Origin of the sequence: Shewanella chilikensis (genome assembly GCF_037953065.1) — a bacterium.
In the GTDB taxonomy this organism is placed as follows: domain Bacteria; phylum Pseudomonadota; class Gammaproteobacteria; order Enterobacterales; family Shewanellaceae; genus Shewanella; species Shewanella chilikensis.
On the sequence record NZ_CP149966.1, the window covers coordinates 1,142,093 to 1,199,763 of the forward strand.

Below are 57,671 nucleotides of genomic sequence, written 5' to 3' on the forward strand. Positions count from 1 at the left end.
GATATTTTAGATGAGAGCTTTGAAGTTAGCGCGATGAACAGCAGCGCGAAAGAGTTTTTGAGCGCCGCGATCACTGATTACAATGCCATGTTTAAATCTAACTATGGCGTGGACAGTAATGGCTTTCAGAACTACTACCGTGACCTTGCCCAGCGCGTGAAGAATCAAGAAATAGATTTGCTCATAGTGGTCGGTATGTTTTTAACGGGCTTTGATGCGCCTACGCTTAACACCTTGTTTGTTGATAAGAATTTGCGCTATCACGGCTTGATGCAGGCATTTTCTCGCACTAATCGCATTTATGATGCGACGAAGACCTTTGGCAATATTGTTACCTTCCGTGATTTGGAACAGGCAACCATTGATGCCATCACCTTGTTTGGTGACAAAAACACCAAAAACGTGGTGTTGGAGAAGAGCTACAAAGAATACATGGAAGGTTTTAACGATATTGCTACTGGGCAGGCGCGTCGAGGTTTTGTTGATATCGTAAAAGAGCTGCAAGAACGCTTTCCAAACCCAGAAAATATTGAAAAAGAACAAGATAAAAAGGAATTTGCCAAGCTATTTGGTGAATACCTCAAAGCAGAAAATATTTTACAAAACTACGATGAATTTGCTGGCTTGAAAGCACTGCAAAGCCTAGATATCAGTGATGAACAAGCTGTTGAAGAGTTCAAGTCAAAGTACTATCTGGACGATGCTGACATCGAGGCAATGCAAACCATCGATATGCCGAGCGAACGTGCTATTCAAGATTATCGCTCTACCTACAACGATACCCGCGATTGGTTACGCCGCGACAAAGAAGGCCAGGACAAAGATAAGTCAACGGTAGACTGGGACGATGTGGTCTTTGAAATTGATTTGCTTAAATCGCAAGAAATCAACCTCGATTACATTCTGGAACTGATTTTTGATCACAATAAGAAGAGCAAGAGCAAAGAAGGCTTGATTGAAGAAGTCCGCCGTATGATTCGTGGTAGCCTTGGTAATAGAGCGAAAGAGAGCTTAGTGGTTGATTTTATTAACCAGACAAACCTAGATGAGATCAATGACAAAGCCAGCATTATCGACGCTTTCTTCAAATTCGCCCAGGCGGAGCAGAAGCGCGAAGCCGATGCCATTATTGCCTCTGAAAAGCTCAATATCGATGCTGCCAAACGTTATATTGCATCATCACTCAAACGTGAGTACGCCTCTGAAAATGGCACTGCTCTTAATGAGGCGCTGCCCAAACTTAGCCCATTGAACCCACAGTACCGAACCCAGAAGCAAACGGTTTTTCAGAAAATTGCCGTTTTTGTTGAAAAATTCAAAGGTGTGGGTGGGCAGATATAAAAAATGACGATCTATTTAAGTGCCGCTCGCTTGCTCGATGGTATAGATTTTACAGAATCTATTCTTTTGGTGAGTAGCATTTATTTAGGTTTAAGGGTGGTTTTATGACAGGAAATAATGAAGGTTTGTCGCTAGCTAGACTACTAATGGTCTTGAGCAGTATGTCCCCACTATTCATTCTTTGGGCAATTAAGGGGTGGGGAATAAAAGGTATTTCGGAAGTATATTTTCTTTCTTTCTGCCTTTTTTTTATTACGGTGCCAAATTTATTCTTGTGGTTCCGCGTAATATTAGTAAAAAAAAGAAAAGATCGGCGAGAAGTGAGCGCTGGCGATTGTGAGGATCACAGAGATCATCTACTTGTTTACCTTTTTGCTATGTTACTTCCTTTCTATAGTGTCAATATCGATAGTATTAGAGACTTAGCGGGTCATGTGGCGGCAATAACGTTCATTGTATTTCTGTTTTGGCATCTGAATATGCATTATATGAACATTTTTTGGGCCATGAAGGGGTTCAGGGTATATACGTTGAAACCTGATGCAGCAAATAACTCTATTAGTGGCAGAATTCCTGTCGTATTAATCACAAAGCGCTCTCATATTGTCAAAGGAGAGAAAATTTCAGCTTACAGGCTTAGCCAAACGGTATTTTTAGAGGATGAATAATGCCTATTAACTTTGATTTTGAAAATGTAAATATAACTGAGTTTGGTCTTGGTCTGGATAGTCCCAATCGAGGTTTTGTGTTTGTTCCTGTTGATGAAGTCGTACAGAAGTCATTAGTTGAAATGGTTAGTTTTACAAAGACACAGATGCAGGATAAGGCGAGCAGTATGGCTACGTATCAGCCATCAGAAAAATATTCTTCTATTGAATATCTTACCTTTTCAATCAATGACCCATTGGTACAAGAGCTTAAAACTCTTCATGAGTCCGAAAATGTACCAGAAGATTGCAGTGCTTTTGACAATATCAATCAATGTTTCGCGTACTTTGTAAAGCTCACTGATAACAACCAACAGAGAATAACAGCTGTACGTCGTTCAACTCAGTTTAAAACTTTAATAAAGAAAAGGCATAGGCTGGTTCAGTATGTTGATAATACTTTAAAGTCGTTAGAGGAAACTGTTTTCAAATTGGATAATGACTTCGATTTTATTATTCAGAATGATTTAATTCATATTCTCCGCCCTAGTGGCCTAGAGTTTACAGCTCAACTTCAGAAGGCAATTATGGATGCAGTTCCAGCCAACATTGCGAGTATTGCGAGTGAAATTGATTTCGTTAACTTTGATAGTATATCTCAGTACGCTCAAAACCACCCGAGAGCTGCAAGATATATTGCTTCCATTAAATCTCAATCAGAAGCAATAAACATTAGTCAAGATAAGCTAGAACGTTACTGCGAAAAAACTAATGTTGTCACAAATATAGTTGATGGGAAGATTAATTTAGACAGCTCGCAGATTATGGGATTTTTGGAAGTCCTAGACAGGCGTCGATACGAAATAGATCTAAAAGACGATGGAGAGTCGGAAGTTTATAGAGCGCCGAGCAGAAGCCGAGTAACTAGTTAGTTTACAAAGTCTGCGGCATTTGTAATCAATTAGCAATGCTATTCAAAATATCTGTGTGTCAATAGATCTGGATTTCTTTTATCTAATTCACCGCCGGTGATTTTATGAACCTTCACACTATCGTGTCGGAGGTTCACTATGTTCAAAAACCTATTTTTTCAAACCAAAGCACTACCAGAGCTGTCATCGCAACTGGATGCGGAAATTCCACGCTATCCGCCATTCCTGAAGGGGTTGCCAGCTGCGTCACCTGAAGATTTGCAGTCCACACAAGACGAGTTAATTGCCAAACTGCGCCAGGTACTTGGCTTTAATCAGCGTGAGTTTCAAAGGCTTATTCAGCCCTGCATTGATCATCTGGCTGCTTATGTTCATTTGTTGCCAGCTTCTGAGCATCATCATCACAGTGGTGCTGGTGGTTTATTACGTCATTCGTTGGAAGTTGCTTTCTGGGCGGCACAAGCAGCTGAAGGGATCATCTTTGTTGCCAGTGGCACACCGGTTGAGAAAAAAGAGCTAGAGCCAAGGTGGCGTGTTGCGGCGGCATTAGGCGGTTTGTTCCATGATATTGGTAAGCCCGTTTCAGACTTGTCCATCACTGACGAAGATGGACGCTATCAGTGGAACCCTTTTTTAGAAACATTATCTCAGTGGACGACAAATAACAGCATTGAACGCTATTTCATTCGCTGGCGCGACGGACGGTGCAAACGGCACGAGCAATTCTCAATTCTGGTGTTAAACCGAGTGATGACACCTGAGTTGCTCGCCTGGTTAACCCAGCCAGGCCCTGAGATTTTGCAAGCCATGCTGGAAGCAATTGGCAATACTGATCCCGAGCATGTCCTGTCTAAATTGGTTATTGAAGCTGACCAAACCAGTGTCCAGCGAGACCTGAAAGCTCAACGCATTTCCGTTGACGACAATGCCCTTGGTGTCCCAGTCGAACGCTATCTACTTGATGCCATGAGGCGATTACTTGCCGGTTCGCAGTGGCTGGTCAATCAGCGAGACGCCAGAGTCTGGTTACGAAAATCGAATCAATCAACCCATCTTTACCTGGTTTGGAAAAGCGCGGCTAAAGACATCATTGAGCTGTTGGCCAAAGACAAGATACCTGGCATCCCAAGAGATCCCGATACCCTTGCGGACATCCTCATTGAGCGAGGACTAGCCACTAAATCCGCCTCAAATGAGCGATACGAAAGCCTTGCCCCTGAAGTGCTGCTAAAAGACGGCAAGCCAATCTGGCTACCCATGCTGCATATATCTGAGGCCGATTTATTGTTCAGCTCGAATGTACCAAGTGGTGTGACTCTGTTTAACAAATCTGATTGGGAAGCAACACAGAAAACACAAGAAGAGCCACAGAGTCGCTCCAGTGAGCATTCAGACTTGCCTGAAGGGTCATCATCAATTGAACACGGCAATTCGTCTGAGTCACCATCGACAAACTCGTCCGAACAAGATGATGAACTTCGTCATGCCAGTGATGTTAATAACCCCCAGGCAAATGAAAATGCTCCAGGTGATGGATGTGAAAAGCCTAACAATTCATATGATGGCGCTATCTCAAATAACGTAAACCAGCACGATGCAGAAGCATTGAATCTGCCTGAATCTTTGGCGTGGCTCCCAGAGGCCAGCAGTGCGTTGGTTATGGTTGGTGAACAGATATTGATCCGCTATCCCGATGCCGTAAGGCCTTGGTGTGCTCCCCGAAAACTGCTTGCTGAACTCAGTCAATTAGATTGGCTTGAACTAGATCCCGCAAACCCGACACGTAAGGCCAGAACTATTACTACGAATGATGGCGTTCAGGAGCAAGGGTTGCTGCTGAAAGTATCGATTTCTAAAGGGCTTACTGCACTGATTGACCTTCCCAAACAAGACGCAGAATCAGCGGCAGCAATTCAGAACGAAGAGGCTTCACAGCGTCCGAGTCGAACTAAGATAACCAATGCCCAAGCAAAAGAGCCCGCCACAAGAGCGGAGCGTAATCAAAAGCCGATTGCGCCCAATGCGCAGTCAAGTACTGACCCCAAACACGCGCAGCGGCAAAAGATGGTTAATTTTGTGAAAGATTTGCCCATCTTACTGACCGATGGCAATTACCCAGACGTGGATCATAGTGCCGATGGTATTCGCGTCACGATTCAAACCTTACGCCAAGTCGCCAATGAGCATGGTATTCCAGCCGGGCAATTGCTTCGGGGGATCTCGGCCAGTGACCAATGCCAGTTTGATGAGGGGGAAACGGTTTTGTTTACCGCTCACGCTAAACGTTAATCCTTTTGAAATTAAGCGATTGCAAACGGTTATCTTGCGGAGCATGAATGAAAGAAAACGCATATGAGATGCCCTGGCGCACGAACTATGAAGCCATGGCAGCAGCAGGTTGGCTGGTTGGTGCCACTGGGGCAATTGCCGCAGAAATGCTGACTGAGCTACCACCTGCGCCATTTTGGTGGATGACAGGGATTTCCTCGGGCATGGCGTTGTACCGCCTGCCTGAGGCTTACCGTCTTCATAAGTTACAGAAGGGACTAAAAGGCAAACCATTGGCTTTTATGGAGCTGTCGCATTTACAAAAGGTGATGGCAAAACATCCTGATGAATTGTGGTTAGGGTATGGCTTTGAGTGGGACCAACGTCATGCTCAACGCGCTTATGAAATCCTAAAGCGGGATAAGCAAACCTTGCTTAACCAAGGTCACGGCAAGCAAATGGGCTCGACTTGGATTCATGGTGTCGAGCCCAAAGAAGAAGATGTGTACCAGCCAGTTGGTCACACTGAGGGGCATACCTTAATTGTCGGCACGACCGGTGCCGGAAAAACCCGATGCTTTGATGCGATGATCACTCAGGCCATTTTACGCAATGAAGCCGTGATTATTATTGACCCCAAGGGCGACAAAGAACTTAAGGATAATGCACAGCGAGCCTGTATTGCCGCCGGTAGTCCTGAGCGCTTTGTGTATTTTCATCCGGGGTTTCCAGAGCATTCGGTGCGGCTTAATCCCCTTAGAAACTTTAACCGAGGCACTGAAATTGCCAGCCGAATTGCGGCATTAATCCCATCTGAAACCGGTGCTGATCCATTTAAAGCCTTTGGTCAAATGGCACTGAATAACATAGTGCAAGGTCTGTTGCTTACGTCACAACGTCCTGATCTGAAAACACTGAGGCGATTCTTGGAAGGTGGCCCAGAAGGCTTGGTAGTAAAAGCCGTCACGGCTTGGGGTGAGCAGGTGTATCCGAACTTTAGTGTTGAGATCAAGCGCTTTACCGAAAAGGCCAATACCTTAGCTAAACAAGCTATGGCGATGCTGCTTTTTTACTACGAACGCATTCAGCCCGTTGCCGCCAATACCGATTTAGAGGGGCTATTGAGTATGTTTGAGCATGACAGAACCCACTATTCCAAGATGGTGGCCTCATTGATGCCGGTACTCAATATGCTCACATCAAGTGAACTAGGCCCATTGTTATCACCGATTGCAAACGATGTGGATGACAGCCGGTTAATTACGGATTCTGGCCGTATTATCAACAATGCCCAAGTGGCCTATATCGGCTTGGATTCATTAACCGACGCCATGGTTGGTAGCGCCATTGGTTCGTTGCTTTTATCCGATCTCACCGCCGTGGCCGGTGACCGCTATAACTATGGTGTTGAAAATCGCCCCGTAAATATCTTCATCGATGAGGCGGCTGAAGTCGTAAACGATCCCTTCATTCAACTGCTCAACAAAGGCCGTGGCGCAAAAATGCGTTGTGTGATTGCTACTCAGACCTTTGCTGACTTTGCAGCTCGTACAGGCAGTGAAGCTAAGGCTCGCCAGGTGTTAGGTAACATCAACAACTTGATAGCCCTTCGGGTGATGGATGCCGAAACTCAGCAGTACATTACCGACAATCTGCCTAAGACTCGGTTGCAGTACATCATGCAAACTCAAGGTATGTCGTCCAACTCGGACAGCCCAGCACTGTTTACCGGCAATCATGGCGAACGCTTGATGGAGGAAGAAGGCGATATGTTTCCACCGCAGTTATTAGGCCAGCTCCCCAACCTAGAGTACATCGCCAAGCTTTCAGGTGGCCGCGTGATCAAAGGCCGCATTCCTATTTTAACCAGCTCTACACAGGCAGCATAAGGAGTCTGTATGCATCATTCTGTCTGTCTGAAAATGACAACACTTACCAGTAAAGAAATGCTCGCTCAGTGGCAGCAACATAACCCCCAGTTCAAGGAAACCTTAAGACTGCTTGAAACCGACTGGCCCCATGCTTTGGCCTCGGTGTATTGCTTGGCGGACTACTTAACGGATGCGTTCACGTTAGATGGCCATTCCATCTTTGATTTGTGTTTGTGTAATGGCTTGGGTAGTTATGAAGAAGTCAGTTGTGATGATGACAGTGTACGCCTGTGGCATTTCATTGAGGCGCTGACCTGGACTGCCGCCAGTGCTTTAACGGGAATTCGCCTGCGTGATCCTGACCATTTCGAGTGGGCCGCCGTGGATGGTGTGTATTTCTACTCCTGGATTCGTAATCGTCCAAATCGGATGGCGTATTTGGCTGAAGGACGCATCGATGTGCGTTATGTCAGTGGCCATACATCGACAAAGCGGCTTCAACAAGTGATTAAAGCCCGGATTATGACGCCAACCGTTGCAGCCATGCTGGCGCGAGTAGAAGAGGATGTTTGGCATGAGCAAGCATAAGTCGGTTTGGCTGCTGTGTCTGGCACTGATGCTGGAGATTATTGCCATTGGCGTGTTAGTGCCCGGTGATTGGACTGGCCGGGTCATTAGTAAAGAGAAGCAGATGATCCAAAATCAATTGGGCGTTCAAACAAGCTATTGGATTGGTCAAACAAGCCATCGCTGGTATCAATCATGGATTGTGGATACGCAGATGGAGCAATCTGTGCGTGATTTTTTAATCCCCACAGAAGAACAACGGCTTCGTTCTAAAGGGATGGAGAACATGGGAGGCTTTTGGTTTGTCTGGGTAGAAGACCGTATTCAAGCATTTTTTGATGTGTTGTACCAAGTGTTCACTCGATTTGCTTTGCTGATGGTCTGGTTGCCCTTTGCGCTTATTCTCATGTTACCGGCGCTGTGGGACGGCTTGATGACCTGGAAGATTAAGAAAACAACCTTTGATTTTTCGAGCCCTATCATTCACCGCTACAGCATGATTATCCTGGGCTCAGGCGTCATTTTGCTGTTTATGGGATTGTTTGCCCCGCTGGCCATTCCTCCAGTGGTGTTACCGTCGCTGATCATCGGTTTGGCATTGATGGCGGGGTTGGCGTTAAGTCACTTGCAGAAGAAGATATGAGGCCAGTTAGGCCTCATCTTGTAGAGCTAAAACCTTACGCCTACGGTATTGCCGTTCTCGTCTTCAGCTGGCAAATGATAAGTATCAATAAGGTGACCTTGAAGCCAAATATATTGCGGCATCCAAAACGAGTACTGTCGTATAAGAGCCAATACTTCTTTCAGCGGTTTGTTTGCGTAAGGTTCGGCAAGACGGAAGTACATGAATGAGCAATAATCTCGAAAGTACTCCTGAAGCTCTGAATCCGATAGTGTTTCTTTTAGCGGCCTGTTTTGTTCGTCGTCCTCGTCAGGGGAATTGACATAAATTTCAAATAGCTGCTTTTCAGTGAGCATCTCCAAGAAATGGTCTTCAATTAAGATCCCATCACTGGTATCGACATCCATACCATCTTTGACATCAAAAGCCATGATACATCCTGAAGATAATGCCACTTCTGATGGTTTCAGTGCGTCATTAGCTTGTACAACCTGATGCCAATGATTAAAACCAGCAGATACTGCAATTTCATCGAGTGCTTGAGTGTGTGTAATGGATTTTTCACGTTTAAGCTTTCGTGCTTTTTGCTTTAAACGTTCAACCGTGGCAGAGGAAATGATTTTAGTAATTTGCATTGAGTTTCTCCTATTAGCGAATACGGTGCCCACTGCCGAGGTCGCAGAAAAAACCTAAGCAAAAATAAATTTGATATGCATGTCGTCCCGTCCGGGTTTGCTAAAGTGGGCAGCTGGTCTCGACACGACCAATATCCCCATCATATCAACCGCATCAAAAAGATCAATTGTTAGTATTGTCTGAGTAGAACCCTCAAAACCTTCAAGAATTCGGCATCTAGCTGACCACTGAACCTGCCAATCCCAAGGCATCCTTCACTTCTCAATTCAAACAACGAGGAGTGACTATGGAACCTGTGAGTATTCCGTCCTATATCGATGACCCGCCGCACTTCCTGCTTTGGAGTGCCGACGAGATGGCTCCCATTCTGTTGGGGCTAGTGATCGGCATTTTTACCGGTAATGCCTTGGTTTTATGCCTGTTGGGGTTGGTGACAACCAAGCTCTATCGGCGTTTTCGTGATGGTCGCCCGGATGGTTTTATTCTTCACGCCATCTACTGGGCCGGACTGTTGCCAACCAAAGCCAAGACGATCCCTAACCCATTTATCAGGAGCTATCTGCCGTGAAGTTCGACGTGTTTTTAAAATCATGGCAAGGCACGCAATTAGAGAACCGATGGCAACGGTTTCTGATTGCGGTGCTGGTGCTATCTAACTTGCTGCTTGCGGTAGCGGCATTTTCTCGCAATACCGTGGTAGCCATTCAACCGCCAACCTTGTCTGAAACGGCTGAAGTGTCACGAAACCAAGCCACTCAACCTTACCTTGAATCCTGGGGACTCTACCTGGCAGAGCTTATGGGTAACGTGACGCCGGGCAATGTGTCCTTTATCCGGGTTGCTATCGAGCCGCTGCTTTCTCCAGCGGTGTACCAGCAAGTGGTCGATGCACTGGAAATTCAGGCAAGACAAATCCGGGAAGACCGAGTCACGCTCAAATTCCAACCCAGACAAGTGGAGTATGAGTATGAAACCGGCCATGTCTTTGTGACCGGTTATTCCTTGGTCTCTGGACCATCTGGAGATGAACAGCGCCAAACTCGCACCTATGAGTTTGACATCGATATTGAGCAATACCGTCCAAAACTTAGCTGGATGGATACGTATGAGGGGCAAGCTAGAACGAAGCGCGTTCGTGAAAAGTTGACCCAAGAGCAAAACCGGAGGGTGAATGATGCGAACCAAAATTAGTCGATGGATGACACCAAGTTTAATCGCAATCAGCTTGAGTGGCGTTCTGTTATCACAAGCGTCGTATGCAGACGTGGAATTGCCGATTGTGCCAGCTAGTGTGATGAAGCAGTCTGCTACTGCAAATCCACCGGTTCAAAGCAATTCGGTTGCAGCGGATACGCCAACAACGCTACTGATGACACCGGGGGTTAATGAACTGATCCCTGTAGCACTTGGTCATCTGAATCGAATTGTGACGCCGTTTGAATCGCCTCAGGTGAGAACAACCAGTGATGCTCAGACGCAAATCAAGGGGAATGTTGTATATGTAGCCACGGACAAAGAATCACCGGTTTCACTTTACATCACTCCGCCTGGTCAGGAAGCGCCCGCATTATCTGTCACCTTAGTGCCTCGTCGTATTCCACCGCGTGAAATTACCTTAGCTATTGATGGTCAGCAGTGGCCTATTAAGGGCGTCGTGAACCGCAAAGCCGCCACTTGGGAAACAGCTCAGCCATACGTTGATAACCTACGAGACTTACTCAGACGCCTTGCATTAAATGAGTTGCCACAAGGCTATGACATCCGTTTGGCTGTCCAAACTGACATAAGCCCTAAATGTTTTCAGCCAGGCTTAAAGTTTGGTTTTAAGCAGGGGCAAATTGTGACGGGACATTACTTCACCGTCTATGTAGGACTGGTTGAAAGCTTTGCCGATGAGCCGATAGAAGCCAGTGAAATAGCCTGTCATGCACCAGATATAGTGGCAAGCGCTTACTGGCCTCGCAATATCTTGTTACCGGGTGAAAAGACTGAGTTGTATGTGGTTGTTCGCAATCATCGTGAAGAAGCGGTAGAAAGTCAGCGACCTTCGCTTCTTGTGGGAGGTGAATAACGATGAAAGCACAATGGGAACAAATGAGCCCGAACATGAAGCGGGGCCTATCGGTTGCCGGTATTGCTGGTGGTCTCATCCTGATGGTGATGGTGTTTTCACCTAATCCTGACGATGGCTCAAGCAGTCGGAACCGACAGGAAACGATCCGGCACATTCTTACGGATACCAATACTCGTGATGTTGGGGTCGATAGTTTGGCTGCGAACGTAAAACTACTCAGTGAGCGCAATGAACAGTTACGTCGTGAAGTTGAGCGCTTGCGTCGTGACGTCGATTCAGGACGGCTAAGCCCAGGTTCGCCTTCAATACCAAGTGAGGTCAATGCGGAGTTGGCTCGGCTTAGAGCGGAACTTGATGATGTTCGCGCTGGGGGAGATTCAGTAGTTGAAGGCACAAATAGCCGTTTTGAAGTGTCTTTATCTGCCATGGAATTGCCTAATGAAGAAAGGCCACTGCCGTCTAACCCAGACGACTATTTTGCCAATGCGCCGCTGCCTGATCCGCTCTATCAGCAGCCAGCCAATGGCCAAGGTACACGAGCTCGGGATGTTCCATTGCCGCCAATCACGATTCGTATGATTGAACCTGAAGTGGTTGCTGAACCAGAGGTTGTTGTGCAAGAAGCGCCGCCTTTGTACCTACCGGCAGGCAGCATCATCTCAGGTACTTTGATCACGGGTTTGGATGCACCTACTCACGAGTCCGCAAGACGCGAACCTTTTCCTGCATTGCTGAGAATTCAAAAGGAAGCCATTTTACCCAACCGATTTAGAGCGGATATAAAAGAGTGTTTCTTGATCGCCGCAGGTTACGGTGATTTGAGCTCTGAGCGTGCTTATTTGCGAGGCGAGACCATTTCATGTGTGAGAGAAGATGGTGGCGTCATTGAAACGCGACTGGATTCTTATGCTGTGGGTGAAGACGGCAAAGCCGGTATTCGTGGCCGATTAGTGTCGAAACAAGGCCAGCTGGTGGCCAAATCAATGATGGCCGGATTCCTTCAGGGGTTGGCTGGTGCATTTGATGTAAATCCTGTTCCGACGATTCAGACGGGTAATGCCGGTGATACTCAGCTGTACCAACAAGTCATGAGCCAAGAAGCATTACAAGGCGCTGCGATTAAAGGCACCGGTAAAGCATTGGATAGAGTGGCCAAGTTCTATTTGGACATGGCTGAAAATATGTTCCCAGTCATAGAAGTAGACGCTGCGAGGAAAATTGAAGTCATAGTCACTCGTGGTGCCTCGTTGTCGTTGGCTACTTCGCAAGGGGGAGGTGCAAGAAGATGAAAAAATCCTGCATGTTGCTAACCGATCGAAGTCCGTTTCAGACAATAAGATGTGTATCCAGAGGAGAGTTAACCATGACGACATCAATGCAGAACAACCCAAAGCACCAGTCAAAACAGTGGTCTAAAGCTGGATTACTTTTATTGGCAGTCGGCTCAACCTTATTGTCTGGCTGTAGTTCATTGGGTCTTGGGAGTAGTGAATATGGATGCCCAGGTATGCCTGACGGTGTGCGCTGTTTATCCGCGCGTGAAGTCTATGAGCTTACCAGTAATGGCGCTGCACCCAAGACGATTGATGCTGTGGCGACTCGAATTGGTTCTCCCTCTGGGTATTCACAATCTGATTTAGAGACAGGACTGCTGAGCCATCCAGCATTACCCGAGACGCAGCAATCTGCACCTATTCGCATTCCTTCAAGGGTAATGCGGATTTGGATTGCGCCTTGGGAGGATGACCGTGGGGATCTGAATTTATCCAGCTACGTGTTTACCGAAATTGAACCGCGCCGGTGGGATATTGGGGTGTCAGCACCTCGAACGGTTTCGCCAGTGCTACGTCCACTTCAGACTCAAAGCGATTCAGCCTCAGCGGGAGCTGATGGTAAGCGCGATAACTTGAGTATCTACGGAGAAACTAACGAATGACAAATGCAGTTCGCACCATTCAAACTCAGCGCCTAATGACCATTGGTGCGCTTGGTTTAATGGCGTTAATGATTTCGGAGCCCTCATTTGCGGGCACCGGTGGTGATGCTTTCACTGATGTGTGGGATACCCTAAAAGATTGGACCCAAGGTACTTTGGGACGGATCGTAGCGGGAGCCATGGTTCTGGTGGGTATTGTGGGCGGTATCGCTCGCCAAAGCTTGATGGCTTTTGCCTTGGGCATTGGTGGCGGTATGGGTCTCTACAATACGCCAACCGTCGTTGAAAGTGTTATGTCTGCAACCTTACCTGTTGTTGCTAGCACTCAAGAAGTCATTGGCACAACAGTTCCAGCAATCAGCGCCGTTTTACTGGGCACCTGAATGTGAGCCACAGTAGGCAGTTCACTTAAGGTAATCAAACTAGGTCTACACAACATCGGGTTATTGGTGATGTTGTGTAGACCTTTTCATTTCAACAACGCCGCATTAGCGGGTTTGGTTTACATTATTTGGTATATTAATGCCTAAAGTATTAAAATCCCTGTCAAAATAAACTAGATGGTTTATACTGTTCGTGATATTCATACCTTGGGTGTTAAAATGTCATCTAAAATAAACTGGCTTGTTGCTCATACTTCTCCTGGTGCGCTAGTACTTCAGCAATGGCTGACTGAAAACGGTGTGAGCTATTCCTTGGCTCAAAAGTACGCACAGAACGGTTGGCTAAAGAAGCTATGTTCTGGCGTGTATTATCGTCCAGATGCACAGGGCGATATAAAGCCAACTTGGGTTGATGCCATTCAAGCATTAAATGTGCAATTGGGCGTTTCAGTTCATTTGGCTGGATTGAGCAGCTTAACTCACCAGGGACTGAGTCACTATTTACAGCTGAACAAAGAGCGAGTTTGGATTTGCGTTAAAAACAAGTCGTCCTTACCCAAATGGTTTCGTGAATTCCCTTATCAGAATTGGTTTTACTGTGGAAACCATAAGCTTGAAGTGAATCCCGAGAAAGATTTGAAAAGGATCACGGTTAAAGAGAAAGAACTCACTGTCAGCTGTGCAGAACTTGCTGCCTATGAAGTGGTAGACGGGATTGGGAAGCTGATTTCATTTGAGCATGTCGCAGAATTATTTCAGGGTTTAGTCAATCTAAGCCCTAGAAAAGTACAAGATATTCTTGAGCGAAGCAGCTCTGTTCAGGCAAACCGAATATTTCTATTTCTGGGTCGGTACTACGATCACCAGTGGGTCAATCGCATAGATGAAACAAGAATTAAATTGGGTGCAGGAAAGCGGCAGGTTGTCGAAAAAGGACGTTTTGATGAGCGATATCAAATCACAGTGCCAGAGATATTAAGCGTCAAAAAAGGTGAACAACATAATGGATAAAGATAGCCCATATTACAAACAGGTTTCCTTGCTCATAAGAATGCTTCCTGTGGTAGCAACAGAGACAGTTTTTGCACTTAAAGGTGGCACCGCTATTAATTTATTTGTGAGAGATTTTCCTCGGTTATCTGTAGATATTGATCTTGCTTATCTTCCACTTGAACCAAGAGATGAGGCTTTGGTTAATGTCAGGGCTGCATTGCAGCGCATTACAGACAGAATAAATACTCAACCAGATATCCGAGCGGCATTTCAGGATAATAAAGCTGATGAACTGAGAATCGTTGTATCAAGTCCGGTTGCGACAATCAAAATTGAAGTGTCGCCCGTCGCCAGAGGTACATTGCATAGTGCAGAGATAATGCCAGTTCAAGAGTCTGTTGAAGACGAGTTTGGTTATGCTGAGATTCAGGTAGTCAGTCTTCCCGATCTGTATGGTGGGAAATTGTGTGCTGCAATGGATCGCCAACATCCTCGCGACTTATTTGATGTGCGTATGTTACTTGGCAGTGAAGGGATTTCGAGAGAGATTTTAGTGGGCTTTTTAACCTATACACTAAGTCATCCTCGGCCTATTAATGAAGTCATGTCGCCAAACTGGCAGCCTCTGAATGAGAAATTTCAGGCAGAATTTGACGGAATGACTTTTGAAAAAGTTGAATGCGCAGACTTAGCCTCTGTTAGGCCTATGATGTTAATGGCGCTACAAAAACATTTCACAGAAAGGGATCATGCTTTCCTTATGTCATTCAAAAGAGGGCAACCTGATTGGGCATTGTTTGACTATCCTAATGCAGCAGACTTGCCAGCGATTCGTTGGAAGTTGCAGAACATTAACAAATTGGCAAAGAATCAAGCAAAACATCAAGAGCAATTAGATAAATTGAAGCAAGTGCTTGATGATTGGCTTGTTAACGCAAACGCCGAGTAATTCGTTTATAACAAACCTCAACGAGCTATAAGCCCCCTAGTTAGATTGCGATTTCTTCAATCTATCTAACCGAGTCCACATAGGTGTAAAAAAACGGGCTCAGCTAAACCGGTTGGCTAGCAACGGCGCTTCTGTCATCGCTTGTAGGCGATAAAAGTGTTATGTCTGCAACCTTACCTATCGTTGCCAGCACTCAAGAAGTCATTGGCACAACCGTTCCAGCAATCAGCGCTGTTTTACTGGGCTCCTTATAACAACAAAAACGCCCAAGCGGCCAGATATCTGAAGGCTTGGGCGTCATCCTACCCCGTACCCGCTTATCATGACGGCGTTTCAATTAGAAGTAGCCAAAGTAAAGTTGTTTGGGTTCTTTTCATTGTCTTGGCTTCATGAGAGTTATGTGATGTACAAAATGGCACTTATGGGTTATAAATTTACCCAGAGGGTGTGAAAAATACCTTCCTATAAAAACCTTTATCTGTTCGATGGTGCGCAATTAATGAGGCCTTTAAATCGAAGGTTGTTGGCACGATGCTTGATATTTAGGATGAACAACTCATTCGATCAAAGGACGAAACATGGCGTTATTAAGATACGCAAACTTAGGAATTCACAGGCCAGACATCCTGCTTAGTAAAGCAGTGAGTGGTCTTGGTGACTTTTATAAGTATTTAGACACCACTCGAAAGTACCTAGAAAGTACGAAGGCTGTTAAAGCGATAGCTTGGGAAAAGCTGGACGATGCTCAAAGTGGAGTATGGATACAATTAGTTGAGCCTGCCGATAACTGCGGTGATTTCGAAAAGAACTTAAAGCTCTTTTTAGATGAAAGTACCGACACGGTATACGAAGCAAGCCCCGCTAGATGGAAAGCCGTGGGTAGTGCCGCTAGAGAATGCCCAAATTGTAGAAGTCACGGTAAACCTAAAATGGCTTATGCAACTGAGGAACACGCGGACGAAATTGCGAGTGAATTAGGCAATGGGCTGTCGTCGTATGAGTGTCCAGACGGTTATGGTTGGCATTTGACTGGGAAATCACAAAGCAATGTTGGATTCAATAAATCCAACGCAATTTCAGTCCTGGACAGAAATGTAGAGAATGACAGCTTGTTATTGGATCGTTTACCTGACCACGACTATTTGGTTATTCGTCCAAACACATACCAGTTAAAGTGTCAGATTAATGCATTACAAAGCTTACAAGACACCCCTTCTATTCACCATCTTCCGCTATTGAGGCTGTTTGAAGGTAAGGATCATGCTAAGTGGCCGAATGTTCCTTATGATGAGCACTTATTTAACCATGACTACTACGTTCTTACCGATGGAGCAAGAGAGGGAACATCTCAGCAGCGTGAGTTTGTAAATATTGCACTCAATACACCAGACTTTGCCTTCCTTGAAGGCCCCCCAGGATCTGGTAAAACTACAGCCATTTGCGAACTGATTCTTCAATTAATAAAGCGAGGTAAGCGGATCTTACTTTGTGCATCAACACACGTTGCTGTTGACAATGTTCTTGAACGAATGATGTCTGAAGAAAATATTTATCGCGACATGGTGTTACCTGTACGGATTGGAGATAAATCAAGCGTTTCTCAAAAGGCAAAGCCATGGCAATTGGAAGAGTTTGTTAAAACTGAACGCACAAGATTGCTAAAACATCTTCAGCAACAACCGCACATTTCAGTTAGTCAGAAGTTACTTAAAAGTAAGGTCGGTGAAGGTAAACATATTGTTGAGCGTCTTGTTCTTGAAGCGGCGAATTTAGTTTGCGGGACAACTATTGGGTTGCTTCAGCATCCTGATATCAAAAATAAACAATCAACATCGCCAATCTTCGATGTGATGATTATTGATGAAGCATCAAAAACAACTTTTCAAGAGTTTTTGGTGCCAGCGGTACTTGCCAAGCGTTGGATCATGGTGGGAGATCCAAAACAGCTTTCACCTTATGTTGATGATGAAGCTACCGAAGTAAATTTGCAGCCATGTTTACAGGATAGTTATCAGCGAGAAGCATGCGCAGATATTTTCTCTGCTCGACAAATCAATATTCAGAAACGAGAAGTATCCTTGGTTTGCACTGACGATGAAAAGACAATTGAATTTTATCATCAGCAAGCAAAGTCCAAAAATGTATTGGTTGCATCATCTAAAGGTCCGAAGACAGATCTCCCTTACGCATCAGTAGTCCTTGGTTCGTCAGCGTTCATCGCTCAGAATGCTAATCACCTTCCCCTGGATTTGACGACCATAAGGGGGCTGCCTGCGTTACCGGAAAAGTTAGAAATGCGACTTGCAGCGCATTCGAGATTAACTCGTACAAAAATCAAGACCGAGTCCGATAGCTGGGAATCCCAGTTAGCGTGGCGACTGGCTCGTATGTACGAACAGCGCCTAAATACAGAATCTAACGGAAGTTCTAAAACTGTTAATAAGTTAGAGGAAGATATCAAAGCGCTACTACCATTTGACTCAGAAAAAGATACGTTCACTGCAATAGACAGGGTACGTAGGATCGCACTGCCTTCTATCCTTGAATCACTGCAAGTTGGATTTGAACGAACAGAGTATCAGAAACAAGGCACCGCTCTGTCTGATGGACTTCCAGCCAGTGTTTTGGAACAACGACAAATACGGCTTAGTTACCAGCACAGAATGCATCCAGACATTGCCGAGTTTTCCCGAGTACATATATACCATGAAAAAGCACTGCAAAGTCCTGATGGCCAAGCTGAAAAGCGGGACTGGGGATACCGAAGCGGCTCACATCGTTGTATATGGCACGATGTTAAAGGTCGAAAAGGCAAAGAAGGTGAAATCACCGCTGAAGTAGAAGAAATATTAAAAGAATTAAGTCGCTTTGATTCTTGGGCAAAATCAAACCCAAATGTTGAGAAAAACCAACAAAAGCCTTGGGAAGTAGCTGTTTTGGCATTCTATCGGGCTCAAGAGCGAGCTATACGTCGAGCTTTACGAAAGTGGACGGGAAGTCATCACGGAGTAAGGCATTTCTATCGAGGTGAAAAATCCTCACCGTATATTGATATTCAGATATGTACCGTAGACCGTTTTCAGGGGCATGAGGCTGATTTTGTCATGCTTAGTTTCGCAAATAACCATCCCACGAGTTTTCTTGAAAGCCCAAATCGCTTGAATGTGGCAATTACGAGGGCCAAGCATCAGCTCATTGTGTACGGAAACCGCACTGCAATGCAAAAGGCATCGGGTGTGTTAGGTACTTTTGCCAGCAATTCTTACTGGTCTACAACAATCGAGACTGAAGCACAGGAGGCACTATGAGCCAGGACATCATACTAAAACGAGAAATTAAGACTGAAAGTTGGATCATACAGGGTGAAATCGCGCTGGCAGATAGCCGTCCAGAAATTAACTGCGTGCTGCAATTCCTTCAAGATAATCCGAATGCGAGTTCTGCTGAGTGCTCCGAGCATTTATTTGGGGACAAAATCGGACGTCGTGTCGTTGCTGATAGGTTACTAAACATATGTCGATTATATGGGCTTGCTGAGTCTAATCGAGACCAATACAGGCTCACTGAATCAGGACTGATTGCTCTTGAGAAAGATCAAATCCTAGTGCCAGAAGATGGGTGTTGGAGCCTTTGCGTTTGTCATGAGCCTTTATTGCCTCATCCACTTCTTACTATTGATGCGCACACAGAGCCTAGTGCAGCGTCGATCGGACTTGGAAAAAACAGAAATGAGCTAAATGAAAGAGCAAAGCGACTCGTTGAGGTTCCTCAACTAGTCAAAGACGTTCGTGGCCTGAAGGTTGAACCAATAGGTGGAGGTTCGGAAGTACGCGTTGACAAAATTGAACTCAAAGGTGAGCGCATCTCACCTCAAGGAAAACCGTATTACATCGAGTGGAATGTGACTGATGGCAATGTCGATGTGAAGCGCGGAAAGGATCTTATATTTTCACGTCGGGTTGAACCAATCAGTCGTCAGCAAGTTTTGAAAGTACTTCTGCATAGTGAGGGCTTGCTTGAACAATGGGATGAGCGAACGGAAATCTTGTCAGTGGTTTTCGAAAATACTACTGAATCTGAGCGAATCAATATGAAGCGCTCGGTAAGCGTAAAAAGACCATCTGTTCACAAGTTGGGTTCGTTTGATGCGATGAAGTTACACAATATTTCTATATCAGCATTGACTGAATTGGATGCTAAAAAGTGGGCTGAATGGAGATTAGAGAAAAATATCAATATGTATGCCACTAATAGCAAGTACCAATTTTGGAGAGAAAAAGCACTCGAACCTTTTAAAAGTTGGAATTTCACACTACCTGATAGGGCTGAGTTGGCAAATCAGTTTTGGACTGAAGAAGACCAGCAAAATCAGCATACCTGGCATGTCATTGCAGCCCATGATTGGAACCTATAAGGAATAATAGTGATGAATCTAATTGAAAAGTTTACTAAGACTGAAACTAAGATTGTTGATCAATCAAATACCAAGTTGCCCCCTGTGCTTTTGCCTGTTTTACCTAAAAAGGTATCTGATCCGCAACATATTGGTAGCTCTTTGTTCTGCAATGAGCTGCAATCAAGAGTTGTCGAATTAATCGATAATGCTGAGCACTCGGTTATTCTTAGTACGTTTTTGCTTGCTGATGAGAATGTCGAATCTGCTGTCCTAAAAGCTGCAAAGCGCAAAGTTCGTGTGTACATACTATTGGCATGTGAGACTCGTCTTGATGGCGATGTGCCTGACGATGACTTTGGTAAGAAGTGTCTTGTGCAGCATAAGGAAATGTTAAACAAATTGTCTGGACATGTTCACTTTGCATCTGCGCCGCATTTCCACGCAAAAGCCGTTGTTATAGACGCATTACATGAAACTGGTAATGCTAAAGGGTTGCTTTTAACGGCAAACCTTACAGAAGAAGCACTTTTACGAAATGAAGAGCTGGGGGTCGCGCTTTCACGCCATCAAATAGCTGAGATCGTGAATGTGTTCCGTTGGGCAATCTTCGAGAGTGCGCAGCACCATATGACAAGCCGTGGTGAATTCTCAGCATATAAGTCGCCGGGCAATGTCAGATATCCAAGGGAATTAACTGAAATACTGGTCACATCGAGTGAAGACGCTCGAATTAGGGAGCACGCATTAGCGTTGATCAATCAAGCGGAAAATGAACTCATCATATCGAGTTTTGGATGGCAAGAGGACCATCAGCTTGTAAAAGCAATATGTGAACGTGCGAAGTCGGGGCTAAAAGTCACCATTCTATCTCGCCAAAGACCAGCAGCCATGCCAGCGTTGTTGGCTATGAAACAGGCTGGTGCATCGGTGACGTGTTTTAAATGGCTACATGCCAAAGCGATTGTAGTAGATGGAATGCATGGCATGGTGATGTCGGCCAATTTTCAAGCGCATGGTATGGATCAAGGCTTTGAGTTAGGCGTAAAACTCACCAGTACTCAGGTAAAAGAGCTGATGAACTGCTTAGATATGTTTTTAACTAATAGCCACAATGAATTGAACATCGATATGAGTCTAGGGATGATTTCTGGTGGTTTTGAAGCTTGGGAAAATAATACATTCAAGAGGTACTCAGTCAGCGAAGTAGACATTGTTGAGTTATCTCCTATAAAAGCAGATTGTTTGTCTGATATGGATAAGCAACCAAAAATACCCAATGCAAACTGGCGGGAAAAAACATCGCACAAGATTGAGTATAAATGGCGTATAGAGCCGCCAGTTATCACTAACGCCAGTCCAGAGTATTTCAAACCTTTAACGGCTAAGGGTGAAACTTCTAAGAAGCAGGATTCAGGAGCGCCTAGAAAAAGTTATGAGCCAAAGGTTGTTCGACTGACAAAAAAACAGTTAGCTATTACAGTTCGTCAAGAATACGAACTTGCCATGGCAAAAAGGCTGAAGCAAAGTGAATTGCCAAACGCCCGAATTGTATTGGAGGCGTAACTTTGGATAACAAAAATACACTGCTTTGTTGGCACTCAAAAAGAGCTGGGGTTGAGGTATTAGACGAAGCGTTAAAGCGGCTTAAGAATCGTAAAGTTTATGTTGGCAAAGTCATTGTTCTTACTCAGTCAGCTGGTGATAACAGTCTGTACAAAGAGCATGAATTTGGCGATATACAGATTACCTTTCGAACTGTAGCTATCGAGAACCCAGCTGATCACAACGAAATTTATCACGCAATAGAGTCTGAGATTATTCCAGAGCTAAAGCTTGAACAGAATCTTCATATCAATGTATCGCCGGGAACTCCGGCGATGCATGCGGTTTGGTTGATTCTTCATGCTCGGGGGCATTTTCCACGCGAAACAATCCTCTGGTCATCACAATATAACCCCGATACCAAAAGAACCAGCATTGCCAAAGTTGATTTCAGTGTAAATACGTATTTGGCAGAGATCTCTGCTATTTCAAGTTCAGAGGGCGGTTACGCCCTTTACGATTTAGACCCTAAATCAAAAGCAAGGCAGGATGCATTACAAACGTTAAAGCAGTTCTCTTGTGTTCCCAAAGCTCCGTTACTTGTACTGGGTGAACGTGGTACAGGGAAAACGAGGCTAATTGAAACCGTTGTCGGTAAGGTAAAGCAAAAGCAGGTTGTTACGCTTGCATGTGGAGGACTAGATTCTCAAGTGGTTGATAGTATGTTGTTTGGCCACGTAAAAGGTGCCTTCACTGGGGCGGAAAAGGATCGCAATGGACTTTTGAAAGAAGCAAATGGAAAAGTTTTGTTTTTGGATGAGATTCAAGATTTACCAACTTCGGTTCAGCGAAAGCTGGTTCGAGTGCTTCAAGATAACCATCACAGTTTTCGCCCTGTTGGAAGTGACACTGAGGAAGCATCTGACTTTGAGCTAGTTTGCGCGAGTAATAAATCACTTGAGCAATTGGCAGCGATACTCGATGCTGATTTCTTTGATCGTGTATCCATGCTGACAATAACAATACCTCCACTTCGGGCATGCAGAGAAGATATATTGTCCGATTGGCAAAGAATCTGGCAGGAAGTTAATGTTAACCCCAATCTGCCTGCGGAAGCTCCAGTATCAAATGAATTAATCCAGTTTTTTAACTCGGCATATTTACCAGGTAACTTACGTGACCTCAAAAAGCTAGCATACATGTCTTGTGCGTTTTTGAGCTCCCAAACTACAGAGTCGGCAATCTCTAGCTCATTAGCTTCGTTGGGCGAGCCTGCTATCCAAGGGGATAGTCCTGACACAAGGTTTGCATTTGGTGATTTATCCAAGACAACTAAGGATGAGTTAACGAAAGCGTTTCATAAGGAATTTGCAACAGCTGCCAAAAAGCAATTCGGGACATGGGTTAAAGCCGCAGAAGCATTGAAAGTGGATCAAAAAACTCTGCAAAAGTATATGAGAGACAATTGATTTATTTTAGTGCGTGATTGCTTTCATTAAGATTTGGTGTTGGTGCTGCTTAGCAAGACGACAAATTCTTCAATCTATCTAACCGAGTCCACATAGGACAACTGCATAGACTGGAGCCTCGATTTACATTAACGAGGACTCCTCATGCGAAAACTATCTCCAATTATTCTGGCGCTTGCGCTGTCTCCATTGGTTCAAGCTGAACCTGTGTCTGAAGTGTCGCCCGTTGGCAAAATTGACGGCATGGTTTCTTTGCCGGTCACGGGTATGAAAGCGGTCGAAAGCAATGGCCGTATTGTTTTCATGTCAGACAGTGGCCGGTTCGTCATTGATGGCACGCTCTATGATGCCTGGTCCAAAAAGCCGCTTACCAGCCTTGAAGAAATTCGAGAAGCGGGAAACACGCTGGACTTAAGTCGTCTTGGCTTAAAAATGGATGATTTGAACCCACTGACGCTGGGCGAAGGCAAAAAGAAAGTGGTGGTCTTTGTTGATCCACGATGCCCGCACTGCCATGAGCTTTTGAAACAAGCCTTACCGTTAACCAAAGAATACACCTTCCAAATTCTCCCTGTGCCAGTGCTTGGTCCTGATTCAGAGCGTCAGGTTCGCCAGCTTGGCTGTGCGCGTGACAAAAAATCGGCCACCGATGCATTGCTCAATGGCCGGATTGGTAACCTAGAACAGGATGATGCCTGCAACTTAGAACCAATGCAGCGTACTTTGGTGACGGCTCAAATCCTGGGCATTCAAGGTGTGCCTTTCATTGTCGCCAATGATGGTCGCATCAGCCGAGGCCGTCCTTATGATCTTTCTGCTTGGTTGGAGGGGCGTTAATGAAAGCCTCTCTGTATTCAGGGCAACGCGCTTCAGAGCTATTGCCTGTATTGGCCTATTCCGACGATGAGCAACTGTTTTTCATGGAAGACCAAAGTGTTGGCTTTGGTTTTCTATGTGACCCCTTGCCCGGTGGTGATGAGTCTGTTGCAGACAGGGTTAATGTTCTACTCAACAACGACTGGCCAAAAGACACTTTGCTGCAATTTGGCCTGTACGCCTCGCCTGATATTCAAACCGACCTTCAGCGCATGATGGGCTTACGGCATCGTCAATCCGATCCATTGCTCAGGGCGTCGATACGCAAACGTGCGGACTTCCTCGATGGGGGCACGGTTCAACCGATAGAAGAATCAACCCAGACTCAGGTACGCAACTTTCAACTGATCGTCACTTGCAAATTGCCTTTGGAAAGTCCTATACCGACGGAGCGTGAGTTGAGTCGAGCATCCGCGCTTAGGGCTTCTTTCTCGCAAGCGCTGGCAACGGTTGGTTTTCGCGTCACTGAAATGACTGACCGAAACTGGCTCGCAGCATTAAGTGCGCAGCTTAACTGGGGAAAAGGTGCTTCCTGGCGTAATCCATCACCAATCCGCAGTGAGGCTGATAAACCACTTCGAGAGCAAGTGTTGGATTATGACCGAGCTATCAAGGTGGATAGCCAAGGTCTGATGCTGGGCGATTACCGAGTTAAAACCTTATCATTTAAGCGCTTGCCTGAGCGGATCTGGTTTGGTCATGCCGCAAGTTTTGCGGGCGATATGATGACGGGTAGTCGCGGTTTACGCGGAAGCTTTTTGCTGAATGTCACCATTCACTTTCCCTCAGCCGAGGCGATGAGATCTCGTCTAGAGACGAAGCGTCAATGGGCGGTCAATCAGGCCTATGGCCCGATGCTCAAGTTTGTGCCGGTGCTTGCAGCCAAGAAAAAGGGATTTGATGTTCTTTTTGAAGCTTTGCAAGAAGGTGATCGTCCTATTCGGGCCAATATGACTTTGACGCTGTTTTCACCAACGGAAGAAGCGTCCATCAGCTCTGTTTCAAATGCTCGAACTTATTTCAAAGAACTCGGATTTGAGCTGATGGAAGACAAGTACTTCTGTTTGCCCATTTTCCTGAATGCCTTGCCATTTGGTGCTGACCGCCAAGCGATGAACGACTTGTTTCGATTCAAGACCATGGCGACACGGCATGTGATCCCTCTGTTGCCTTTGTTTGCGGATTGGAAAGGCACTGGCACGCCGGTGATTAACTTTGTTTCCCGTAATGGCCAGATCATGAGTGTGTCCCTTTATGACTCGGGCAGTAATTACAATTGTTGCATCGCGGCGCAATCGGGATCGGGTAAGTCATTCCTGGTGAACGAAATCATCTCTTCCTACTTATCAGAAGGCGGGCAATGCTGGGTGATTGATGTTGGCCGCTCTTATGAAAAGCTGTGTGAAGTCTATGACGGTGAGTTCTTACAGTTCGGGCGAGACAGTGGCATTTGCTTGAATCCGTTTGAAATCGTTGAGGACTATGACGAAGAAGCGGATGTGCTGGTTGGGCTATTGGCCGCAATGGCCGCACCTACGCAGTCATTAACTGATTTTCAGATGGCCAACCTAAAGCGTCAGACCCGTGAACTGTGGGAGAAAAAAGGTCGTGCCATGTTGGTTGATGATGTGGCTGAGGCCTTAAAAAATCATGAAGACCGTCGTGTGCAAGACGTGGGTGAGCAGCTCTATCCGTTTACGACACAGGGCGAATATGGCCGTTTCTTTAATGGTCACAACAATATTCGTTTCAAAAACCGTTTCACTGTTCTGGAGTTAGAAGAGCTCAAGGGGCGCAAGCACCTACAACAAGTGGTGTTGCTTCAGCTTATCTACCAAATCCAACAAGAGATGTACTTAGGTGAGCGGGATCGTCGCAAGATTGTGTTCATTGACGAAGCCTGGGATCTGCTGACTCAAGGTGATGTCGGTAAGTTTATCGAGACGGGTTACCGTCGATTTCGAAAATATGGCGGCAGTGCTGTAACGGTAACGCAGTCGGTCAACGATTTGTATGACAGCCCTACAGGTAAAGCCATCGCTGAAAACTCGGCCAATATGTACCTGCTTGGCCAAAAAGCTGAAACCATCAACGCGCTCAAAAAAGAAGGCCGCTTGCCACTAGGTGAAGGCGGTTATGAATACCTGAAAACGGTTCATACCGTCACGGGTGTCTATTCCGAAATTTTCTTTATTACCGAGATGGGCACCGGGATTGGCCGCCTCATCGTCGATCCGTTTCACAAGCTGTTGTACTCGTCCCGTGCAGAAGATGTAAACGCGATTAAGCAGTTAACGCGCAAAGGCCTTTCTGTTGCTGATGCCATCTCTCAGTTGTTGAAGGAGCGAGGCTATGAATAAGTCCACGCTTTGGCCATTTATGGCCTCTATTACTTTGTCTATTGCTGGTAGCGGTTTAATGACCAGCTGGCTTTTAATGAAAACACTCGAACCCATCCACAGCCAGTTGGCGTTAAGTACGCCCATTGCAGTCGTAGATTTTGGGGAGGCGGTGTTGTCACTGGGCCCCAATGCCAGCGAACAAGACATCGAATCCAGGTTGCTTCAGACCAATCAGCAAATTGAAAAGTTAAAAGCAGCCGGTTTTATCGTGCTGGATGCCCAAGCGGTGGTGGGTGCTGATGATTCCATATTTGTGCCAGTAGGCTCAAAGGAGGTGTCTCATGCAGATACTCCGTAAAAGAATGCCTTGGCGGCCATATTTCATTCGGTTGACCGTTCTTGCGTTAATCATGGCCTTGGTAGGCACCTACGCCATGATGCGCTACCGAATAGGTATTGATACCCAGCAAGAGCGCTGCCTGCCTGATACCACGGTGTATCTGATTGACCTATGGAATAAAGAGCCCGTTAAGGATGGTTTGTATGCCTTCCACTCAAAAGGACTTGCTCCGTTATATAACGACGGTACTCGGATGCTGAAACGCCTAACAGGGATGCCTGGGGATGAAGTCAATGTGACTCCTGAGCATGTGCTGGTGAATGGTGCTCAAGTCTCTACCGGCATGGCATTAGCCCAGCGTCTTGGTGTGGCTGAAACAGAATTTAGCCGTTCATTGACGCTGCAAGAAAACGAATATTGGTTTTCCGGCGAGGCAGCAACGAGTTTCGACTCCCGCTATTGGAATGCCGTTAAGCGCGAGCAGATTGTCGGTCGCGCTTGGCCGCTTTGGTAGGAGGTGGATGATGAGAAGACTATACCTCTTATTTTTGTTGGTTGCTCCATTGGCTTGGGTTCAAGTGTCCTGGGCACAAGAGCCTTATCCGTTGTCTGACGAGGACAAAAATATCGTCGAAATGAGCCGCAGCATTTTACAAAGTGCTGTGGATGGTTCATCTGAATTTATCGAGCCTTTTGCACCGGTTGAACAACCTGTGTCGCTCAAACACAACGATGAATGGTTGATATTTGCGTCGTCCTCATTGGGGGATTCGTCACTGAAGCAACTATTTAAAGAGGCCAGTGTTACCGGTGCTATTGTGTTGTTTCGGGGAATTCCTGAAGGAAAGACCTTGGGGGCGGCTATCCGTGATTGGCATACCCTGATGGCGGGACTTGATCCTGTTCCTCAGGTTCGAATCGATCCGAAAGCCTTTGTGCACTGGCGGGTGACTAGCGTGCCTGCCATTTTCCGCATAGAAGATGACAAGGTGACTGCAAGTGCACTAGGGGTTTACAGCAAGGACTGGTTGCAGCGTCAAATTGAAACCGGCAATACCGGTTCATTGGGTCAACGCGGTCCGATTCATTCGATTTTAGAACCGGATTTGATGCAAGTGGCGATGCAGCGATTACAGTCGATTGACCTGGGCGCATTAAAGAAAAAAGCCATTGAGCGTTTCTGGTCTCGCCAAACATTCACTGACTTACCCAAAGCCACGCAGTATCGGATAAGAACGGTTGATCCAACCATCGTCATGCAGCGGCCACTATTGGATGCTAATGGTCGAACATTGATCCCAGCAGGAACGCGTGTTAACCCGCTCAAAGCCTTGCCATTTACTCAGCAGCTTGTGGTGTTTAATGCGTCGAACGCTGAAGAGGTGGACGCAGTTGCGCATTGGCTTGAGGGACAAGATAGGACACTGCGCCGCATTACGCTTATCACCACGCAGCTCGACCGTGCGCAAGGTTGGAATCGCCTCAATGCGCTCGAAAAGACATTGGACAGTCCGGTTTACCTTCTCAATGCCTCGCTAAAGCAGCGCTTTGATCTGCAAGTCACTCCATCGTTTGTTCAAGCAAAGGGACTCGCGTTTGAAATAGAAGAAATTCCAGCAAAGGAGCTTGTTCATGAAAAAGCTCAATAATACGTATCGTCTGATGCGGACTCTCGTTGTCATGTTTGTCCTAAGCGCCTCTATTCCTGCAAAAGCCGAATTGACTTGCCCAGACGCGGGGTTATTGTCCGGCAAGTTGCTGACGGATGTTTGCTGGTCATGCATTTTTCCTATCCGGGTTGCCGGTCTTCCTCTTGGCTCTGGTAATGTCCCAAGCGGCGCATCAAACAAGTCGTTTTGCTTATGTGAAGATAACTTAGGTGTGCCAAGGCCAGGTATTGTTACCAGCATGTGGGAGCCAGCGCGTTTGATTGAACTGGTCAGAACGCCAGGTTGTTCGCCTTCACTGGGAGGGATTCGCTTACCGTTAGGTGATAGGCGATTGCAAGGTGGTCATGGTGAGGGTGAATACGATACCGGTGATCTCGCTTTCTACCATTACCATTATTACGCCTTTCCGCTTTTGGTCATGCTCGATTTGTTCATGGATGGCAATTGCAATGCCGATGGTTACATGGACTTTGACTTGATGTATTTGTCGGAATTGGACCCGACATGGCTGAACGATGAACTGGCCTTTTTTACTCAGCCTGAAGCGGCTGCCGTTGCCAATCCATTAGCTATCTCTGCTTGTACCGCTGACGCTGCCTCATCAACGCTTGGTAAACCCATCGACCAGTTGTTTTGGTGTGCTGGCAGTTGGGGACATCTCTATCCGTTATCTGGCCACACCTTAGCCTTTGGTTCATTAGCAGAAAACACCAGTCATTTAGCGGCGCGTGCAATCGCGGCTCAACACAGGCGTGGTCTTGCAAGACGAACAATGGGGAACAGTGCGCTATGCCGACCTGTTATCGAACCCATGCTGCCGAAATCACAATACAAGATGAGTATGTTCTTCCCTGTGCCGGAAACTGAAAGTGCGCATGTCATCGGTGAAAGCACCATGAAATGGGGAGAGTGGCGAACAATCCCTGGTGCCGGTGAAGATGCGCTCTACATTTTGTGGCGCTGGCAAGACTGCTGTAACTCGGGAGGTTAAATATGAAACCAACACTTTTTACCCGAGTTTTAGCGGGTGTTTTATCAATCACTATGGCGTGCTTGCCCTTACATGGTGTGGCCGCTGATGTACAGCGCCAATCCGGCCTAAGCGGACAACAAGAAGGTAAGCAATTGCTGCAAAACTGGACGATGCCCGCACTCAATGGCAATACATTGTCGGTGCCGAATGGCAGTGGTAATGAGTCCATTAACTTGCAAGAGCTTTTCCCTGGTATGGATCAGGGCTCATTGGATGTCTTAACGGGCGTTTATGGCTCTGATGCCAGCATGAATCAATTGGGGACGCAGCGCCAAGAGAGCATGGCATCCGAAAGTGGCGCTACGGGTGAGGCATTTCGTTCGCTACAACAAATCAAAGACAGGTCTCGGCCAGATATGGTCAATGATCCCCTTTGGGCATTAACCGATGCGGTTCAAACTGACCCCAATCTATTAACTCAAAGCTTCCCCGGCTGTGAGTCTCAAGGTGAAGGCAGCCCAAATTACCTGCAATGTGACAGGCTCAATACAGCGGTTAACAGCTGCACTATTACTCACGATTACACGGCAGGCATTATTGAGCATGTTTCAGGGCCGATGAACCTTCGCTCTTGTGGTGAGGGGTGTCTTGAAGTTTGGATAGGACGTATTGGCGACAACTACTGGAGTGGTAGTTGTAAAGTGTTCGAACAGGCCATCACACTCAAAGTCGTGAACCCCGATGCGATTACCTCAGCCGTTCTTGAGTACGCAAAATGGGATGACTACATGCAAGTGTGGCTTGGCGATCAGAAAGTCTGGTCTGGGCCGAACAATAATTTTCCACCAGAGACGGCAGGTCGCTGCGAGCTCAGTACCAGTTGGGAGCGCAATCCTAATACCGATCTCACAGCCAGGCTAAAAGCGGTAGAACCAGGTTTAGAAGTGCCAGTCAAAATTCGCGTATCGGTAACGGGTAGTGGTGAGGGGTATGCACGCATCAAGGTGCGCTTTGATCCAACCAAGGTGGTGATGAATGATAGTTGGTCACCAGAGTCCTGTATCGAACAAGCAGCGGATATCCCGACGAAGTTTTCAGACTACAGCATTCAATGCACGGATCAGCCTTCTTCAACCAACGGATGTACGGTGGTCAATGGTGTTTCAGTTTGTGAATCCTATTTTGCCCCTAGCCCTGTGGCTGGCATATCGCCTTTGTGTAGGCGTGTACAAGTCAGTGTGGATGATGAAAGCTATAAGGGGATTGAAAATCAGGCCTGCCAAGTGCTTGAAGAGAATCCTTCATGTGGCTTCATGTCGTCAGAATGTGCCGAAACCAATGATAAAGGTGAATGCATTCGTTTTACCGATACCTATGACTGTGGATTGCAAACCAGCGATCCAAAGTGTGTGGTATCCAACCTTATGCCAAGTAGTTTTGAGGCCTGTGATCCTACTCAGACGATTACGCCATTTACTGAAACCAAGCATGTACCGGATTACCAGGTGTGCGAGAAGATCAGCACGCTTACTGAGTGTCAGTTAGAACGACGTGTATCCGCTGAAACCCATCAACAAAGCTGGTCCATTGAGCGCGGTTGCTTTAGCTCTGAAACGCTCAGCTTTGTTCCACAGCACAGCAGCACTATGCAAACTGGAAACGCGACGCTGAGAGTGTTTGATAATCAAAATACTGAGATAAAAATCACCGAGTTGCCATCCAAGGCAAATGGCTGGAAAACGACACTCTCACTGACGGGCAATAAGGAAACGGTGACTGAGACGAAACCGTCGATTAAATACCCTGAAATGACGTGTCCAAAAGGAACCTTGGTTGGTTCATTGTGTAAAGTTGTTAATGGGTCGATTATTTCGTGGCATGAACCTCAGGAAGTCACTCGTTCCAGATGCGAATCCGGCTGGAACAAAGTCGATTTCGATACTTGCAGCCGAGAAGTTCAGAAGTGTTTGGCTCCTGCGAAACTGAGCGCTTCATTGGCCTTCTCTGGCAAATACTTAGAGCAAGACGTTGTTCATCAATCAAGTGATCCGGGCATAGACCAATGCTTGATGCAAACGGATCAGTTTACTGCGGTGCAGTGGCAGTGTTTGGATACGGGCACAAAACGAATCGACGGGTTAACGGTTGGTAGTGGCGAGTTGGCCAATCTTGGAAGCCTTTATCCGGCGGTAGTTTCGTCTCCTGCTCATTTAACCAGTCGCGGCAGTTCTGATGGACTGGGGCTCTCATGCTGGAGGGCAAGAGCGACCTACAATGCTTCGACTGCTCATCCAGAGTTCAACATGGGCAGCTCAGATAGCTGGGTAGATGCCAATGGTAATACACAAACCATCGTTAATAACGGACAAAACACGACCACCAATACGTGTGCCGCGCTGGAGCAAAACCTGGCCTGCCAGTACGTCAGAACCGAATGCACTGAAGGCGGGGCTGGTCATGAAGGCTTCTGCTATATCCAAAGTTTGGTGTATGACTGCGGACAAAGCGTTGAAGTGCAAAATGCACGAATGGAAACTCAATACAACTGTGAGGGGCCAGTTCGCTGTATGGGCACAGATTGTTTAGAGCCAGAGTCAATCAAGCAGGCTAACTTTGCAGAAGCCGCAGCGATGCTTAATGCGGCGCAGTTTATGACCAATGATATGTCATGTACGGGAGCTGATGGCCAAGATAACGTCGAGTGTACGGTCTTTAAAGGTAATGCTGGCCAGTGCAAAAAAGCCGTTGGTGGCATAGTGGATTGCTGTGAAAAGCCAAGTGGCGTGTCGTTATCGGATTACATCACGATGATAGTGGCGGTTAACAAGCTTGATACGGCAGTCATGGCCATGAATCCGTCTTCGGCAATCTATGGTTCGTGGAATACGCTCAGGGAACCAATCACCAGTACCTGGAGTGCGGTTAAAGAGCCTTTTGTGTCTGCATGGGACTCTCTCATGGGGGCTGGGCCATCAACGGCTGCTGGCGCGGGAGCGGAGCAAGCTGCGACTGGCTTCATGCAGGTGTTGACCAACAAAACGGCTGAATGGGTAGGCTCGACCTTTGGGTCGGGGGCGCAATCGGCACTGTTTAGTAACGTTGGTGGCGCAGTTGGAGCAGATGGTGTCGTTTCGGGTGGTAACTTTGCGCTGGGTGGCGCTGCGGGTGCGGTTCTGAGTACGGTTATGACGGCCTACATGATTTATTCAGTCACCATGATCCTCATTCAGCTTATCTGGAAATGTGAGCAGAGTGAGTTTGAAATGAACGCCAAGCGGGTATTGAAGAGTTGCCATTACGTGGGCTCTTACTGCAAGTCTAAGTTCTTAGGTGCCTGTGTTGAGAAACGGCAATCATATTGCTGCTTTACTTCGCCGCTTTCACGGATCATTCAGGAACAAGTGCGTCCTCAATTGGGCCTTGGCTGGGGCAGTGCGAAATCTCCTAACTGTGAAGGATTGACCGCGAGTCAGTTAAACCAGGTGGATTGGAGCCAAGTCAATCTGGATGAATGGATAGGTATCTTGTCGATAACTGGCAACCTACCCAAAGTACCGTCACTGGATCTCGAAATACTCACTGGCTCAGGAAGTACGCTAAACGTTGATGGAAACCGTCACAGTGCCGCAGACAGAGCTATTGAACGGCTAAACGGAATGGATACCCAGAAACTGCGTCAGGAGGCGACGGAAGAAATTTCGGGGAATAATTGAGCGTATCCTTTTCAAATAGCTCCGCCAATAATGTTCCATCATGGTTACTTTAATGAGCTTATTGCGCCTTAAGGTAACCAATTTGGTACTTTGGGCCTCTTATACTTTCTGTTCAGCGTGTGCGCAATTTGCTCTTATTTTTTTACCATTTTCAGACTTAGGAGGCTGCTGCAAAAAGGAAAAGCTGATAGTCTGGCACATATAAAATTTATGATAAAAGGAAAATTAATAATGCCTAATTTCGATCAAAACTTTGAAGCTACTCGTTTGTCTATGCTTTCAAAACAACACCCTGACATTGTGAAGGTGTCGGGTGAGGTGGTGTTTCGTGCGGAAGATGACGAAGACCGCCTAAGCGGAACATCTTGGACTCTTGAAGATGACATTTTTGATCAGGTCACCGAATCAGGCTTCAAATTACACTTGCTTGAACTTCTGGATAATTTCATAGAATACCGAGGTCAATGTAACGAGCTGCCGAAAAAGGAAGGGATTGTGCGTTTTGGTGGTGGCACTTTAAATATTGAATGGCTACCTAATGGAACTACCCATCTATCCAAATGATGTTTTATAAGAACCAGCCTGAGTTTTCCTATGGATGATAAATATGTTTCAGAAATAGACTGTCTTGATAAGTTAATGGTTGCATGGTCAGAGGCATTCCCGAAGGATTGGTATTTCAACTACGATGGAGTGATTTCAACTGAGGACTGGGATAGTTGTGGTAAAAAAGTTTTGTTTGTTTTAAAGGAAACAAATGAAGCAAAGCAAAATATTGTCAACGCTATTAATAGGGCTATTGAGGTGAAGGCAAGTGGATGGTGGCGAGGAAAGGTTCTTCGTCGGGTGGGGCGTTGGGCTTACGGACTTCAAAAATATGATGGGGCTGTGCCGTCACTGAGAGATGCTAAATTAAATGAAAAAAATGCAGTTAAGAATATTGCATACATAAATATAAGGAAAACATCTGGAAGTGCGCGAACCGACCAAAAATCATTTGACGCCCATGCCAAAGAATTTGCCCCTTTTGTTCGAAGGCAAATTGAGTTGATTAACCCTGATATTGTTGTGCTTTGCGGCACATATAATCAAGTTAAACGTTACGTATTCCCTGAGCTTAAAAAAGTTAGCGAACGAGTGCATGTTAATGACGGGGTTGTCTTCATCAATGCCTTCCATCCTGCCGCAAGAAAAAAGTCGGCCATGCTTTATCATCAAGTACTCGATAACTACCACGCTTACAAAAATCATATATAACCAATGCTTGAATAGTTATATGCAGCGCAAGCCTTGCGTCGTATCTTGAAAAAGCCCCTTCAAGAGGGGCTGTGTGATGGGAGCCGTTCGCTAGTTGGCGGGAGTATCTGTTTCCTCTTCAGTGATATCGTCATCGGTTGAAGGCACCGCTTGCTCAACTTCTGCTTCTTTACCCTTAGCTTGGGCTGATTTTCGTGCACGAATTTCGATATCAATAATGCGTCGTGCAAGTTTGATAATGCGCTGTTGCCATGCGTAGTTGCCATCAACACGTTGCTTGTTACTAAGCACGCTAGATAACCAGAGTGTGTCCATTGAGATCATCAACGAATCGAGTTTGCGCACTAAGCCGACAAACTGGCCAACCTGAGGCGAGCTGATTTTAGCGTTGAAGGTAATCGGGTCGGTGTAGTCAGGTACTTCATCGATGCCGTTGGACTCCATCAATTTGTCCAAACGAGATTGTTCGTTGTCTACCGCCTTAGCGCAATCCTCGATCAACTGGCTAATGATCTGTTCCACGTCATCAATTTCGTTCTCATCGCCAATGATGCGCAGGATGACATCGATTCCGTAAAGCGCACTGACCGTCCGTCTAAAAACACGGTCAACGACACGTTGCGCCTGTAAGCTATTAATTGTGAATGATTGTTCAAAGATGGGTTTTGAGTAACTGGGTTTTGCTTGGGCCATAAGTTTGCTCCTGATATGACAATAATCAGTCCCTAGACTAATCCTCTGTGAGGTAATGGCCTTTCAGCTAGGTGGAAGAATTGAGCATCTTTCTGACTATCCTGTCTGGATAAGACGGTTACACTGACTATCAAATATTGCTGATCTGTTTCAGTGATATCTGCGCCTGAGAGCATGAGCTCAAAGGAAGCCCGCCGCTGAGTATTCTCAGTGGTACTAAGAGGTAGCTAGCCTCCTTAAACAAATAGCCTGCATGTTCTTACATGCTCAACCATGCGTTCCTTACGGTTCGCCTTTTCACCACCCAACTGGGGGAGTTTTCCCCAGTTGGGGGTGACTCCTTCAAAACCAAATTATGGAGTCACCAATGGAATATATCTTCGGATTTATTATCCAAATCGCGGGCATTATGTTGCTAGCAAAACTGAGCTGGTCGCTTTTGCGATTGCTTGCTCGTCAAAGCGTGCGTCCGTTTCGATTTGTACTTACTCAAATCAAGCGATTGCTCACACCAACACCAAAACGTCGTCCAATGGCAGTGCCTAAAGCTCTTGGTATGCCCCGTTTGACATCTGCGTTTTACAAAGAGCCACATCAGTACGACATGGCTTTACTCGAAATACCAACCTATCTGCGTCGTCAGTCTTCTTTGCCCAGCCGGGTAGAAGCGACTGTGTGCACAGAGTTCAACTAAGACGAGGAGAACATCATGAAAAACCAAGTAACACTCATAGGCTACGTTGGCGCTGAGCCAGAGACACGAGCCTATCCATCAGGTGATTTAGTGACCAGTATTTCACTGGCCACTTCTGAGAAATGGCGCGACCGTCAATCCAATGAGCTCAAAGAGCATACGGAATGGCATCGGGTCGTTTTTCGAGATCGTGGTGGATTTAAGTTAGGGCTAAGAGCAAAAGATTTAATCCAAAAGGGAGCGAAGCTTTTTGTTCAAGGGCCTCAGCGCACGCGTTCATGGGAGAAAGATGGCATTAAGCATCGATTGACCGAAGTGGACGCGGACGAGTTTCTGCTTCTTGATAGTGTGAACAAAGCATCTGAGCCATCACCGGCGGATGATGCGAGCTCCCAAGCTAATTGGGCACAAACTTATCCTGAACCAGATTTTTAACCGAGCAAAAACGCTTTAACCCAGCCGGGAGTACTTTCCCGTCAGGGGCAGACTCCCACTTTGATTGTCGGAGTCCATAATGGAAAAACCAAAGCTAATCCAACGCTTTGCTGAGCGCTTTAGTGTCGATCCAAACAAACTGTTCGATACCCTAAAAGCAACAGCATTCAAGCAACGTGACGGTAGTGCACCGACCAATGAGCAGATGATGGCGCTCTTGGTGGTTGCAGATCAGTACGGCTTGAACCCTTTCACCAAAGAGATTTTTGCGTTCCCTGATAAACAAGCTGGAATTATTCCAGTGGTAGGTGTCGATGGATGGTCTCGCATCATCAATCAACACGACCAGTTTGATGGCATGGAGTTTAAGACTTCAGAAAACAAAGTCTCACTGGATGGCGCGAAAGAATGCCCTGAATGGATGGAATGCATCATCTATCGGCGCGACCGTTCGCACCCAGTCAAAATCACTGAGTATCTGGATGAAGTCTATCGACCGCCTTTTGAAGGTAACGGCAAAAATGGCCCTTACCGGGTAGATGGTCCATGGCAGACGCACACTAAGCGAATGCTAAGACATAAATCCATGATCCAGTGTTCCCGCATTGCGTTTGGCTTTGTGGGAATTTTCGATCAAGACGAAGCGGAGCGAATTATCGAAGGCCAAGCAACACACGTTGTTGAGCCATCGGTGATTCCACCCGAGCAAGTTGATGATCGAACCCGAGGGCTTGTTTACAAGCTTATCGAGCGGGCGGAAGCTTCAAACGCTTGGAATAGTGCATTGGAATATGCCAATGAACATTTTCAAGGTGTTGAACTGACGTTTGCGAAACAAGAAATATTTAATGCACAGCAACAAGCAGCCAAAGCGCTCACACAGCCTTTAGCTTCTTAGAGCCACGCATTCATTTTACTAACCCTGGCGGGATTATTCTCCCGTCAGGGGGAAGGTCTCGTCTTTTTTTGGAGATCTTCCATGACTAAATCAGCCTCACTTTTTCGCTTGGTATTGGTTGTTGCCCTTGTCGTAGGTTCGATTCAAGCCGGTAAAACGGCAATTGATTCGCTTCAAGCAAGTGTTGTTCAGCACCAAACAGCGTTAGCACAAGCTGCAAAGTAACCACTTAACCCTGAAGGGGAGTTCTCTCCTTCGGGGGAGTCTCCCTTCAAAGGAGGCAATATGAAGGTTATCGACCTATCACAACGTACTCCTGCATGGCACCAGTGGCGCATTGCAGGGGTTACGGCATCTGAAGCCCCAATTATTATGGGGCGTTCACCCTACAAAACACCTTGGCGATTATGGGCAGAAAAAACTGGATTCGTATTACCGGAAGACCTGTCGAATAATCCAAATGTGCTTCGCGGTATACGGTTGGAGCCTCAAGCAAGGCGAGCATTTGAAAATGCGCATAATGACTTTCTTCTGCCGTTATGTGCAGAAGCCGATCATAACGCAATCTTTCGAGCCAGCTTTGATGGCATCAACGATGCGGGCGAGCCCGTTGAACTGAAATGTCCTTGCCAGTCAGTTTTTGAGGATGTGCAAGCTCATCGAGAACAAAGCGAGGCGTACCAGTTGTATTGGGTGCAAGTACAGCATCAAATACTGGTCGCCAATAGCACGCGTGGTTGGTTGGTATTCTATTTTGAGGATCAACTGATTGAGTTTGAAATACAACGAGACGCGGCGTTCTTAACTGAATTGCAAGAAACAGCGCTTCAGTTTTGGGAGTTAGTACAGACCAAAAAAGAACCGTCAAAATGCCCTGAGCAAGATTGTTTTGTTCCTAAGGGTGAAGCCCAATACCGTTGGACATCGCTGTCTCGACAGTATTGCTCAGCACATGCCGAAGTGGTCCGACTGGAAAATCACATTAAATCTTTGAAAGAGGAAATGCGAGACGCCCAGTCAAAATTGGTCGCCATGATGGGTAACTACGCTCATGCCGACTATGCTGGGGTCAAACTCAGCCGCTACATGATGGCGGGCACGGTGGACTATAAGCAATTGGCCACCGATAAGTTAGGCGAGCTGGATGAACAGGTTTTAGCCGCTTACCGAAAAGCGCCACAAGAGCGGTTGCGCATTAGCACCAATAAGCCAGAGCAGCCCGTTGAAACACCAATCAAAATCAGCCTTGAGCAAGAGAACTTGGTTCTGCCAGGTGACTCGCCGAGCTCATTTTATTTTTAACGTTCACTTGGAGCCGATTTCGGCTCCTTTCTAATGCGCTCATATGGAGTGCATCAGAAAGCAGTTTCACTCGTAGCCAATGCTGGGTACGAATGATAGAGCGAGCTGAACTCTTACATACACAGCCATACCACAATCAACATACCACCCGACGGGGACTTCATTCCCTGCTGGGGCATGGAGCCTCGTCAAAACTGATGAGGTTTACCATGACTGAACAATCCCCATTTTTGGTTCAAGTGAATCAAGCGTTTAATGTCCCGGCTCCTGATGCTTTCGTTCTGGAAGGATTTAGTGCCGACACTACCGATCCAAACATTCCCGTTCGCAAGGACGAGTATGTTTTTAGAAAAGAAGACTTACGTGACGTATTGGCGTTTTTGTCTCACCCAGACGGTGACGGTTTGTATATTACAGGCCCCACTGGATGCGGTAAGACCTCGCTAATTTGCCAAGTTGCTTCTCGATTGAATTGGCCTGTTCAGCAAATTACTGCGCACGGTCGATTGGAGTTGTCCGATCTTATCGGTCACCACACGCTGGTTAATGGCAACATGACCTTTGTGTATGGACCGCTGGCAATGGCTGTAAAGCATGGCCATTTGCTGATCATTAATGAAATGGATCTTGCTGAGCCTGCTGAACTGGCTGGGCTCAATGACATTTTGGAAGGTGCCCCTTTGGCCATCGCACAAAATGGCGGAGAGATCATCATGCCACACAACAAGTTTCGTTTTATCGCTACCGGCAACAGTGCGGGCAGCGGTGACCAAACGGGCTTGTATCAAGGCGTGCTTCAACAGAATTTGGCTTTCCTTGATCGCTTTAGAATCATTGAAGCGACCTATGCAGAACCATCTGTAGAGGAAGCCATTCTGGAGAACGTTGCGCCGGGCTTACCAGAGGTCTTTCGCCAAAAAATGGTGAAGGTGGCTGGTGACATTCGTCGTCTTTTTATTGGGGGCGCGGATGGCGGTGCAGAGCTTAGTATCACCATGTCCACTCGGACCTTGGTGCGCTGGGCAAAGTTAACACTTGCTTTTAAAGGTGCTCCTAACGCAGTGGAGTATGCACTGGTTCGGTCTTTGACGGCTCGTGCTGAGTTGGAGCAACGAGAAGCTATTCACCGTATTGCCGCTGATGTCTTCGGTGACCATTGGGAGGATTGATGATGGAAAAGTGCTTTGCTCTTTACCGTTACAGTCATTCTGATGTGACAGCCAAAGAATGGGCCATTTACGTTGGATCAGACACCCAGGAGATTGAAGTTCGGTTTGGAAAAGCTGGTCAATTGTCGCAGCAGCGATTGATTGACTCGACTGATCCTAACGCTGAAGCAGACCGACGAATCAATGAGAAAATCAACAAGGGTTATCGATTTGTTGGACATGTCGGTATTGATCATCAAGGGCGGCCATTTGAACTCTCAAATGCGCTCGATAGCGTCGCGTGCGCCAATAACGTCAGTTGGGAGTTTCGTACTCGCAAGGACGTCAATGGCCAAATTTCGCTGGCGAAAAAAGCGTTATTCGATATGGCAAAGCTGCTTGAAGCCTATGGCTTGGCTGTTATTGATGATAACCAGGTCAGGATTGGAGAATGGTCATTGGGGTTTTGCAAAAGCGGATTACCTAGTACCAATCAAATCAGCATGGTGTCAGGTGAAGGCGCTGGCATTGTTAACACGGATGATGGCCCGTGGCCATTGTTGCTGTTACTGGCCTTTAAGCGTCAATTACCACCTCTGTGTTCGCTCACAGTAGCGAGTCCTGAAGGGATAGAAGTATCAGACCAACTGAAGTTGGAAAAAGATGTATTGCGGTTGCTAGGCAGTGATTTAGAGCGGGTTCGCCCGATAGCTGAAGCACTGGACTTAATGCCTGTGAAAATCGATCTCAACCAATCGTCGCCTGATTCGCAAAATTACTATTTCTGATAGTGGTATTGCCATTAGCGCGTCAACTACTACCACCCAAACGGGGGCCATTGCTCCTGTTGGGAGTGGTGCGTCCCCATCTCGCATGAGGATGCACTATGAGTATTCAAACCCTCGACAAACTGTTGATTTGTCACATCGACTGTTCCATCTGGAGCGGTAGAAAAAAGCTAAGGCCTGAAGATTTCAGATTAGCCAATGGCAGCCAACTTCCACCGAAGGATGTTGCCAGCTTAGGGAGTAAAAAAATTTGCGACCCAGAGGCATTGGCGAACTTTGAAAGGCTTAAGAAAGAAGCGCAGCGCTTGTGTGAGCAAGTCGGTGTGCGGTTTTTAGGTGGCTATGCCGTCCCTGAAGACCGAATTGATCAGATTGTTCCAGAGCTTGACAGGATCGGTCAGGAGTTTGCGCAGTGCAAGCAGTTGTTCTTGGACAACTATGATCAGGTGACGTTTGACTGGGTTGCGAAACACCCGGAATTTGCAGATGCAATTCGGCGTGCGCTGTCACCCATCGAAGACGTGGAACAACGGCTTCAGTTCGATTATGCCATCTATCGAATGCAACCGGCTGAACAAGCTGGTGGCTTAGATGACAAGGTCAATGGCATGGGACACACCCTATTTAGGGAGGTGGCTCGTGATGCTAATGAACTGTTTGAGCGTTCCGTTGCAGGAAAGAATCAAATCAGTCAGCGTGCCCTTAATCCTCTCAAGCGATTAAGAGACAAGTTGGATGGTTTGTCATTCCTGGATCATCGAGTTCAGCCGATGGTTGAAGCGATGGACAATTTATTTGTTCGTCTGCCGAAGACCGGCCCTGTGACAGACAATCTCTATCACGAACTGATGGCGACCATTTTAATTTTGTCTGATCCAGACAAGATGAGAATGCACGGTGAAGGTCAATTGGATATCAGACAACTGATGCCCAAACCTGAACCTAAACCCGCACAGCCAGTATCTGCTCAGGCAGATAACTTACGTGCAATACCACAACCAACCGTCAGACCAAACCTTGGTTCGACTGTACCAAACTCATTTTATTTCTAACGTCCTTGAGGGCATGTTGCCCTTAAGGGCGCATGTCCTCTGAACTATGTAAGAGGAAATTATGCAATCAACCATCCATAACCCCAGCCAACTGAACCAGTTTGAACCGCATTTTCGTGGTGTGACTGATGCGGTTGAAAGTGAATCGATACCAGAAGTGGCGTGTTGTCGAACGTTAGTACAACGATCGTACTCAACACATAGTGTCGTGATCCCCAAGAACCCTGTATTGATCGCAGATGCGGACGGGCAAGGTGTTTGGGTAACGGCCATGGTGTTTGTTCCAAACATGGCATTGCAGCAAACCGCTCATGAGCGGGCCTGGCTGCAATATCAACACGAGGTGTCTACTCAGTTACAAGACCAGTATGGTCTGACATTGGATGACATCCTGAGTTTAGACCAGCTTAAAACGTCATTTGAGCAGCACGAGAGTACCGCTCAATTGGTGGCTTGGTTAGGTCAAAAATACGACCTGGTTAAGCTAAAAGCACAGGTTTAAACACTTACATTCCCAGCGGGGAAACGCTCCCGCTGAGGGAGTATTCCCCCTAATGATTAGGAGACTCCCATGAATCATCCATTAAAAAATGCACTGCCAATCGTTGCCGCCGCTTATGGCGAAAAGTTTGGTGTGAAGGTGCTTATTCAAGGACAAGATGCGTTTACCGATGGTGAGCGGATTGTGATCCCAACAGCAAACCCAGACGACCCACACTATCAACAAATAGCTTGGGGTTATCTGGCTCATGAAGCGGCGCATATTCGGCATACCAATTTTGACATGGTGAAGAAGGCGTCGTCTAAGCCGATCCGTAAGGCACTTCTCAATATTATTGAGGATGTGCGCATTGAAAACGAATTGGCAAAGGATTACCCCGGAACCCGGCGCAGTATTTCGCAAGTGATTGAGTACATGGTGGACACACAGCAAATGTGTGTACCTGAACAGCCTGAGCCTGCATCTAACTTGCAAGCCTGGTTGTTGTTTCGCTTGAGATGCCATTTTCTGGGCCAGAAAGCGCTGACGCCTTTGTATCAAGCTGTTGATGAAAGAGTGAGACAACTCTTTCCTGCCGCAGCGATGAGCCGGTTAAGCGCCATGCTGACAGCAGTGCCTAGCCTGGCATCTACAGGTGAAGTGCTGAAACTTGTCGATGCCATCGTTGCCATGTTGGAAGAAGAATCTCGTCCACCACAGGATGAGTCTGATGCTGATGGCGGTGATGACATTGGACAAGATGCGAGTAATGACAGCAATAGCAGTAGTGACAGTCAAACCCCGGAAACAAGTTCGTCTGCAACAGGGGATGCTGCTGAAACGAGTGATTCAGATAACTCTGATCAAGCTGATAATTTGCGACAAGCCTTAGAGGCCAGTGCCGCTCACTTTGAACCCGATACCTTTGCACAAGTGGCAGAAGTGTTGTCGGAACAAGCAGAAGGACATCAGGGCGTCACTCCACTCAGTTTGCCCCAAGCAGAGCAAGCTATGTTGGGTGATGAGGCTATCTTGACCTTATCGGCGTCTGAGTCGGCTCAAATTCGAGCCCGACTTAGGGGCATGGTTCAGTCCAGTCAGGACAATCGGAATCATGCCAAACGGTACGGTCTTCGAGTGGCAACTCATCGTCTTGCCGCTTCACAAGCAGGTGAGTCGAGATTGTTTATTCAAAGGCAGCCCCGCATTGCGCCTAATGCTGCTGTGCACTTGCTTGTCGATATATCGGGCTCAATGGGTAAGCCCATTGGCGAAGGTAATCGCAAGTATTTTCATGTTGCCAATGAAGCCGCTTTGGCTTTAGCCATGGCATTGGAAGGTATACCGGGTGTTGTACCTGCGGTCAGTTATTTTCCTGGTATTCATCAGGAAGTTTCTATCGCGTTATTGCCCAAGCAATCGGTTCGACATCGGGCCGCCTGTTTTGACCAAAAACCAAGAGGTTGTACGCCTATGGCACAAGCTATGTGGTTTGCGGCAAACAGTTTGTTGGCACAAAAACAGAAGCGAAAGCTAATGATAGTGCTAACGGATGGTGACCCAGATGATTGGGCTGCCACGCATGACATTGTTGACCGGTGCAGACGCAGTGGCTTTGAGCTGCTGGGGATCGGGATTCAAACACGCAGTGTTGAGAAATTCTTTCCTCGAAGCATCGTGATTAACGACGTCAAAGATCTGAAGCGTGAGTTATTCGAAGTAACACAACAACTGATAATTCAGTAACCACATCCATTTTACCACCCTGCGGGGACGATTCCGTCCCCGCCTGGGCATGGGTTCGTCTCCGTTTTTTTTGGAGACTCCTATGAAAAACAGAAAGTTCTTAGCTGGCGAAGAAGCCGGTACTTACATCGTTCCTGAGCAAGTGACTGAAGCGGATATCTTAGATATGGCGCTCAAGCTTGCCCGTGGTCGATTGAGTAAAGGTCGAAAAATTGAACAGCCATCGTCGGCGTTCTCATACCTGCAAACACTGATGCACGAGTATGAGCACGAAGTCTTTGGCGTACTGTTTCTTGATACAAAGCATCGCGTTATTCGATTTGAAGAGCTGTTCAAAGGCACTTTAGATGCAGCGAGCGTTTATCCAAGGGAAGTAACAAAACGAGCGCTAGAACTTAATGCGGCAGCAGTGATACTGGTTCATAACCATCCATCGGGTGATCCTGAACCCAGTGAAGCTGATAAACGCATCACTCATCGACTCCGTGACGCCTTGTCACTTGTTGATATTCGAACGCTTGACCATGTCGTGGTCGCATCCGAGGGCTGCGTTTCGCTTGCCGAACGCGGTTATCTTTAATGAATGGGCGCATTGCCCATTCTCCTTCATCACAAAAGCAGTCCTATCAACACACGTCATCACAGCTCGAATTTCTATTTGAGTTTGATGATGCCCCAGTCACTTGGTCTGACACGGAAATCTGGCAGTTACGCGAAGGCATTCTATTGGATGCGATCCGTGTATTGCTGGACGGTCGTGTCAGTACTCGATTGCGAAGGGATGTGTTGTCGTGGATTCAAAATGACGAATTAACGCCATTTTGCTTTCGTGTTTGCGCGATGGCTGCGGTTGTCGATCCTGATGTGCTTCGTGATTCCATCATGTGGCTATTAAGACGACATGGTATCCAGCTTGACTAACGTTCCTGCATTAACCAAACGGCTCAATGCAGGACCCAAGCTGACTTTTACCACCAGTGGTAGGAGTCGGCTTTTTACTTAAGGAGGTTATATGGCGTTACCTTTACAAATTGAAACAGTAAGGCCATATCTTAATGGCCAATGGCTTCAAGTATTAGCGGTATTGGTGCCAGAACTTGATGCCGCCATTGCTCGAAAGGGCCGTCATGTGGCTTGTCCTGTTCATGGCGGTCGTGATGGCTTTAGGCTATTCAAAGATGCTGAATATACCGGAGGTGGCGTTTGTAACACCTGCGGTATCTTTCATGATGGTTTTGAACTGTTGTCTTGGATTAATGGATGGAACTTTGCTCAGTCTATTGAAGCAATCGGCCAGGTTCTTGGTATTCAACCCGGACAAATACAAGCGCCTATTCGGCCAATACCGAGTAACGCAGTTGATTGGAAGGCTAGAAAGCAGGACGAGGACAAAGCGATTATCCATCGCTTGAATCAAACCTGGGGAGAAACGTTTTCTCTTGCAGATACTCGTGCGCAACCAGTTTGGAACTACATGCATCGTCGTGGCATTGTTACCCGGCTTCGTCCTGAATGGGATTCGGTGCTGAGGTATCATCCAAACTTGCCTTACCATGATGAAGATGGCTTGTTTATCGATAGCTACCCAGCGCTGCTAGGTAAAATCGTTACTCAGCAAGGGCGTTCGGCCACGTTTCATCGGATCTACCTAAGTGAAGATGGATTCAAAGCGCCGGTTGAAAAGCCTAAAAAGATGATGCCGATACCAAGTGACAGAACAATCACTGGTGGTGCCATTCCGATAGGTGAGCCTGGTGAGGTATTAGGTGTTTCTGAAGGCATCGAAACAGCTTTAGCGGTTACCAGAGCTACGGGACAGACATGTTGGTCGGTTGTGAATGCAACGCTACTGGCTAGGTTTGAACCACCAAGTAATGTGAAAATGCTGTACATCTGGGCAGATCACGATCTCTCTGAGACCGGCCTGAATGCAGCGAATGAACTCAAGAAAAAAGCCTGGCAAAAAGGCATTCTGACACAAGTTCTGATCCCTCCGATACCAACGTCACTTGGCGTGAAAAGTTGGGATTGGAATGATGTGCTGAATGTTTACGGAGCCATGGGCTTTCCGAAAGTTCATATCTGATCTAAGGGGCTTCGGCCCCTTTTTTTGCGCCTTGCATATTTGAAAAATCATGGAGAATGAAAAATAGATAACCAATAGGAGAAACAAACATGATGGTATTAACCCTGTTAACAAAGCAGATTGATGGTGAGTTTACGGTTTACTGGAAGACCGGCCTTCGAAGAGGTGGTGAACTAAAGGTCGATTTAGGTGAGCAATACGACAAGCTAACTGAGCAGCAAAAGCCAATTGCAGCTGAGCTCTATGCGATTCATCACCTACTGTCAGTGAAAGAGGTGATGGGGAGTAACCGAAGCGGTAATGGGCTTCAAATCCGGGTCAGTAAAGGAGCTATCAAAAAGTTACAGAAACAACGCTCAACTCAGCATTCACTTTACAGCCTGACTAGGTTTTTGCTCACTCGATACCAGGAAGCACAGATATCGGTAGAGAAACGGGAAGATTGGCTCTCATATTCCTTCGAAGAATACAGCGTCGATAATGCTACCGTGAGAGAAATCGATGAGGTCATCAACGTTCCGAACATTGGGCCTGTCGTGGTGACTCGTCATGCACTGGAAAGGTTTGTGGAACGGCTTTCAGGCGGTGTACCTAAGCATCCTTGGAAGGCTTTGTGCGCTAAATTGTGTAGCACAGAATTGGCAAAATCTTTATTGCCAGAATGTATAGCTTCAAAGAAAGCAAAAAAATATTTCGTACAGGCAGAGTTTTGGTGTCATGGGAGCTCTGGTATGCACTTTGTGATGGTGCCATCAGCCAAAGCACTTACGTTAGTAACAGTGTTTAATAGATAGTCAGAAACACACACGATTCCTTCATCTATCTGGCCAATCGCTCTTACGGGGATCTTTAGCATGTTAGCTCTGTGAAATTTCTGGAGCTGACAATGAGAACGCCTTTGTTACCTTGGTTCATCCTATGGGTGACCATCCCAATCATTATTTTCTTTCTATTCATCTTGCCCGCCTATGCTAGTGATGGGCAATTCTATCAGCGTGGTCAGGAAGGTTGGTTTTGGTATCAGGTCATTCCCGAGCCAGCCGAGTCTGAAGACCTAATGAAGCCGAAATCTGGTGTTGTGGAGCCCACTAAGGACGGGCTAAAGCCTTTCAGTGCTGCCTGGTTTCGTGAGCACATGCAGTCGTTCATGGACAAGGCAATTGATGAGCCGACGAATGAGAACGTCAGAGCCTATCTGTATCTCCAGCGCGTCATGATGGATAAGGGCTCACAGTTTGCTGATGTTAGTCAGCAGGTGGTCATGGGCGATCCTGTTTTGGATGAAATCAGTCGCAGACCCTTGGCGACCTATGCTGCCAATCGGATGGATCGAGAAGCTGGCGCTCAACGTGATGTAGCTTTAGGTGAAGTAGCGAAGCGGGCTGGTTTGTTCTTTTTCTATCGTTCGGATTGCCCTTATTGCCATGCTCAAGCGCCTATCATCGAATCTATGGCCTTGAACTATGGGTTCGAGGTGTTTGCTATTGCTGTCGATGGCTTGCCTTTACCCGGTGGAGAGTTTCCCAATTACAAAGTCGATTCAGGACAAGCACAATCCTTGTCCGTTACGACTGTCCCTGCCGTGTTCTTAGTTGACCCGCCTAACGTTATTACTCCGATTGGACAAGGCGCAATGAGCCTTGATGAGCTCAATAATCGAATCATTCTCGCAGCCCATCAAGCCGGTTGGATTGACGATCAAACTTACTATGCCACCAGACCTGTTCAACCCGGCGTGTCACTCGCGATGTCAGCCCAAGAGCTTAACGAAAAGATATTACAGGACCCTGAGTTCCTTGTTCGCTATCTGCGTGCACAAGGAGGGTTATAACAATGAAAAAAGTAATCCGAGTATCGCTAATCGCCTGTGCGATTGGTTTTTCATCTATGAGCCAAGCAAGCTTGCAACAGGAGATGAACCAGTTGTTTGGTTCAATGACCAACACCACTGCGCCTGGTGTATTCGAGAGTCAGCGGCGTGGCGTTATATCTGGAGGAAGCGTTGTTGTTCGTAACAGGATCATGAACGAGAACCTCGTCTCTATGGTGCCACCGTCATTCCAAGCCGGTTGTGGCGGCATTGATATGTTCGCGGGAAGTTTGTCATTTGTTAACGCGGATCAGTTTGTTCAATTACTTCGCTCTGTTGCTGCAAACGCCAAAGGATATGCATTCCAATTGGCGCTCAGTGCTATGTGTGAGAAATGCTCCCAGCACATGGAGACACTGCAAAAGAAAATCCAGCAGTTGAACGAATATTTTGGCAATTCCTGTCAAATGGCTCAGGGAGTCGTGAACGATACCCTAGCTGCTTTTGGTAAGAAGGGGCAAACAGAGGCCAGCATGTTGAGCTCACTTAAAGGGGCTGGAGACATTTTTACCAGTTGGAGTGAATCCAATGGTAAGAACCCATATGAGAACGCTTCGAGTGTCGCGGCATCTGATGTGAACAAAACGATTAAAGGTAATTTGGTTTGGCGAGCATTGAAACGTCACTCGGCATCAAGCTGGTTTGCATCTGGGGATGACCGTTTTCTTGAAGCGGTTATGTCCGTGACGGGCTCGATCATCGTTGGTGATTTAGCGAATGCGGCTGATGGTCAAGGTAAAGCCCCAAAACTGACCAGACTGAATGGCAATAAAGTGACTATTGAACATCTAATTCATGGCGGTAACGTCGCTATGTACCGATGTGACACAGTGACGCAAGACGGTTGTCTGAACCCAATAATCACTAACGTGACTCTTACCGGGTTATCAACTCAGGTAGAAAATTTACTTCTTGGTACAGGTTCTAGTAACGGCATTATTTTTAAGTTTGCTCGAAATACAGGGGCTGCTAGCGCCACCGAAAAGGCTTTTATGACCTCGGCTCCTGCCAGCATTGGGGGCATGATTCGAACTCTTTCTGCATTAAATGAAGGGGCCGCTAGGTCGTTTGCTTCACGAGCGGCACCATTTATTGCTGTTGAGATGGCCCGAGCATTAGTTGAAGACATGCTCAATGCAGCTAGAAGTACCTCCGGTGTGGAAGATCATGCCTATGCGAAGTTATTAACGGAAGACCTTGAACGTGCACGTCGCCAAATCAATGAGGAGTACGCCGCGTTGCAGCGAAGATACGGCTCAGAGCAAGAGTTGCTGGCACATTTTAACCAGGTGATACAGACCATTCGCAAACAGCGTTATTACACCGTTAAATCTACGGCGCTGGGGGAATAGGTCATGTGGGAAATCTATTCCATCGGGGATTCGGCTTTTTTAGAGCAGGTCCTGAACGCTGTCGCGATGATCACTGGTACAGGCGATTTTACTTCAATGGTTCGCATTGGCTTGCTCATTGGGGTATTGATGGTCTCTGTCCAGGCCTTAATGCAAGGCGGTCGTGGGATTAACTTTCAACACGTTTTAGTCTCATGGCTAGTCTTTGCAACCATGTTTGGACCCAGTACCCGAGTGAGCATTGAGGATGCGTACACCGGACAAGTTCGAGTGGTTGATAATGTGCCCATCGGTGTTGCTGCCGCAGGTAGTACGATTTCGACTGTTGGCTTTCAAATCACGCGATTGTTTGAAACCGCCTTCTCAACTCCCGCGATGACGGAATACGGCTTTGCATCCAGTTTACAGTCACTGATTAAAGTGAGAAAACAGGTGATGGATCGCTCTGGGTTGGGTGATGCAAATCGTGTCGGCGGCTCGGACATCGAGCAATCGTGGTTTAACTACATCAAAGAGTGCACCTTGATTGGTATCGACATCGGCCAAAAGAACCTCGATCAGGTGCTGAGTGATCCTAACCCGATGACAGCGATTAGGTTTGATTCGCGCATTTATGGCACTCGAATCATGCTCAGTGGTAGCAGTAGCGATCTGGACTGCACCGATGCCTATAGCCAACTGAAACTCATGACAGAATCAACCTTCATTCCAAGGCTTAAACAGGTTCTGTCAGCCTCATTGGGGACTTCGTCAGCAACGGACACTGATGACGTGATCCGAAATGCACTGAATAACCTTGGTTTGGCTTCGGTTAACACCCAAGAGTATATGACCGCGTCAGTGCTTTTGCCTATTTATGAGCAAAGCGTGACGGGCAAGTATATGGATGATCAAGCTTTCACCGCAGCCGTTATGGTTAACCAAGCGATTGAGCAGCGTAATACGCAATGGGCGGCGGAGCAGACCCTGTTCCAGAGTATCGTTCGTCCGATGATGACGTTTTTTGAGGGGTTCATTTACGCCATCACCCCATTGATGGCCTTTGTGATAGCCCTTGGCCAAATCGGGATGCGAATGGCTGGGAAGTACTTGTTAATCCTGCTTTGGATTCAACTTTGGATGCCTGTCATGGCCATCATTAACCTGTATATTCATTTAACCGTTGCAGGGAAAATGTCTGCTCTTGATGCCTTTGCAGGTACAGAAGTGCCATCTTTTGCTGGGATGATGCAGATGGATTCAGTGCTGCAAACCTGGATAGCTACTGGCGGCATGTTGGCGTCGAGTGTTCCGGCGATTTCGCTCATGCTCGTTTATGGCTCAGCAATAACCGCTACCCACTTGGCTGGGCGTCTACAAAACGGTGATGCCATTGATGAAAAGCTGGCAAGTCCAGATGTCGCGAAAAATGCCCCGGTAATGCAATCACAGTCAATGTTCCAAAATTCAGCCCTCACTGGTTCTGCTATGACCGGCGCGTCAAACCTACTAAGCAGTTTCTCTGTCGGAAACGCAGTGGGTTCAATGGTCGGCTCTGCAAAAGAATCCATGACTCAGGCAACTCAAGCCTTTAGCCGTCAGGTTGGCAATACCATGAGTCGAACCTTTGGTGAAAAGCTAAGTTACGACAACCTGTCTTCAGTTGGACGTCAGATCGGTTCTTCTAATTCCGCATCTAGCGCCGTTGTTAATCAGGTTACTGATGACCTGCAAACACGGTATGGTTTCGGAGACGATAAAAAAGACGCTGTACGTGGCTTGGTATCGGGCGTGTTATCGGGAGGCCTAAGGGTCGGTGGAGATGGAACCATTACAAATACCGGTGATAAAGAAGTAGCAGATAAAGGGTTCTTGGGAAGATTACTTGGTACAGGGGGGAATGACTCCCCACAAGGTAACTTGCCTGGAGTCGATAAGCCTGAATCCTCAAGAGTGCCAAAAATATCACGGCTACGAGCAGGCTTGGATTTAGGTGGAAACTTTAGTGGCCAAGTTGAGTCGTCAGAAGGCAGTTCTCGATCTACGACCGCAAATACGCTCACTGGGGAGATGCAAAGCTTGGCATCGAGTGATTCACGACGTGCTGAGTATCGCGATGCAATGGTTAAGGACCTTTCAGATTCAAGACGTTCTGGCGTTGAAATGTCGTTGTCTAACCAAGACTATCAGTCACTTCAGAGTTCAGCACAAGACGTTATCACGGCATCAAACCGCTTTAGTGAGCTTGATCAGGCCAGCTACAGTCTATCAGGACAAAGGAACACGGATGGTGCGACGTTAACTCGATTAGCAGCGGATAATCCTGAAGTCATGGATTATTTAGGTCGCTATATGAACCAGCATGTTGAAGCAGGTAACCGATTACGTGAAAACCTTCCAATGTATCAGCGCTTGCTACCTGATGATAATCAGGCGTATGTGGCCGCAGCTATGGAGTCTTTAACCTATAGCAACTCCTCGACGCCCGCTGAACGAGACAATGACTATCAAGCAGCAATGACTGTTATGGCCATGGCTACCGGAGCCGATTTACGATCTATTCAGCCACGCTCTAATGAAGGCTTGTCATCAACTGCACCTACTTTTGGTGGCACTCAAAGCCAAGTTGAATCCGGTGTTCTGGGAGGCTATGAGGATGCTGCAACAGTTCAAACGCAGTTCAATTCGGCTCAATCCGCTTACCAAACCAATCTTTCTGGTGTAGATGGACAGCTGAATGCGCATCAGCAACAAGCCCAGCAGGCCGTAGCTTCTGACACAAGTACCTATCAATCTGGACTCAACAGTGAAGCTGGCTCTCAGTGGCGATCTCGCATTATGGCTGATGATAGCGGAGTCTCAGGTGCTGAAATGTTCTTCAACAGCGCCAGTGCTATCGGTGATTTCAGTGGCAAGCATACTGATGCAGCTCTGCATACCCTGAATCACTTTGGCGAAGACTATGAGAGTTACAAAGAACAAGCGCTTGAAGATCCTGGCTCACGAGGTTTCTTGCACAACGCTACTGTGGCCAGCAAATCAACCTGGGATGGCTTAAAAGCCGCCGTTGATGCAGGAACCTCTTTGGAAAACCCATTGACGGCGTTTAATGATGCATACAGTGGATCGAGTTCGCAGTATGCCTCCGAAGTAAACTGGGGCACTAAGTCTGAAGCCATGTTGGCGGGGGCATTCGGTGCGGCAGTTAACAATCGATATGGTGAGTTTCTAGAGCAGTATGCTGATGATTTTAAACAGGAAGCATACAGCGAAGGGCAGAGAATGGGATTGACCCCGATTCAAAGTCAAGTTTTCGCTCAAGCTTTCAATGAAGGTTTGGCGGGGCGCGTTTTCAATTCTGAAGACTCATCGAGTTGGTCGCCTGAAATGCTTGGTCTAAGGGAGCAAATGCTAAATGAGTATCGTCAAAAGGATGAGAGTGGCGCTTACATCTCTGACAGTGTGTCTGATGAAGATAAAGCATTTGTGGATAAGCAGATTGCAGTGATCTCAAATGCATCCCTTGCGGGAGATTATGCTCAGAACAACTTGATCGATATTAGGGCATATAACCAGGCATCAGGAAATAAATAAAACAAGGAGTAGAAGCTCAAGGCTAACGAAGTTTTATGGCTTAATTACGTAGATAGGGATATATTTCTCCGTACTTAGATACGGAGAAATATATCACATGTACACAATTGGAAAATTAGCCGAACAAGCTAGTATCAATGTTGAGACTGTTCGTTATTACGAACGACGTGGTCTTATAGAAAAACCTGAAAAACCGCATCTAGGCTACCGACTTTATCCTTTGGCAACATTAAACCGAATAAAATTCATTAAACGTTCCCAAGATCTTGGGTTCACTTTGGAAGAAATCTCCAATTTACTCAGCCTTAATGACACTCCCTGTATAGAAGTGCAAGAAATGACTTTACACAAGCTTGCAAGTGTGAAAGCCAAAATAGCAGGTCTTCGCCGCTTAGAAACCGTTCTCACAGAATTATTGAATGAGTGTAATTCTAATACTAACCAATCCCACTGTCCCATTATTGATTCCCTACTTCCTGAAGATTAATAATGAGTCAAATTTTATCTTGACTCCGTAGTTGGGTACGGGGTTTAAGCTTGTTTTACTAAAGTACGATAAGTAGAGTGAGTTATGTCAAAAAGTAATCCCAACTTTCCAATCATCGGCGGTGTTATTGCCGCTATTGGCGCTGGTCTTTGCTGCGCTGGTCCTTTCGTCTTGTTGCTGCTAGGCGTGAGTGGCTCCTGGATTGGTAATTTAACCTTGTTAGAACCTTATCGTCCCATTTTTATCCTGCTGGTTTTAGCCTTATTTGGCTTCGCAGGCTGGAAGGTCTATCGCCCCGTCGAGGACTGTGAGCCAGGCACCGCCTGTGCAGTTCCTCAAGTGCGAAAACGTCGGCAGGTGATCTTTTGGTTAACGGCACTGACTGCGTTGGTTTTAGTCACCAGTAATTATTGGATTGTCTGGTTTGCCTGATGACGATTTCTAACCTTTTATTTTGATTAAATCTTTATGGCTTGCTCTTGGAGAAAATTATGAAAACACTCGCCCTAATGTCCCTGTTCGTACTGACCAGCCTGAACGCTTTAGCTGCCCCGAAAACAGTTACTTTGGAAGTCCCAACCATGAACTGTGTGACCTGTCCCTTTACCGTGGAAAAAGCCTTACAAAAAGTCGATGGCGTCAGTAAAGCCGAAGTGACCTTTAAGACCAAACTGGCGGTGGTCACCTTCGACGACGAAAAAACCACGGTAAAAGCACTGACCGAAGCCACCACTAACGCGGGTTATCCGTCAACGCTCAAGGAGTAAAGCATAGAAATGCTAATACGGTTACTGACCCGGTTCGGCGATAAGATTAGCTCATTGGGCGCGCTGGTTTCTGCTATGGGATGCGCCATGTGTTTCCCGGCCATTGCCAGTCTGGGCGCTGCGGTAGGACTGGGTTTTCTCAGCCAATGGGAAGGTCTGTTTGTTAGCACGCTATTACCCCTGTTTGCCTGGATTGCCTTGGTACTCAACGGACTTGGCTGGTTCAGCCACCGGCAATGGCACCGTAGTGCGCTGGGTGTGGCCGGCCCCATTTTATTGCTGTTATCGCTCTATCCGTTTTTCCAGTACGGCTGGAGCAGCTATGTCACCTATTCAGCATTAGGCCTGATGGTTGCCGTATCGCTTTGGGATATTTTTTCACCGGCGAATAAACGCTGTGATGATGACAGCTGTGCTGTTTAACACGACGCAATGCCTGACTACTATTTGAGGAAAACGAATGATCTTACTATCGATAGAAGGGATGACCTGTCCAAGTTGCGTCGCCCACGTTAAAGAAGCACTCGATGCGATCGAAGGCGTTAATAAGGTTGAAATATCTTATGAAAACGCCAGAGCAACGATCACCACGAACGGTGGGGTCAGCGTAACCGTTCTCATTGGAGCAATAGAAGCTCTCGGTTATATCGCAAAAGAATCCACTGGCACTGCAAAAGAAATTACTTCACCGAACGACTGCTGTGACAACGAAAATGCAAGCAACACTGAAAGCAACCAAACTCAACATGTGGCGATTATCGGTACGGGTTCCGGCGCTTTTGCCTGCGCTATTAAAGCCGCTGAAGGTGGTGCCAAGGTCACTCTTATTGAGGGAGCCGATGTGATTGGCGGCTGTTGCGTGAATGTCGGCTGCGTACCCTCAAAAATTCTAATCCGCGCCGCTCAATTGGCTCAGCAGCAACGCAATAATCCCTTTACCGGACTGGAAAATCATGCGCCCCAATTGAGTCGAGCCTTGTTGACTCAGCAGCAGACCGCTCGGGTCGAAGAGCTGCGCGCGGCAAAGTACCAGAATATTCTGGAGACAAATCCTGCGCTTAGTTTACTTAAAGGTTGGGCGCAATTTAAAAATGCCAACACCCTGATAGTCAGAAAAAATGATGGAACCGAGCAGGCAGTTCACGCCGATAAAATCCTGATCGCTACCGGCTCCACGCCAACCATTCCTCCTATTGATGGTTTAACTGAAACACCTTATTGGACCTCTACCGAAGCGCTGTTTGCTCAGGAATTGCCGCAGCACCTGGTCGTGATTGGTTCGTCGGTTGTAGCGCTGGAAATTGCCCAGGCTTATCGCCGTTTAGGCAGTGAAGTCACCATATTAGCAAGACATACATTGCTTTATCGGGAAGATCCCTTGCTCGGTGAAAAACTCACCGGATGTTTTGAAAAAGAAGGCATTCGAGTATTAAACAGTACGCAAGCTACCAAGGTGACCCACGATGGAAGCCAATTTACATTGGAAACTAACGCGGGCGATCTACGCTGCGATCGTTTGCTGGTAAGCACCGGGCGACACGCCAATACTTGCCAACTCAATCTGGGCGCGGTGGGTGTTACGACCAACAAAAAGGGCGAAATCGTTGTTAACGAACGCATGGAAACGAATGTTCCCGGTATTTACGCCGCCGGAGACTGCTGCAACATGCCGCAATTCGTCTATGTCGCCGCGGCCGCCGGTAGCCGTTCCGGCATCAACATGACGGGCGGATACGCCAAACTGGATCTATCCACCATGCCAGCAGTGATTTTTACCGATCCCCAGGTGGCAACTGTTGGGCTCACGGAAGAGCAAGCCAACGCACAAGACATTGAAACCGACAGTCGTGTATTGGAGATGGAGAACGTGCCGCGCGCACTGGCGAATTTCGAGACCGATGGTTTTATCAAATTGGTGACGGAAAAAGCCACTGGCCGCCTGATCGGGGCGCAGATTCTGGCGCATGAAGGTGGAGAACTGATCCAGAGTGCGGCGCTGGCGATCCGCAACCGTATGACGGTGACGGAATTAGCCGACCAGCTTTTCCCTTACCTGACTATGGTGGAGGGTTTGAAGCTCTGCGCCCAAACCTTTAACAAGGATGTCAAAGAACTGTCCTGTTGTGCTGGGTAACGAACTTGAGTTGATCCGTATTCATTGATGGAAATGGCATTTTTCATTCGTAGTACGAAAGTGCCAATCAATTTTTTGAGTATAAGTAAAAAAGCAGTCAATTTACTATGACCTTGTTTTTTTAGGGAGGATAGATGAGCGACCATCTGCAAATTCGTTTACCCAGTACCAATATTTTTTTTCGCTCAGGCTTAGTTCTCGACCGGTATCTTTCAGTTGTCTTTGAAATAAATGGATTAGTCCGCTTAAGCCTAAGAAGGCTAAACCGACACATAAAATTGTCCAACTCGCTTGCCAATATGCGATTGCTACAAGCATAGTGATGATGGCTATAAGTCCGATGGGATTACAGGTCGCTTTGAATCCCAAGTAGCTGAAAAAAACGACGGTGCAAATCAGAAATGGCAAAGCCGCTAACTTGGCAGATGCCGTTAATATTTCTGAGGGAAAAAAATGAGCCGCAGCCAAAGTCGCCAGAAAAAGCCCCAGTGATATAAACCAGCAGCGTGCTGGTAAAGATTTAAGTAATTTTATCATCTTAGTACTCTCAAAGTGCACGGGCGGTGCACAATCAAATCATGCATCAGCATGTTAGTTCTCAAAAAGTGCTCTAGTGGTTTGCTCGGCCATAATCTCACACACAGGACATTTAAGCTGAATGCGCTGTTGAGATACCGTCAAATACAGACTGCCGCATCGACACCGGTGTAAGGATGCAAGCTGTGATCTTAAATCACGAGCTAGAACCCAACCTTCATTGATGGTCAGTTTTTTCCAGGGGATCTCAGCTGGAAGATCTGCCTCTTCTCTTGCAACCAAGTACGCATCGTAAGCCTTCATCAAAGCATCGATATTTAATTTCTTGTAGACATTATCACCACCAATATTGACATAAAGCGCCATCAGCAGGGAGCCTTCAACTAGGGCTCTTCTGCTTTTAACGATGGCATCAGATTCTGGCAATTGACCAGGACAAGGTGACTTGCCAGTCACTTCTTTGTGCAGCCTTCTGATAATGTGGATTGGCAAACCTGTATCGAGCGCGATAATGGTCGTTCGAAATCCGTACTTAATAAGCAGCGAGGCTCGGGTAAACAGCTCACTTTTGGACAGGTTATCAATCATGCATCCCCCTTGTTGTTTAGGGTTGATAATAAATAAGCGATTCTTGGGATACCTGTACCTTTGCTCTTCACCATCTCAATCAGTTGGCTTTGGTTACCCCTTGGTTGAAACAGCATGAATGATGAGGTCGCCACTCGTTGCAGGTCGTCAACACCGGCATTAATCAGTGCATCCACCACGTCGCGTGTAAGTCCAAAGCGCAAGACCGCCTCTTGCGGATCAATGCGCGCCAATTCACGTGCTGCGTGTAGGTACGCCAAATTTAATTGATAGAAGTCTTGTTGATTGGTTGTCATTGACGGACCTCCAGTTCATGTAAAATATTGCGATAGATAGAAAGCACTCTTTGCCCATACCAGCGTGCACGATCTTCGTTCCAACTGTGATAGCGGCCTATGCCAAGCTCTAAATCATTTGGTGAAGACTTGATTGCTTCGGCCAAAATACTTGAGCCGACCGTAAGGTTGGTGATGGGGTCTAGCAGTTCCGCTGCTGAGCTCACCCGATGCCCATGCCAATGCAAATTGATTTGCATAAGGCCAATATCGAGCTGATATTTTTCAGTCTCTTGCAGTGCCTGGTTTAACAGTTGCTCTGCTTCTGTCTTAGATTTGGCGTAGGTTGCGTTTGAACCATTGCGAATTGCGTATGGCCATGGACTGGTCATGTTGAGACCACGATGTGAGGCCGACTCAGCCAAGGCAACGGCGTAGAGCATGACTGGATCAATACCAACGCTTTGTGCTGCTTTTTCCCACTGATAGCCCGGAAACGCATAGACTGAAGTGCTTGCGGACATGGCTATCACTAGGGCAATGGTTTTTGCTTTAATCGTTTTCATTTTTGTCCTCTAATTGATTTCCGAGAAGCGCCTGAATGGCTTTCGGGCTTATTCTTTTTAATGGCACTGCGCTAAAGTCGGCGATGCCTCTCGTATAAACTTGTGCCGCTTTTGACCAGTCGCCTACGGCAACAGGCGCTTGCATATCAAATCCTTTTTGCTGGTTCTGATGGTCTGCAATACCCTGTAATAGCCTTGGGTATTCACCCACTTCGTCCCGTAGCAAGTAAGCCTGGTAGCGTGTTAAAAACTCTTTTTGCTTAAAGGGGTATTCCCTGTCATCAACCTTGCAGAGTTCAACCCATCCACCCATGTCTGAAATCACGCGGTGGATAAGCGCATCGTCAAACATCACGGATGTCCAAGCGCCAACCTGACGAACAGCCTTGTCAACTTTGTTCC

57 protein-coding genes (2 of these 57 running past the window's edge) are annotated in these 57,671 nt (G+C 46.8%); 50 read left to right on the forward strand and 7 right to left on the reverse strand.

The genetic code is table 11. The features are described 5' to 3' along the window. The 7 genes from WKR14_RS05310 to WKR14_RS05340 all read left to right on the forward strand — a co-directional run. A protein-coding gene (locus WKR14_RS05310) for an HsdR family type I site-specific deoxyribonuclease (protein ID WP_211867995.1) crosses the window boundary here: on the forward strand, window positions 1-1,341 show its end. Its footprint begins 1,773 nt before the window's first position; 1,341 of the gene's 3,114 nt are visible here — the last part of the coding sequence; its start codon lies beyond the left edge, outside the window; it ends in the stop codon at window positions 1,339-1,341. A 104-nt stretch (window positions 1,342-1,445) separates the two neighbouring features. After that, entirely contained in the window at window positions 1,446-2,009 is a 564-nt protein-coding gene (locus WKR14_RS05315) for a hypothetical protein (RefSeq protein WP_211867997.1), read from the forward strand. Next, window positions 2,009-2,920: a Kiwa anti-phage protein KwaB-like domain-containing protein gene (locus WKR14_RS05320; protein WP_211867998.1), complete on the forward strand. Its 912-nt coding sequence runs from the start codon at window positions 2,009-2,011 to the stop codon at window positions 2,918-2,920. Before WKR14_RS05315 ends, WKR14_RS05320 begins: the two co-directional genes overlap by 1 nt. A gap of 138 nt (window positions 2,921-3,058) precedes the next feature. Then, window positions 3,059-5,209 carry a MobH family relaxase gene (gene mobH, locus WKR14_RS05325; RefSeq protein WP_211868014.1) on the forward strand — a complete coding sequence of 717 codons (2,151 nt, stop codon included), beginning with the start codon at window positions 3,059-3,061 and terminating at the stop codon, window positions 5,207-5,209. Window positions 5,210-5,256: 47 nt separating this feature from the next. Then, the gene (gene traD, locus WKR14_RS05330; RefSeq protein ID WP_211868017.1) at window positions 5,257-7,077 is read left to right on the forward strand and encodes a conjugative transfer system coupling protein TraD; all 1,821 of its coding nucleotides are present in this window, start codon (window positions 5,257-5,259) and stop codon (window positions 7,075-7,077) included. 9 nt (window positions 7,078-7,086) lie between these two features. After that, window positions 7,087-7,647, forward strand: coding sequence for a conjugative transfer protein (locus WKR14_RS05335; RefSeq protein WP_211868019.1), 561 nt, complete (start codon window positions 7,087-7,089; stop codon window positions 7,645-7,647). After that, on the forward strand, window positions 7,634-8,269 hold the full coding sequence (locus WKR14_RS05340) for a DUF4400 domain-containing protein (RefSeq protein WP_211868021.1): 636 nt from the start codon (window positions 7,634-7,636) through the stop codon (window positions 8,267-8,269). The genes WKR14_RS05335 and WKR14_RS05340 overlap by 14 nt, the downstream gene beginning before the upstream one ends. A gap of 26 nt (window positions 8,270-8,295) precedes the next feature. On the opposite strand, the gene WKR14_RS05345 is transcribed toward WKR14_RS05340, so the two are convergent. Beyond that, window positions 8,296-8,883: a plasmid-related protein gene (locus WKR14_RS05345; protein WP_339087486.1), complete on the reverse strand. Its 588-nt coding sequence runs from the start codon at window positions 8,881-8,883 to the stop codon at window positions 8,296-8,298. 287 nt (window positions 8,884-9,170) lie between these two features. On the opposite strand from WKR14_RS05345, the gene traL reads away from it, so the two are divergent. The 21 genes from traL to WKR14_RS05450 all read left to right on the forward strand — a co-directional run bounded on the left by traL (window position 9,171) and on the right by WKR14_RS05450 (window position 33,797). Continuing rightward, complete coding sequence (traL, locus tag WKR14_RS05350; protein ID WP_000433891.1) at window positions 9,171-9,452, forward strand: type IV conjugative transfer system protein TraL; 282 nt, start codon at window positions 9,171-9,173, stop codon at window positions 9,450-9,452. Then, window positions 9,449-10,075 carry a TraE/TraK family type IV conjugative transfer system protein gene (locus WKR14_RS05355; RefSeq protein WP_000667170.1) on the forward strand — a complete coding sequence of 209 codons (627 nt, stop codon included), beginning with the start codon at window positions 9,449-9,451 and terminating at the stop codon, window positions 10,073-10,075. Before traL ends, WKR14_RS05355 begins: the two co-directional genes overlap by 4 nt. Beyond that, entirely contained in the window at window positions 10,059-10,955 is an 897-nt protein-coding gene (locus tag WKR14_RS05360; RefSeq protein WP_175080744.1) for a TraK domain-containing protein, read from the forward strand. The genes WKR14_RS05355 and WKR14_RS05360 overlap by 17 nt, the downstream gene beginning before the upstream one ends. A 2-nt stretch (window positions 10,956-10,957) precedes the next feature. Then, complete coding sequence (locus WKR14_RS05365) at window positions 10,958-12,247, forward strand: TraB/VirB10 family protein (RefSeq protein WP_211868025.1); 1,290 nt, start codon at window positions 10,958-10,960, stop codon at window positions 12,245-12,247. A gap of 74 nt (window positions 12,248-12,321) precedes the next feature. Next, entirely contained in the window at window positions 12,322-12,894 is a 573-nt protein-coding gene (gene traV / locus WKR14_RS05370) for a type IV conjugative transfer system lipoprotein TraV (RefSeq protein WP_001944091.1), read from the forward strand. Then, window positions 12,891-13,277: a TraA family conjugative transfer protein gene (gene traA, locus WKR14_RS05375; RefSeq protein WP_000180225.1), complete on the forward strand. Its 387-nt coding sequence runs from the start codon at window positions 12,891-12,893 to the stop codon at window positions 13,275-13,277. The genes traV and traA overlap by 4 nt, the downstream gene beginning before the upstream one ends. Window positions 13,278-13,496: 219 nt before the next feature. Further along, window positions 13,497-14,288, forward strand: a complete 792-nt coding sequence (locus WKR14_RS05380; protein WP_169631891.1) for a type IV toxin-antitoxin system AbiEi family antitoxin — start codon at window positions 13,497-13,499, stop codon at window positions 14,286-14,288. Then, window positions 14,281-15,219 (forward strand): nucleotidyl transferase AbiEii/AbiGii toxin family protein, encoded by a 939-nt coding sequence (locus WKR14_RS05385; RefSeq protein ID WP_169631892.1) that lies wholly within the window; start codon window positions 14,281-14,283, stop codon window positions 15,217-15,219. The genes WKR14_RS05380 and WKR14_RS05385 overlap by 8 nt, the downstream gene beginning before the upstream one ends. A gap of 578 nt (window positions 15,220-15,797) precedes the next feature. Further along, entirely contained in the window at window positions 15,798-18,527 is a 2,730-nt protein-coding gene (locus tag WKR14_RS05390) for a DEAD/DEAH box helicase family protein (RefSeq protein WP_122067049.1), read from the forward strand. Further along, window positions 18,524-19,633, forward strand: a complete 1,110-nt coding sequence (locus tag WKR14_RS05395; protein ID WP_122067050.1) for a hypothetical protein — start codon at window positions 18,524-18,526, stop codon at window positions 19,631-19,633. Before WKR14_RS05390 ends, WKR14_RS05395 begins: the two co-directional genes overlap by 4 nt. A gap of 12 nt (window positions 19,634-19,645) precedes the next feature. Beyond that, entirely contained in the window at window positions 19,646-21,178 is a 1,533-nt protein-coding gene (locus WKR14_RS05400; protein WP_122067051.1) for a phospholipase D-like domain-containing protein, read from the forward strand. Window positions 21,179-21,180: 2 nt separating this feature from the next. After that, window positions 21,181-22,626: a sigma-54-dependent transcriptional regulator gene (locus WKR14_RS05405; RefSeq protein ID WP_122067052.1), complete on the forward strand. Its 1,446-nt coding sequence runs from the start codon at window positions 21,181-21,183 to the stop codon at window positions 22,624-22,626. 144 nt (window positions 22,627-22,770) lie between these two features. After that, a complete protein-coding gene (locus WKR14_RS05410; protein WP_022614418.1) occupies window positions 22,771-23,463 on the forward strand; it encodes a DsbC family protein in 693 nt (230 codons plus the stop codon). Next, a complete protein-coding gene (gene traC / locus WKR14_RS05415; protein ID WP_105934069.1) occupies window positions 23,463-25,862 on the forward strand; it encodes a type IV secretion system protein TraC in 2,400 nt (799 codons plus the stop codon). The genes WKR14_RS05410 and traC overlap by 1 nt, the downstream gene beginning before the upstream one ends. Beyond that, window positions 25,855-26,202 carry a hypothetical protein gene (locus WKR14_RS05420; RefSeq protein ID WP_011788500.1) on the forward strand — a complete coding sequence of 116 codons (348 nt, stop codon included), beginning with the start codon at window positions 25,855-25,857 and terminating at the stop codon, window positions 26,200-26,202. Before traC ends, WKR14_RS05420 begins: the two co-directional genes overlap by 8 nt. Further along, a complete protein-coding gene (locus WKR14_RS05425; protein WP_170308436.1) occupies window positions 26,186-26,698 on the forward strand; it encodes a S26 family signal peptidase in 513 nt (170 codons plus the stop codon). The genes WKR14_RS05420 and WKR14_RS05425 overlap by 17 nt, the downstream gene beginning before the upstream one ends. Before the next feature lie 10 nt (window positions 26,699-26,708). Then, on the forward strand, window positions 26,709-27,833 hold the full coding sequence (locus tag WKR14_RS05430) for a TrbC family F-type conjugative pilus assembly protein (protein WP_122067053.1): 1,125 nt from the start codon (window positions 26,709-26,711) through the stop codon (window positions 27,831-27,833). Continuing rightward, window positions 27,817-28,845, forward strand: coding sequence for a TraU family protein (locus WKR14_RS05435; protein ID WP_039995231.1), 1,029 nt, complete (start codon window positions 27,817-27,819; stop codon window positions 28,843-28,845). Before WKR14_RS05430 ends, WKR14_RS05435 begins: the two co-directional genes overlap by 17 nt. A gap of 2 nt (window positions 28,846-28,847) precedes the next feature. Further along, the gene (traN, locus tag WKR14_RS05440) at window positions 28,848-32,540 is read left to right on the forward strand and encodes a conjugal transfer protein TraN (protein ID WP_276439989.1); all 3,693 of its coding nucleotides are present in this window, start codon (window positions 28,848-28,850) and stop codon (window positions 32,538-32,540) included. Between the two features lie 231 nt (window positions 32,541-32,771). Then, window positions 32,772-33,104 (forward strand): hypothetical protein, encoded by a 333-nt coding sequence (locus tag WKR14_RS05445; protein WP_001132435.1) that lies wholly within the window; start codon window positions 32,772-32,774, stop codon window positions 33,102-33,104. Window positions 33,105-33,134: 30 nt separating this feature from the next. Further along, window positions 33,135-33,797: a hypothetical protein gene (locus WKR14_RS05450; protein WP_000342215.1), complete on the forward strand. Its 663-nt coding sequence runs from the start codon at window positions 33,135-33,137 to the stop codon at window positions 33,795-33,797. A gap of 90 nt (window positions 33,798-33,887) precedes the next feature. On the opposite strand, the gene WKR14_RS05455 is transcribed toward WKR14_RS05450, so the two are convergent. Further along, on the reverse strand, window positions 33,888-34,490 hold the full coding sequence (locus tag WKR14_RS05455) for a hypothetical protein (protein ID WP_000035788.1): 603 nt from the start codon (window positions 34,488-34,490) through the stop codon (window positions 33,888-33,890). A 367-nt stretch (window positions 34,491-34,857) separates the two neighbouring features. Here WKR14_RS05455 and WKR14_RS05460 point away from each other — a divergent pair, with 367 nt between their 5' ends. The 22 genes from WKR14_RS05460 (at window position 34,858) to merA (ending at window position 55,303) form a co-directional block, all read left to right on the forward strand. Further along, window positions 34,858-35,184, forward strand: a complete 327-nt coding sequence (locus WKR14_RS05460; protein WP_339087490.1) for a plasmid-related protein — start codon at window positions 34,858-34,860, stop codon at window positions 35,182-35,184. A gap of 15 nt (window positions 35,185-35,199) precedes the next feature. Beyond that, window positions 35,200-35,619, forward strand: coding sequence for a single-stranded DNA-binding protein (locus tag WKR14_RS05465; RefSeq protein WP_000795984.1), 420 nt, complete (start codon window positions 35,200-35,202; stop codon window positions 35,617-35,619). Window positions 35,620-35,698: 79 nt separating this feature from the next. Continuing rightward, window positions 35,699-36,517: a phage recombination protein Bet gene (bet, locus tag WKR14_RS05470; RefSeq protein WP_000414662.1), complete on the forward strand. Its 819-nt coding sequence runs from the start codon at window positions 35,699-35,701 to the stop codon at window positions 36,515-36,517. Window positions 36,518-36,598: 81 nt separating this feature from the next. Next, on the forward strand, window positions 36,599-36,742 hold the full coding sequence (locus tag WKR14_RS05475; RefSeq protein WP_000167276.1) for a hypothetical protein: 144 nt from the start codon (window positions 36,599-36,601) through the stop codon (window positions 36,740-36,742). 60 nt (window positions 36,743-36,802) lie between these two features. Continuing rightward, on the forward strand, window positions 36,803-37,819 hold the full coding sequence (locus tag WKR14_RS05480) for a YqaJ viral recombinase family protein (RefSeq protein WP_000862954.1): 1,017 nt from the start codon (window positions 36,803-36,805) through the stop codon (window positions 37,817-37,819). 209 nt (window positions 37,820-38,028) lie between these two features. Beyond that, window positions 38,029-38,988, forward strand: coding sequence for an AAA family ATPase (locus WKR14_RS05485; RefSeq protein ID WP_339087491.1), 960 nt, complete (start codon window positions 38,029-38,031; stop codon window positions 38,986-38,988). Then, window positions 38,988-39,755 carry a hypothetical protein gene (locus tag WKR14_RS05490; protein WP_339087493.1) on the forward strand — a complete coding sequence of 256 codons (768 nt, stop codon included), beginning with the start codon at window positions 38,988-38,990 and terminating at the stop codon, window positions 39,753-39,755. Before WKR14_RS05485 ends, WKR14_RS05490 begins: the two co-directional genes overlap by 1 nt. A gap of 98 nt (window positions 39,756-39,853) precedes the next feature. After that, window positions 39,854-40,807, forward strand: a complete 954-nt coding sequence (locus WKR14_RS05495) for a DUF3150 domain-containing protein (RefSeq protein WP_000027441.1) — start codon at window positions 39,854-39,856, stop codon at window positions 40,805-40,807. A 61-nt stretch (window positions 40,808-40,868) separates the two neighbouring features. Further along, complete coding sequence (locus tag WKR14_RS05500) at window positions 40,869-41,309, forward strand: hypothetical protein (RefSeq protein WP_024023027.1); 441 nt, start codon at window positions 40,869-40,871, stop codon at window positions 41,307-41,309. A gap of 69 nt (window positions 41,310-41,378) precedes the next feature. Further along, entirely contained in the window at window positions 41,379-43,034 is a 1,656-nt protein-coding gene (locus WKR14_RS05505) for a VWA domain-containing protein (protein WP_053410252.1), read from the forward strand. Between the two features lie 82 nt (window positions 43,035-43,116). Further along, window positions 43,117-43,614, forward strand: coding sequence for a RadC family protein (gene radC, locus WKR14_RS05510; protein ID WP_000797298.1), 498 nt, complete (start codon window positions 43,117-43,119; stop codon window positions 43,612-43,614). Further along, window positions 43,614-43,955, forward strand: a complete 342-nt coding sequence (locus tag WKR14_RS05515; protein WP_024023025.1) for a hypothetical protein — start codon at window positions 43,614-43,616, stop codon at window positions 43,953-43,955. The genes radC and WKR14_RS05515 overlap by 1 nt, the downstream gene beginning before the upstream one ends. A gap of 91 nt (window positions 43,956-44,046) precedes the next feature. Next, window positions 44,047-45,120: a DUF7146 domain-containing protein gene (locus WKR14_RS05520; RefSeq protein WP_024023024.1), complete on the forward strand. Its 1,074-nt coding sequence runs from the start codon at window positions 44,047-44,049 to the stop codon at window positions 45,118-45,120. Between the two features lie 89 nt (window positions 45,121-45,209). Further along, a complete protein-coding gene (locus WKR14_RS05525; protein ID WP_024023022.1) occupies window positions 45,210-45,914 on the forward strand; it encodes a hypothetical protein in 705 nt (234 codons plus the stop codon). Between the two features lie 92 nt (window positions 45,915-46,006). Continuing rightward, window positions 46,007-46,951, forward strand: coding sequence for a thioredoxin family protein (locus tag WKR14_RS05530; protein ID WP_024023021.1), 945 nt, complete (start codon window positions 46,007-46,009; stop codon window positions 46,949-46,951). A 2-nt stretch (window positions 46,952-46,953) separates the two neighbouring features. Then, window positions 46,954-48,342 carry a conjugal transfer protein TraH gene (locus tag WKR14_RS05535; protein WP_024015936.1) on the forward strand — a complete coding sequence of 463 codons (1,389 nt, stop codon included), beginning with the start codon at window positions 46,954-46,956 and terminating at the stop codon, window positions 48,340-48,342. Window positions 48,343-48,345: 3 nt separating this feature from the next. After that, window positions 48,346-51,915: a conjugal transfer protein TraG N-terminal domain-containing protein gene (locus WKR14_RS05540; protein WP_180824616.1), complete on the forward strand. Its 3,570-nt coding sequence runs from the start codon at window positions 48,346-48,348 to the stop codon at window positions 51,913-51,915. A 97-nt stretch (window positions 51,916-52,012) separates the two neighbouring features. Continuing rightward, window positions 52,013-52,402, forward strand: a complete 390-nt coding sequence (merR, locus tag WKR14_RS05545; protein WP_028867973.1) for an Hg(II)-responsive transcriptional regulator — start codon at window positions 52,013-52,015, stop codon at window positions 52,400-52,402. Between the two features lie 84 nt (window positions 52,403-52,486). After that, entirely contained in the window at window positions 52,487-52,834 is a 348-nt protein-coding gene (locus WKR14_RS05550) for a mercuric transporter MerT family protein (RefSeq protein ID WP_028867974.1), read from the forward strand. Window positions 52,835-52,893: 59 nt separating this feature from the next. Then, complete coding sequence (merP, locus tag WKR14_RS05555; protein WP_028867975.1) at window positions 52,894-53,169, forward strand: mercury resistance system periplasmic binding protein MerP; 276 nt, start codon at window positions 52,894-52,896, stop codon at window positions 53,167-53,169. Window positions 53,170-53,178: 9 nt separating this feature from the next. After that, the gene (merC, locus tag WKR14_RS05560; protein WP_154622165.1) at window positions 53,179-53,592 is read left to right on the forward strand and encodes an organomercurial transporter MerC; all 414 of its coding nucleotides are present in this window, start codon (window positions 53,179-53,181) and stop codon (window positions 53,590-53,592) included. Window positions 53,593-53,629: 37 nt separating this feature from the next. Beyond that, window positions 53,630-55,303, forward strand: a complete 1,674-nt coding sequence (gene merA, locus WKR14_RS05565) for a mercury(II) reductase (RefSeq protein WP_028867977.1) — start codon at window positions 53,630-53,632, stop codon at window positions 55,301-55,303. A 105-nt stretch (window positions 55,304-55,408) separates the two neighbouring features. Here the strand turns inward: merA and eexR are convergent, their stop codons facing one another. The 5 genes in view from eexR to WKR14_RS05590 are tightly spaced (at most 54 nt apart) and all read right to left on the reverse strand, a layout consistent with a single transcriptional unit that may run on beyond the window. Further along, window positions 55,409-55,840, reverse strand: coding sequence for an entry exclusion protein EexR (gene eexR / locus WKR14_RS05570; RefSeq protein ID WP_040132805.1), 432 nt, complete (start codon window positions 55,838-55,840; stop codon window positions 55,409-55,411). A 54-nt stretch (window positions 55,841-55,894) separates the two neighbouring features. Continuing rightward, window positions 55,895-56,428 carry a FlhC family transcriptional regulator gene (locus WKR14_RS05575; protein ID WP_000566752.1) on the reverse strand — a complete coding sequence of 178 codons (534 nt, stop codon included), beginning with the start codon at window positions 56,426-56,428 and terminating at the stop codon, window positions 55,895-55,897. Continuing rightward, window positions 56,425-56,724 (reverse strand): flagellar transcriptional regulator FlhD, encoded by a 300-nt coding sequence (locus WKR14_RS05580; protein ID WP_000210563.1) that lies wholly within the window; start codon window positions 56,722-56,724, stop codon window positions 56,425-56,427. Before WKR14_RS05580 ends, WKR14_RS05575 begins: the two co-directional genes overlap by 4 nt. After that, entirely contained in the window at window positions 56,721-57,269 is a 549-nt protein-coding gene (locus WKR14_RS05585) for a lytic transglycosylase domain-containing protein (protein WP_040132806.1), read from the reverse strand. Before WKR14_RS05585 ends, WKR14_RS05580 begins: the two co-directional genes overlap by 4 nt. Continuing rightward, a protein-coding gene (locus tag WKR14_RS05590; protein ID WP_007105460.1) for a DUF6475 domain-containing protein crosses the window boundary here: on the reverse strand, window positions 57,256-57,671 show its 3' portion. It continues 247 nt past the right edge of the window; the window shows 416 of its 663 coding nt (coding positions 248-663); its start codon lies off the right edge, out of view; it ends in the stop codon at window positions 57,256-57,258. Before WKR14_RS05590 ends, WKR14_RS05585 begins: the two co-directional genes overlap by 14 nt.

Bases quoted from the DNA above. Each gene is read 5' to 3' on its own strand.
- WKR14_RS05430 (WP_122067053.1), top strand. From the start codon at position 26,709: ATGAGAAGACTATACCTCTTATTTTTGTTGGTTGCTCCATTGGCTTGG.
- traL (WP_000433891.1), top strand. From the start codon at position 9,171: ATGGAACCTGTGAGTATTCCGTCCTATATCGATGACCCGCCGCACTTC.
- WKR14_RS05500 (WP_024023027.1), top strand. From the start codon at position 40,869: ATGCAATCAACCATCCATAACCCCAGCCAACTGAACCAGTTTGAACCG.
- WKR14_RS05540 (WP_180824616.1), top strand. From the start codon at position 48,346: ATGTGGGAAATCTATTCCATCGGGGATTCGGCTTTTTTAGAGCAGGTC.
- WKR14_RS05505 (WP_053410252.1), top strand. From the start codon at position 41,379: ATGAATCATCCATTAAAAAATGCACTGCCAATCGTTGCCGCCGCTTAT.
- WKR14_RS05385 (WP_169631892.1), top strand. From the start codon at position 14,281: ATGGATAAAGATAGCCCATATTACAAACAGGTTTCCTTGCTCATAAGA.
- WKR14_RS05435 (WP_039995231.1), top strand. From the start codon at position 27,817: ATGAAAAAGCTCAATAATACGTATCGTCTGATGCGGACTCTCGTTGTC.
- traA (WP_000180225.1), top strand. From the start codon at position 12,891: ATGACAAATGCAGTTCGCACCATTCAAACTCAGCGCCTAATGACCATT.
- WKR14_RS05455 (WP_000035788.1), bottom strand. From the start codon at position 34,490: ATGGCCCAAGCAAAACCCAGTTACTCAAAACCCATCTTTGAACAATCA.
- radC (WP_000797298.1), top strand. From the start codon at position 43,117: ATGAAAAACAGAAAGTTCTTAGCTGGCGAAGAAGCCGGTACTTACATC.
- traV (WP_001944091.1), top strand. From the start codon at position 12,322: ATGACGACATCAATGCAGAACAACCCAAAGCACCAGTCAAAACAGTGG.
- WKR14_RS05360 (WP_175080744.1), top strand. From the start codon at position 10,059: ATGCGAACCAAAATTAGTCGATGGATGACACCAAGTTTAATCGCAATC.
- WKR14_RS05315 (WP_211867997.1), top strand. From the start codon at position 1,446: ATGACAGGAAATAATGAAGGTTTGTCGCTAGCTAGACTACTAATGGTC.
- WKR14_RS05420 (WP_011788500.1), top strand. From the start codon at position 25,855: ATGAATAAGTCCACGCTTTGGCCATTTATGGCCTCTATTACTTTGTCT.
- WKR14_RS05335 (WP_211868019.1), top strand. From the start codon at position 7,087: ATGCATCATTCTGTCTGTCTGAAAATGACAACACTTACCAGTAAAGAA.
- WKR14_RS05475 (WP_000167276.1), top strand. From the start codon at position 36,599: ATGACTAAATCAGCCTCACTTTTTCGCTTGGTATTGGTTGTTGCCCTT.
- eexR (WP_040132805.1), bottom strand. From the start codon at position 55,840: ATGATAAAATTACTTAAATCTTTACCAGCACGCTGCTGGTTTATATCA.
- WKR14_RS05485 (WP_339087491.1), top strand. From the start codon at position 38,029: ATGACTGAACAATCCCCATTTTTGGTTCAAGTGAATCAAGCGTTTAAT.
- WKR14_RS05575 (WP_000566752.1), bottom strand. From the start codon at position 56,428: ATGATTGATAACCTGTCCAAAAGTGAGCTGTTTACCCGAGCCTCGCTG.
- WKR14_RS05450 (WP_000342215.1), top strand. From the start codon at position 33,135: ATGGATGATAAATATGTTTCAGAAATAGACTGTCTTGATAAGTTAATG.
- WKR14_RS05520 (WP_024023024.1), top strand. From the start codon at position 44,047: ATGGCGTTACCTTTACAAATTGAAACAGTAAGGCCATATCTTAATGGC.
- WKR14_RS05340 (WP_211868021.1), top strand. From the start codon at position 7,634: ATGAGCAAGCATAAGTCGGTTTGGCTGCTGTGTCTGGCACTGATGCTG.
- WKR14_RS05530 (WP_024023021.1), top strand. From the start codon at position 46,007: ATGAGAACGCCTTTGTTACCTTGGTTCATCCTATGGGTGACCATCCCA.
- merA (WP_028867977.1), top strand. From the start codon at position 53,630: ATGATCTTACTATCGATAGAAGGGATGACCTGTCCAAGTTGCGTCGCC.
- mobH (WP_211868014.1), top strand. From the start codon at position 3,059: ATGTTCAAAAACCTATTTTTTCAAACCAAAGCACTACCAGAGCTGTCA.
- WKR14_RS05365 (WP_211868025.1), top strand. From the start codon at position 10,958: ATGAAAGCACAATGGGAACAAATGAGCCCGAACATGAAGCGGGGCCTA.
- WKR14_RS05395 (WP_122067050.1), top strand. From the start codon at position 18,524: ATGAGCCAGGACATCATACTAAAACGAGAAATTAAGACTGAAAGTTGG.
- bet (WP_000414662.1), top strand. From the start codon at position 35,699: ATGGAAAAACCAAAGCTAATCCAACGCTTTGCTGAGCGCTTTAGTGTC.
- WKR14_RS05320 (WP_211867998.1), top strand. From the start codon at position 2,009: ATGCCTATTAACTTTGATTTTGAAAATGTAAATATAACTGAGTTTGGT.
- traN (WP_276439989.1), top strand. From the start codon at position 28,848: ATGAAACCAACACTTTTTACCCGAGTTTTAGCGGGTGTTTTATCAATC.
- WKR14_RS05345 (WP_339087486.1), bottom strand. From the start codon at position 8,883: ATGCAAATTACTAAAATCATTTCCTCTGCCACGGTTGAACGTTTAAAG.
- WKR14_RS05410 (WP_022614418.1), top strand. From the start codon at position 22,771: ATGCGAAAACTATCTCCAATTATTCTGGCGCTTGCGCTGTCTCCATTG.
- traC (WP_105934069.1), top strand. From the start codon at position 23,463: ATGAAAGCCTCTCTGTATTCAGGGCAACGCGCTTCAGAGCTATTGCCT.
- merP (WP_028867975.1), top strand. From the start codon at position 52,894: ATGAAAACACTCGCCCTAATGTCCCTGTTCGTACTGACCAGCCTGAAC.
- WKR14_RS05390 (WP_122067049.1), top strand. From the start codon at position 15,798: ATGGCGTTATTAAGATACGCAAACTTAGGAATTCACAGGCCAGACATC.
- merC (WP_154622165.1), top strand. From the start codon at position 53,179: ATGCTAATACGGTTACTGACCCGGTTCGGCGATAAGATTAGCTCATTG.
- WKR14_RS05465 (WP_000795984.1), top strand. From the start codon at position 35,200: ATGAAAAACCAAGTAACACTCATAGGCTACGTTGGCGCTGAGCCAGAG.
- WKR14_RS05585 (WP_040132806.1), bottom strand. From the start codon at position 57,269: ATGAAAACGATTAAAGCAAAAACCATTGCCCTAGTGATAGCCATGTCC.
- WKR14_RS05490 (WP_339087493.1), top strand. From the start codon at position 38,988: ATGATGGAAAAGTGCTTTGCTCTTTACCGTTACAGTCATTCTGATGTG.
- WKR14_RS05525 (WP_024023022.1), top strand. From the start codon at position 45,210: ATGATGGTATTAACCCTGTTAACAAAGCAGATTGATGGTGAGTTTACG.
- WKR14_RS05425 (WP_170308436.1), top strand. From the start codon at position 26,186: ATGCAGATACTCCGTAAAAGAATGCCTTGGCGGCCATATTTCATTCGG.
- merR (WP_028867973.1), top strand. From the start codon at position 52,013: ATGTACACAATTGGAAAATTAGCCGAACAAGCTAGTATCAATGTTGAG.
- WKR14_RS05580 (WP_000210563.1), bottom strand. From the start codon at position 56,724: ATGACAACCAATCAACAAGACTTCTATCAATTAAATTTGGCGTACCTA.
- WKR14_RS05400 (WP_122067051.1), top strand. From the start codon at position 19,646: ATGAATCTAATTGAAAAGTTTACTAAGACTGAAACTAAGATTGTTGAT.
- WKR14_RS05460 (WP_339087490.1), top strand. From the start codon at position 34,858: ATGGAATATATCTTCGGATTTATTATCCAAATCGCGGGCATTATGTTG.
- WKR14_RS05480 (WP_000862954.1), top strand. From the start codon at position 36,803: ATGAAGGTTATCGACCTATCACAACGTACTCCTGCATGGCACCAGTGG.
- WKR14_RS05495 (WP_000027441.1), top strand. From the start codon at position 39,854: ATGAGTATTCAAACCCTCGACAAACTGTTGATTTGTCACATCGACTGT.
- traD (WP_211868017.1), top strand. From the start codon at position 5,257: ATGAAAGAAAACGCATATGAGATGCCCTGGCGCACGAACTATGAAGCC.
- WKR14_RS05550 (WP_028867974.1), top strand. From the start codon at position 52,487: ATGTCAAAAAGTAATCCCAACTTTCCAATCATCGGCGGTGTTATTGCC.
- WKR14_RS05380 (WP_169631891.1), top strand. From the start codon at position 13,497: ATGTCATCTAAAATAAACTGGCTTGTTGCTCATACTTCTCCTGGTGCG.
- WKR14_RS05535 (WP_024015936.1), top strand. From the start codon at position 46,954: ATGAAAAAAGTAATCCGAGTATCGCTAATCGCCTGTGCGATTGGTTTT.
- WKR14_RS05445 (WP_001132435.1), top strand. From the start codon at position 32,772: ATGCCTAATTTCGATCAAAACTTTGAAGCTACTCGTTTGTCTATGCTT.
- WKR14_RS05515 (WP_024023025.1), top strand. From the start codon at position 43,614: ATGAATGGGCGCATTGCCCATTCTCCTTCATCACAAAAGCAGTCCTAT.